Genomic DNA, 57,671 nt, shown 5'->3' on the forward strand with positions numbered 1-57,671 from the left:
GGGTAATCGAGCAGGAAGCCCCCACTTCAAAATCGTAAGATTTAAGTGGTGGGAGTATGTCACCGCCGTGAGTAAGAGCAAACATGCTCGCACTGAAATGAAATAGAACGGAGCATAGCAAATGGAGAACAGGATCATTACAACAGATGTTACAGAAGAGGATTTTTCCCTGGAGGGAAATTTAAGGCCTCAGAGTCTGGATGAGTATATTGGTCAACAGAAAACAAAAGATACCCTGAAAATTTATATCGAAGCAGCAAAGCAGCGTCATGATTCACTGGATCATGTGCTGTTTTATGGACCTCCGGGGCTGGGAAAGACTACACTTTCCGCGATCATTGCCAATGAGATGGGAACACATATGAAGGTAACATCAGGTCCTGCGATTGAAAAGCCAGGCGAAATGGCTGCGATCCTGAACAACCTTCAGGAAGGAGATGTGCTGTTTGTAGATGAGATACACAGACTGAATCGACAGGTAGAAGAGGTTCTTTACCCGGCAATGGAAGATTTTGCTATCGATATCATGATCGGCAAGGGAGCATCCGCCCGTTCCATTCGTCTGGATCTTCCGAAGTTTACATTGGTAGGTGCAACAACGAGGGCAGGTCTTCTTTCCGCGCCGCTTCGTGATCGTTTTGGCGTAACACAGAGACTGGAGTTTTATGATAAAAAAGAACTGACGACGATCATTCTACGTTCCGCTCAGGTGCTTGGCGTGGAAATCGAACCCAATGGAGCTGCCGAGATCGCCAAGCGTTCCAGAGGAACCCCCCGTCTGGCCAACCGTCTTCTGAAGAGAGTACGTGATTTCGCCCAGGTGAAGTATAATGGTGTGATCACCTACGATGTTGCCTGCTTCGCATTGGATCTTCTGGAAGTAGATCAGTATGGCCTTGATAAAACAGACCGCCGCATTCTCCAGACCTTGATCCTGAATTTTCAGGGCGGCCCCGTGGGGCTTGAAACACTTGCCGCATCGATCGGAGAAGACTCCGGAACACTGGAAGACGTGTATGAACCCTATCTTTTGCAGACAGGTTTCCTTAACAGAACTCCACGTGGAAGAATGGCTTCCGTGCTGGCATATACCCATCTTGGATATCCTCGTCCTGATTTATCGACAAAGTAAAGGTCATAAAAAAAGTGAATTACTCGGTAACTGAGTTACCAGAGAATCTGAATTGAAGACTATTAGCACAGGTGAAAAAACGTTCTGTATAATGCGGTAAAAAAGAAAAAGCGCCAGGCAGGAAACTTTATTTTTGATATAACGGATTGCCCGCTGAAAGAGGGCGAAATAATGGAGCAGGTCAATAATCTGTTCAGATCAACACATCTCTCCTTTTTTGGAAGAGATCGCATTGTACAAGGATAGAAAAATAATTGGTGTTTATCAAAGAAATAAAAAATAAGAACCATTCAGCTGTACGATCTAAAAGATCATGGGTACTGCGAATGGTTCTTATTAAGATATCTTATGTGTATTTTACGATAATATACACAAGAATGCAAGACTTAAAATAAACAATAATTATCCACCAGTCAGAAAATGACAGGTGGTATTTTTATACACTTTTTTAAGAAAGAGAGGACAAGAAATGAAGAAATTATTTATCAGTCAGCCAATGAGTGGCAAAGCAGACGAGGAGATTCTTGCAGAGCGAAAGGTGGCAATCAAAGCGGCAGAAGAGTTGTTGAGAGAACCTGTAGAGGTTATTGATTCTTTCTTCCAGTCAGCACCGGTAGGAGCAAAACCTCTGTGGTTCATTGGAAAGTCCCTGGAGTTTTTATCTGATGCCGATATCGCCTATTTTGCAAAAGACTGGCAGAAAGCAAGAGGATGCAAGATCGAACATGAGCGTGCAGTTGAGTATGGAATTCCGAGAATTGACCATGTGTAGGAGGTAAGGAATGGGAAATGAAGAATTTTTAAGACTTTGCAAAGTAAAAGTAGCTGAATATACCAATTCACACATGGATAAGATCGATGGAAAACAGATCACAGTACAGTATGTGTACGTGGTATGGAGTTGTAAGACATTACAGAACAGTAAAGCACTTCTGAGCACGACTGTGCCGGATGGAATGTATTATGAGCTGACATATAACGGAGATAAGCACGAGTTATACTTTGATGCTTATAAGAAATTTCAAAACATGTGCTTTAAACTGTAATTGCGCCGGTGCAACAGTCGGAGAAGGGAAACACTACATGGAAACAATCATTTGCTCATGTCATAGAATAGAAGATCTGGAAAGAAAAGGAGAATGAACATGAATGTAAATGTAATGATGCAGTATGTAACATATGGTCTGGCGCTGATCGGGGTGCTGGCGTTCCTGGTATCGATTATTGTGCAGGTGATCAAAGAGCTCCCGGGACTTAATAAGATCCCGACAAGTATTGTAGCACTGGTCACATCACTGATCCTGTGTCCGGTGGCACTGGCAGTCCTGTGCACGTATTATAAGACAGCTGTCACCTGGTATTATATTTTCGCATCGATTATTGCGGCGTTTGTAGTGTATTTGGTTGCGACCGGCGGTTGGGAAAAAGTAAAAGGTATCTGGGACAGGACGAAATACAAAGATTCAGAGGGCGAGTGATCCCTTTGTGAAATTCGTTGAACATCAAAGGACGATATGATAATATAGAACACGGAGCAATCGTGTTGCAGGGTGGCTGACCTCTATTCTACATAGAATGGAGGTGGTGCTGATGGACAAGAATCATTTTGATTTCAAAGACCTCATGGCTTTTGGTATGTTCATTCTGGCATTGCTTACGTTCGTTTTGACGTTTTGTAAGTAATTTTCTACATAGAAAAACCACCCCAAAACTTTGGCTGAGTGTAGGGTGGAATTTCTATTTCGCTATTCACTGAGTTCAACCCCTTGTGGGCGGTTGTTCCTTTGTATTATCAATATACCATTTCGAAAAAAATAATTCAAGTATTTTTAGGAGGCGAGTAATCGTCTTTTTTTATTGGAGGAAACATATGTTAAAGATTATGGGAAAAGCTCAGGTATCCGGCAGGAATTATGGTCAGAAGATCATCAGCATTTTGAATGGCATATTATCTATTAAGGCATCAAATAAGACATCAAAAACAGAAAAGGAGAGTACAACCATGAATATCAACACAAGTCTTATCAGTAACAACAACAGCTATGCAGGTCATAAACCGGCATATATCGTAATTCACAACACAGATAACTATGCCAAGGGTGCAAATGCGAAAGCACATGCTAAGGCTCAACATGATGGAAACTTTAAAGGCTATTCTGCACATGTATATGTGGATGACACAGAGGCATATCAGGCGCTTCCGTATAACCGTGGCGCATGGCACGTAGGGGTTAACTACGGCGGTCGGCTGTTTGGTACTGTCAACAACAGAAATTCAGTAGGAATCGAGATGTGTGTCCAGGCTGGCTATAATTATGAGAAAGCTTTCCAGAATACAGTCCGGTTGTGCAAACAGCTTATGAAACAGCTGGGAATCCCGGCAGACAGAGTTGTGCAGCATTATGATGTATGCGCAAAGAACTGCCCGTCAGCGATCCGTGCAAAAGGTGACTGGAACCGGTTCAAGCAGCTGATCGGAGCTGAGACCACCACGCCAACGGTAGACAAGTATTATCGCACAAGAAAGTCCTGGGCTGACAGCAAGAGCCAGATTGGAGCATACAAGAGCCTTGAGAATGCAAAGAAAGAGTGGAAACAGGGCTACACCATCTATGATTGGAACGGAAAAGCAGTGTATCCTGTGCAGACTTCAAAAAAGGCAGTAGTTCTGACAGGAAAATTTGAGACCCAGCTTCCGATCATCCGGAAAGGGGATTCCGGCGTTGCAGTTTCCGTGCTGCAGTCTGTACTTGGTGTTACTGTGGATGGCCATTTCGGAGACGATACAGAAGCATCTCTGAAAGTTTTCCAGAAAAACACAGGCGTAAAGGTAAGTGGAACCTGCGGTATTGATTCCTGGAAAAGGGTGATCGAACACATGAAAGCCAACACTCATAATTGAGAAAAACATTTGCATTTTTAAGGAAAATATTGTAATCGACAAAATAATAGAAAAACTTCTATACATTTTTGCGGGAATCAGTTATAATAAAAGAAATTGCGGGTTGTAAGACCGGCAATGCAGAGGAATGTTATTGAGGAAATTACCAGTAACAGATAAATTCAGGAGGCTTTACGAATGGCGGTAAAGAATACAGCACAGGTTGTTATCGATGGAAAGATCATTACTCTGGGCGGGTATGAGTCCGAGGAATATTTTCAGAAGGTTGCAGCCTATATGAATAATAAGATCAGTGAGCTGAGTCAGATGCCGGGATACTCCAGACAGGCCATGGAGACCAAGCATACACTGCTCAGTCTGAATATTACAGATGATTATTTTAAGGCAAAAAAACAGGCGGAGATTTTTGAACAGGATCTGCAGCAGAAAGACCAGGAGATGTATGATCTGAAACATGAACTGATCTCTTTGAAAATGCAGATTGAAGAGGCGAAGAAGGCAGAACAGGAAGCTCAGGAACAGAAGAATCTTCTGGACGGTAAGGTGAAGGAGCTGGAGAAAGAACTTGATGAACTGCTTAAATAAGGAGGGGGGATTGCTTCGGTAATCCTCTTTTGTTTTATGGTCATCGGATTGATTAACAGATGGGAGATGAGGGAATACTGTGAAAAATATGATAACAGAACTGCTCTCGCCGGCAGGTTCTTATGAAAGCTTTGAGGCAGCTATTGGTGCCGGGGCTGATGCGGTATATGTAGGGGGACCGGCTTTTGGAGCAAGAGCTTATGCGCAGAACTTCACCCAGGAAGAGCTGATCACTGCCATTGAGACCGCACATATCCATAACCGTAAATTATATCTTACTGTGAATACACTTTTGAAGAACCGTGAACTGGATGATCAGCTGTTTGAATATCTGCTTCCGTATTATGAGGCAGGGCTGGATGCGGTGATCGTACAGGATCTGGGAGTATTTTCTTTTATACGCCGGAATTTTCCGGATCTGGATATTCACGCAAGCACACAGATGACAGTAACCGGACCGGAGGGAATGCGGTTTCTGGAGGAAAAGGGAGCAACGCGTGTGGTTCCGGCCAGAGAGCTTTCCCTGGAAGAGATATCTGCCATGCATAAGGCAAGTCCTCTGGAAATAGAGACTTTTATCCATGGAGCTCTCTGTTACAGCTATTCCGGCCAGTGTCTGATGAGCAGTATTTTCGGTGGAAGAAGCGGAAACCGTGGCCGCTGTGCACAGCCATGCAGGCTTCCTTACAGTGTAACCATGGATCACAGAAAATATAAAGGAGACAAGGATTTTTGTGCATTAAGCCTGAAAGATATCTGCACTCTGGATATTCTTCCGGATATCCTGGAGGCGGGTGTTATGTCTCTGAAGATCGAAGGGCGTATGAAACAGCCGGCGTACACAGCGGGCGTCACGGCAGTATATCGAAAATATCTGGATATGTATTTAAGTGGAAAAGAATATCACGTTCAGGAAAACGATCGGAAGTATCTTCTTGAGCTTTTCAGTCGGGGAGGATCCTGCAAAGGATACTATGATATGTATCGCGGGCCGGAAATGATGGCTTTTGCCAATGAAAAAAAATCCGGTAATATCCAGCCGGAGATCAGAAAAATAAAAGAAAAAATTCATGGGAATTTAATACTTTCTCCTGAAAGTCCTGTTATACTGGAAATAACCTGCAAGGGCCAGACAGTAACTGCTATGGGCGGTGAGGTACAGTTTGCTAAAAATCAGCCAATGGAAGAACAGAGGATCCGTCAGCAGATGGAGAAACTGGGAAATACAGATTTTCAGTGGGAGGATCTGAACATTGAAATAAATGGAAGGATTTTTGTTCCGGTTAAAGTTCTCAATGAAGTACGAAGAGATGCTCTGAGTCAGCTGCGAGAAGCACTGATCGGATGTCAGAAGAGAGCACAGGTTACGAAGCAGCCGACGAAATCTAAGGATCAGGCTGCCTGCCACAGAAGGGTAACAGACAGCCTGCCTGTGTATGTATCCTGTGAACGTTCGGATACTGCGGAAGTACTTTTGAACGAACCGGGGATTACAGGTTTTTATTTTCCTTTTGATACTATGGAAAAATATTTTTCACCGGAACTTGCTGCAAGCAGTGAATTATATCTTTCTACTCCACATATCCATCGCGGAGAAATCCCCGAAAAGTGGCTTCGATCAGCTCAAAAATGGTTGGAGCAGGGTATGAAGGGCTTTCTGGTAAGAAACCTGGAATCTTACGCCGTACTGAAAAAAATGGGATATGGCGAAAAATGTATCCTGGATGCATCCATGTATACCTGGAATGATCAGAGTGTTGATTTCTGGCGGGAAGAGGGAGTTCTTCGAAATACAGTCCCCCTTGAGTTGAATGAGGGTGAACTGAAACATAGAGATAATACTTCTTCGGAGCTGCTTTTATATGGTTATATCCCACTGATGCTTTCCGCGCAGTGTGTAAGGAAGAATCTTTTCGGATGTACAGGAAAATATGAGACGGCTTATCTGAAAGACCGCTATAACAGTGAATTTCCGGTAAAATGCAGTTGTGATCCATGGGGAAAAAACATCTCCGAAAAAGCAAAATACTGTTATAATATCATTTATAATAGCATTCCTTACGGACTTCCGGGTGAAAAAGATCAGGTAAAAAAACTGAACCTTCACTCTTTGCGACTGGCATTTACGATCGAAGAGCCAGAGAAAGCAAAAGCGATCCTGAAAGAATTCCGGACGGTTTATCAGGAAAACGGAAAACCTTCCGGACGCAGGTATACAAAAGGCCATTTTAAAAGAGGAGCCGAGTAAAAGTGTATGATTAATGTAATTACAGAATTATCTAAGTATGTGATCCTCACATTGATGATCGTCTATACCTTTCATTGTTTTTATATGGTGTGGCGGCAGGATGAGGAAGAAAAGAGAGAACTGCTCCATCAGCAGCTGACCATGATCTTTTTTATTGATTTTACAGCATTTCTTGTGATCTATTTAAAAAGCATGGATTTCAGGGTCATCCTGTTCTATATCGAAATGATGATCTTTTTTGCAGCGATCCAGATCCTTTATCGAATTATTTATCAGAATGCATCGCTGCTTCTTTTAAATAATATGTGTATGCTCCTGAGCGTAGGATTTATCATGCTCTGCCGGCTTTCACTTCCGTCTGCAACTAAGCAGCTTCTGATCGTGGCCGCAGGTAGTGCAGTATCACTGGTGATACCGGTAATGATACGAAAAATGAAATTTTTAAAGGATCTTACATGGGCTTATGCCGGAATTGGTATTGTACTTCTGGCGGCAGTTCTTGTTCTGGCAAGCACAAGCTACGGTGCAAAGCTTTCTCTTATGGGAATCCAGCCTTCCGAGGTGATCAAGATAACCTTCGTATTTTTTATGGCATCACTTCTGTGTACCAAGGTGGATTTTCGCAAAGTAGTACTGGCTACGATCGTTGCAGTGATCCATGTAGGGATCCTGGTTCTTTCCAGGGATCTGGGTAGTGCAGTAATCTTTTTTGTCACCTACCTTGTACTGATCTATGTGGCAACCAGAAATCCGAGCTATTTATTTTTGGGACTTGGCGGAGGATGCGTTGGTTCGGTGATCGCATATCATCTTTTTGGACATGTCCGTCAGCGAGTCAGTGCCTGGAAGGATCCGATGGCTGTCTATCAAAATGAAGGTTATCAGATCGTGCAGTCTCTGTTTGCGATCGGAACCGGAGGCTGGTTTGGAATGGGACTTTGTCAGGGCTCTCCAGAGAAGATCCCGGTCGTAAAAAATGATTTTATCTTCAGTGCTATTTGCGAGGAACTGGGTGGCATTTTTGCCATCTGCCTGATTCTTGTATGCACAAGCTTTTTTCTGATGATCGTTACTATTGCACTAAAGATCAGGAATCCGTTTTATAAACTGATCGCACTGGGGCTCGGAACGGAATATGCTTTTCAGGTATTTCTGACCATTGGCGGTGCAACCAAGTTTATTCCAATGACAGGAGTTACACTTCCGCTGGTGAGTTACGGAGGCAGTTCTGTCATGTGTACCATCCTGATGCTTGCGATCATTCAGGGACTGTATATTCTGAGGGAAGATGAGGACGAACAAATTGAAACGCAGCGAAAAGAAACGATTGAAAGAAGAGGAAAGAGAGCAACGCCTGAGAGAAAGAGAAATCGCCAGACTCCGTAGAAAAAAGAACCGGCCTTTAACTTTTGTATCGGCCTTCTTTATATTGATCTTTGTCAGTTTGATCGGATATCTGGTCTATTTTGACGCCATAAAAAGCGAAGATTTTATCAACAGCCCGTACAACACCCGTCAGGATACATTTTCGGACCGTGTAGTACGTGGAAGTATCCAGTCTTCGGATGGTGAGGTCCTGGCACAGACCAATGTGTATGAAGATGGAACAGAAGAGAGAACGTATCCGTTTTCCAATATTTTTGCACATGCAGTAGGATATGATACCAATGGTAAGAGTGGTTTGGAATCGGAAGCAAATTTCCAGCTTCTCACTTCCCATTCATTTTTTCTGGAACAGATGAAAAATGAATTCCTGGGAAAAAAGAATCAGGGTGATACCGTGATCTCCAGTCTGAATGCAGATCTTCAGACAACGGCATACAATTCTCTGGGAGACCGCAGAGGAGCGGTAGTTGTACTGGAACCATCCACCGGACGTATCCTGGCTATGGTGAGCAAACCGGATTTTGATCCGAACACGATCGCACAGAACTGGGATACCCTTGTTAATGATGAAAGTAACAGCAGCCTTTTAAACCGTGCAACCAATGGAGCTTATCCTCCGGGATCAACATTTAAGATTGTCACGGCACTGGATTATTTCAGGCAAAAGGGATCACTGGAGGGATATTCCTATCTGTGTCAGGGAAGTATCACAGTGGATGACCACACGATCCAGTGTTACAATGGTGCAGTACATGGACAGGAGGATTTTTATTCCGCATTTGCACATTCCTGTAACTGTGCATTTGCAGATATGGGACTTGGTCTGGGAGGAGGTACTCTGAAAAGTACTGCAGAGGATCTGCTCTTTAATAAGGCTCTTCCGCTGAATTCCTATAAAACCAGCCGTTTTACCCTTGATAATGATTCTCCGAACGCACTTGTGATGCAGACCTCGATCGGCCAGGGTAACACTCTTGTTTCTCCGATGCATATGGCATTGATCACAAGTGCCATCGCCAATGATGGTGTACTGATGAAGCCAACTATGATCGATAAGATCGTGAATAATTCCGGTGATACGGTCAGGGAAACAGAAAAAACAGAATACAAACGTCTGATGACAAGAAATGAAGCCAATATCCTTGGAAAACTAATGAAAAATGTAGTTGAAAACGGTACGGCTTCCGCATTGAACGGACGAGGATATACTGTTGCCGGAAAGACCGGTTCTGCGGAGTTTGATGAAAATGGCTCCAGTCATTCCTGGTTTGTGGGTTATTCTAATGTAGATGACCCGGATATCGCCATTGCAGTGATCGTGGAAAACGGCGGAACCGGAAGTGAAGCGGCAGTTCCCATTGCGGCAGATGTTTTTGATGCATATTATTTCGATTAAATTGAGAACAGTATCTGCTTCTTGCCCCTTGCCTATAAGGTAAAAAAGAGGTATACTATAGCCAGTGCAAAAGACACACGCATTACAGGAGGATTGCAATATGATAGAAGCAACAAGCTGTGGCGGTGTGGTAATTCATCGGGGTAAGATTCTGGCATTGTATAAATCCTACAGGAACCGTTATGAAGGATGGGTGCTTCCCAAAGGAACTGTAGAAAAAGGAGAGACTTTTGAACAGACTGCTTTACGTGAAGTAATGGAAGAAGCAGGTGTTCGGGCCTCTATCGTGAAATATATCGGTAAGAGCCAGTATAATTTCACCGTTCCGGAGGATGTGGTAATGAAAGAGGTACACTGGTATCTCATGATAGCTGATAATTATCATAGCAAACCCCAGCGAGAGGAATATTTTGTAGATTCCGGATACTATAAGTTTCATGAGATCTATCATCTTCTCCGTTTTTCCAACGAGAAGCATATCGTGGAACAGGCCTATCAGGAGTATCTGGAAATGCGAAGTGAAGGCGTCTGGGCGAAACAGCAGAAGTATTTTTAACAACAGGACAGGGCTGTGTACATACGCAGCCCTGTTTGGCATTATAACGGAGGTGAGGGCAGATTGCTGAAATGGATGAAAAACTATTACATAGGAAATGATGTAAAAAATCCTACTAGAATAAGAACCAGGATCACTGCTGGTAAATTCGTGCCGGATATCTACGTTGTTACTTTGTCTGATAATCCCGGAAATATTTTGGAAATTCTTCCCGCAGGCATGCTTGTACAGCGAAGCGCCAGAGCCACCTGTCCTTTGATCGTTGGAATGGCTAGAGGAAAATCCGGTGCTATACAGATGGTACAGGATATGATCGAACAGGTTTATACCGAAACTGGAAATTTTAAAATAAAAGAATATCTGAAAAACAGGTGAACCAATGCTGCATATATTATGGCTGATAATAAAATGGATATTGATCCTTCTGGGGATTCTGATCGGGCTGATCTTTCTGATCCTGCTGCTTCTTTTATTTTGTCCAATCAGATACAGAGGGAATTTAAAAAAAGACCGTACGGATAGTCTTCGGGAAATACATGCTTTCGGTGAAGTGAGCTGGCTGCTTCATATAATTTCTGCACAGGTATTCTGGGAGCAGGGCGTTCTGAAAACAAAAATATGTTTGTTAGGGATTCCTTTGGAAAAATTTAAAAATCTGTTTCGTAAAAAAAAGAAACCAAGAGCTCTTTCCAACTCCGGAAATCAAAATGCAAAAAAACAGACAGAGGCTTCTGGAAGTCATGAAAAGACATCAAAAAGCGAAAATCAGAACGATACCGCAGAGCTGCAAATGTCTGAGCCTCAGGAAGATACTGTTGAAGATATAAATGAAATTTCGGAAAATGTAATAATGGAGCCGATATCGATTTCCGAAGAAATATCGGAAGATGAAAAGAGGCTTCGGACAAAGATTGCAGATTTAATTTTGAATATAGTGGGAAAAATAAAAATGACAGTTGGAAAGCTGTTCCGAATCGTACAGAATTTTCTTGGAATCCCCAAAAGGATTCTGAAAAAAATTCAAAGTCTTGCATTAACAATCCGGAATTTCTGTGATAAGATAAACTGGTGGAAGGAATTTTTAGACCATCCCCGAACCAGAGAGGCTCTTTCCTTTCTGTGGAAAAATGCAAAAAAACTGATTTATCATGTGCTTCCGACAAGGATCACCGGAAAGATCACATTTGGCAATGAAGATCCGGCAGTTACAGGTATGGTATTGGCTGTATTAGGAATGACGATTCCTTTTCATAAAAACAAGATCGAAGCAGCGCCCCTTTTTGATAATGAAAATGTTCTTGAGGGAGAGATCATGTTAAAGGGAAGGATTTATGGAATTGTAGTTCTCACAACAGCAGCGAAGCTTTATTTCAATAAAAATATAAAATACGTCATCCACCGATGGAGACATAAGGAGGTAAATCATGGAGAAAGAGAATAATTTCAAAGATACCGTGAATTCATTATTTAAAGGAATGGATGGCTTTGTATCGGCCAAGACAGTGGTTGGCGATGCCATTCATGTAGGCGATACCATTATCCTTCCTCTGGTCGATGTATCCTTCGGCGTGGGAGCCGGAGCTTTTGAAGGGGACAAGAAGAACAATGGCGGCGGAGGTCTTGCCGGAAAGATGTCTCCCTGTGCAGTGCTTGTGATCCAGAATGGAAGCACCAAACTTGTAAACGTAAAAAATCAGGATGGCCTTACCAAGGTTCTGGATATGGTGCCGGATTTTGTGAACCGTTTTGCACCAGGTGCAGGCAATGCCGAGGATACAGACGGGAAAGAAGAGTAGTATTCCATTTAGATTTCATGCATATACTGTAATAAAAAACAGGAAATGAGCAGACAGGAGTGGGAAAGCTAACTGGTTTTATGCTGTTTTTTATTGGTGTGGGCATGGTTCTTGGTATCCTTATTACAGAGAATTTTATTGTGATCGCAATGGCAGTCATATGTCTGCTATGCGGATATCATATGTTTTGCAGATAAGCGGGAAGTGTGCACCTGGCATACTTCCCGCTTGTAATTTATCTGTCTTAAAGATAAAAAAACAGCCCCCGCATTCTACGGGGGCATACGATATTACTTACGCTCTTTCAACTTTTCCGGATCTTAAACAAGAAGTACATACATACATTTTCTTTGCTCCGCCGGCAGTTGTTTTTACTCTGACGGATTTAACGTTAGATTTCCACATTTTGTTGGATCTTCTATGGGAATGACTCACATTGTTTCCGAAATGAGCTCCTTTATCGCAGATTGCACATTTAGCCATGAATAGCACCTCCTTTTATCAACAGTCACCATTTTAACAGATGAATTGCTCTTTTGCAAGCAAAAAAAGGAAATTTATCAAAAATTCTGCAAAGAGTTTTAAGGAAAGTATTCCATACCTCCGGGAACAGGGCGGATCATGGTGGAATTAAGCGTTGTGTGTATGGTTTAGATCAATTTGAAACATAGAAAATTACCCAGTGCGAATTAATTTATCGTTTTTTCTTTGGCCTGGTCTCTTTCCTGAAGCTGAATAGAACATATTCTTGCTGAACTGGCATATGAGAATAGGAAAACCGGGAAAATGCAAAAGAATTTGGCAGGTAGTTCGGAATCCGAAAATGTGGTATGATTATAGGCAGGATATCAGAAACGTCAGGAGTTGAATAGATTGTGAAGACGGAAGAAATCTTTAAATATGTGCAGAAACAGTACGGAACAGTCCCAGAATATTTATGGAGTAAATCGCCAGACAGTGCAGTACTCCGACATAAAAACGGAAAATGGTATGCAGTGATCATGACTATTGAAAAATCAAAACTGGGATTAGAAGGAAAAGATCCGGTTGATATCATGGATGTAAAGTGTGATCCGGACATGACGAATATGATTATTCAGACGCATGGATTTTTACCTGGATACCATATGAACAAGCAGCACTGGATCACGATTTTACTGGATGGTTCGGTCAGTAAAGCAAAGATACTGGACTTTTTGGACATGAGTTATGACCTGATTGATGGCGCAGGCAGAAAGGAAAACAAATGAGAAAAGCAATCGTATATGCATCTGTACATCATGGAAATACAGAAAAATTAGTAAAAAGTGTATCAGAAGCGTGCCAGATCGATTTGATCGATGCTGTAAAACAACCCGATGCAGATCTGAGCAGTTATGATATGATTGGGTTTGCATCAGGAATCTATTTTTCAAAATTTCATCAGTCGATATTGGGATTTGCAGAGAAGAATCTACCGGATGACAAAAAGGTATTTCTGATCTGTACTTATGGTGGAAGTGCCAATTATAAATCCATAGAGCAGATTTTGGATAAGAAGCGTTCTAAAGTGATAGGAAAATTCGGGTGCAAAGGTTATGACACATTTGGTCCATTTAAACTGGTTGGTGGAATTGCAAAAGGGCATCCAGATGAAGAAGATATAAAAAATGCAGTTGCGTTTGTAAAAGGATTATAAGTAGATAAACGAAAAAGAAAAACCGGCTTCATAGTATCGGTCGGCATGCTCCATCACAATCCGGGGTTTCCCTTCAATAGAGTGGATGAGCTTAATTTTCTATAAGATAAAACAAGTTGAACTCTATCATTGCGTAATTATAAAAAAAAGGTTATAATAGTTTTATATAATTTAATCTGAATGAAACAATGGAGGTAACCATATGAATGGACGTATAGATTCCGGATTGGGTCAGATCGTAATTGATACAGATGTCATTGCGACTTATGCCGGCAGTGTGGCGGTAGAGTGTTTTGGTATCATCGGAATGGCAGCTATCAGTATGAAGGATGGCCTGGTCAAGCTTTTGCGTATTGACAGCCTGAAACATGGTATCAGTGTTAAGATCACGGATGATAATAAGATCCGGCTGAATTTTCATGTCATCGTAGCATATGGCGTGAATATCAGTACTATTGCGGACAATCTTGTCAACAATGTAAAATATAAAGTCGAAGCCTTTACAGGAATGGAGATTGAAAAGATCAACATTATGGTTGAGGGCGTGCGTGCAATAGATTAGTTTTAGAGGAGGAACTTGTGGTGAATAACAAAACCATAGATGCTAAAATACTTTCCAGAATGTTTCTGTCCGGAGCAAAGAATCTGGAAGCGAAGAAAGAGTGGATCAATGAACTGAATGTGTTTCCTGTACCTGATGGAGATACGGGAACCAATATGACGCTTACCATCATGTCTGCTGCTTCTGAAGTAGGTGCTCTTACAGATCCGGATATGGAATCCCTGGCAAAGGCAATTTCTTCCGGTTCCCTCCGTGGAGCCAGAGGTAATTCTGGTGTTATCCTGTCACAGCTTCTGCGCGGATTTACCAGAGGTGTGCGTAAACTTACAGATCTGGATGCACCTGCCATTGCCGCAGCTATGGAGCGAGGCGTTGAAACTGCATACAAGGCAGTTATGAAACCAAAAGAGGGAACCATTCTTACTGTAGCCAGAGCTGCAGCAGACAGAGCAGCAGAGCTTGCTGATGCTGCAGAAGATCTGGATGCTTTTTTCGACGGGATCTTTCAGCATGCAGAGGAAACTCTTGCCAGAACACCGGAGATGCTTCCAGTCTTGAAAGAAGCAGGTGTTGTGGATTCTGGCGGACAGGGACTTCTGGAAGTTTTCCGTGGTGCCATCGACGGATATCATGGAAAAGAAGTGGATTATTCCCAGTTTGAAGCAGCAGCTCCTAAGATCACAAAGATTTCTCCTCAGGCAGAGGCAGATATCAAATTTGGATATTGTACAGAGTTTATTATCCTTCTTGAAAAACCGCTTCCACAGGATGAGATCGACCGTTTCCGTGAATTTCTGGATTCCATCGGTGATTCCATTGTTTTGGTAGCTGATGATGAGATTGTCAAGGTACACGTACACACCAATCATCCGGGACAGGCTTTTGAACGCGCACTCACGTATGGTCAGCTTTCCCGTATGAAGATTGACAATATGAGAGAAGAACATCAGGAAAAACTGATCAAAGATGCGGAAAAACTTGCAAAAGAACAGGCAGAAAACAAAGAACCACCAAAGGATCATGGATTTATTTCCGTATCCGTAGGTGAGGGACTTTCTCAGATTTTCCGTGAGCTTGGCGTAGATTATCTGATCGAAGGCGGTCAGACTATGAATCCGAGTACCGAAGACATGCTCAATGCTATTGAGAAAGTAAATGCAAAAACAATTTATATTTTCCCGAATAACAAGAATATTATCCTTGCAGCTAACCAGGCAAGAGATCTGACTGAGGACAAGGAGATCATTGTAGTACCAACCAAGACAATCCCACAGGGAATTTCCGCAATGATCAGCTTTGTTCCGGAGAAGGGCAGCGAGGAGAACCTTGCTTCCATGACCGATGCGATTTCCAGAGTGAAGACCGGACAGATTACTTATGCAGTCCGTGATACACGTATTGATGACAAGGAAATCCATGAGGGAGATATCATGGGAATCGGTGATGCAGGTATCCTTGCAGTAGGCAGAGATCGACTTCAGGTAGCGGAGGAGATGGTAGCAGAGATGGTTGACGAGGAATCTGAGATCATCAGTGTTTACTATGGTGAAGATGTATCTGAGGAAGATGCAGAGGCACTTTCTGATTCTCTTACCGAGAAATATCCGGAGTGCGAGGTTGAGCTGAACCAGGGTGGACAGCCAATTTACTACTATCTGATTTCTGTAGAATAAAGAGCACAAAAAATGAATGATAAGACACCTTTACGTGAATTAAAAGGCGTGGGTGAGAAAACAGAGAAGCTTTTCCAGAAGATCGGGATCACGACTGCGGAAGAGCTTCTCCGTTATTATCCGCGGACTTACGATATATATGAGGAGCCTGTGGAGATTGCATCAGCAGAGGAGGACAAAACAGTCTCTATCCGTGCCACTATAGCAACAGGTATTTATATTAACCAGATACGCAATCTCCAGGTTCTGACAACAACTGTGGCAGATGCAAGCGGCCGATTGCCGGTTGCCTGGTTCAATGCGCCTTATTTGAGGGGAACACTCAAAAAGGGCAGTGTGTTTATCCTCAGAGGAAAGATCATCAGAAAAAAAGGCCGTCCGCAGATGGAACATCCGGAGATTTTTACCCCGGCAGCTTATGAGGAGATCATTCACAGTATGCAGCCTGTATATGGTCTGACGAAAGGACTTTCCAACAAGATGATCACGAAGTTGGTCCATCAGATTTTGGATACAAGGCCTCTCCATGGGGAATATCTGCCGGAGGAGATACGGGAACGCTATCAGCTCGCAGATGCTAATTATGCGATCCGGACTGTTCATTTTCCGAAAAATATGCAGGAGCTTCTCACAGCCAGGAAACGTCTGGTATTCGATGAATTTCTGCTTTTTGTGCTGGCAATACAGCTCTTGAAGGAGAAAACAGAAGAGGCTCCAAACACTTTTCCAATGAAACCAGTATGGACAACCGAGGAGATCATAGAAGGGCTTCCCTATGACCTGACCGGAGCCCAGAAGAATGTCTGGCATGAGATCGAACGGGATCTGAGCGGTCATAAGCTGATGTCCAGGCTTGTACAGGGGGATGTTGGTAGCGGCAAGACCGTGATCGCATTTTTAGCTATGGTACTTTCAGCAGAGAATGGATTTCAGAGTGCATTGATGGTACCGACAGAGGTTCTGGCAAATCAGCATTACGAAGGCTTTCTGAGGCTGATGGAAGAACAGAATATCGCTTCCTGCCATCCGGTGCTTCTGACAGGATCTACCACAGCCAGACAGAAGCGTGAGATCTATCAGAAGATTGCAGACGGTGAAGTGAATGTGATCATCGGAACTCATGCCCTGATCCAGGAAAAGGTGGAATATAAGAATCTGGGGCTTGTGATCACAGATGAGCAGCACAGATTCGGCGTTCGCCAGAGGGAAGCGCTGACGACCAGAGGAAATCCGCCTCATGTACTTGTTATGAGCGCAACCCCCATTCCCCGGACACTGGCGATCATTTTATACGGAGATCTGGATATTTCGATCATTGACGAGCTTCCTGCAAAAAGACTTCCGATCAAGAATTGCGTAGTAGGAACTTCCTACCGTCCCAAGGCGTATTCTTTTATTGAAAAGCAGGTGCAGATGGGAAGGCAGGCTTATGTGATCTGTCCTATGGTGGAAGAGAGCGAAGGCCTGGAGGCAGAGAATGTTACAGATTATGCCAGAAGGCTTCAGGAGATCCTTCCGGGGGAGATCAAAGTAGAAATCCTTCACGGAAAGATGAAGCCAAAAGAGAAAAACAGGATCATGGAGGCGTTTGCTTCCGGCGAGATCCAGGTACTGGTATCTACCACAGTTGTGGAGGTTGGAGTGAATGTGCCAAATGCTACCGTCATGATGGTAGAAAATGCAGAACGTTTCGGGCTTGCCCAGCTTCATCAGCTTCGGGGCCGTGTAGGGCGTGGAGAGCATCAGTCTTACTGCATTTTTATCCAGGGAAATAATGAAGAAAATACTTCTAAACGTCTGAAGATCCTCAATGAATCCAATGATGGATTTTATATAGCCGGAGAAGATCTGAAGCTTCGGGGCCCAGGAGATCTTTTCGGTATCCGCCAGAGCGGACTGATGGAATTTAAGATCGGTGATATCTACAATGATGCGGGAATCCTGAAAAATGCAAGTGAAGCAGCTGGTGAGATCCTGGCACTGGATTTTGATCTTATCCTGCCTCAGCATAAGGCTTTAAAGGAGCATCTCAAGGGGTATATGAGTGAAGAACTGGAAAATCTGGGGATCTAATTGGATGGAGCAAAGCGAAGAATCAGAACTTCGTTTTAGTATAAAAAGAAAAAGGGAGAAAACAGGATGAGGAGAAAAATGATCAAAAAACTTCTGTGTGTCGTTTTATCAGGGTCTATGATCTTTGGCAATGCAGGGATAACCATGGCTTCAGAGACAGAACCGGAAACAGTCCAGGAAAATGTAAATGAGGAGACTGACAGTCCAGAGGAAAGTTTTTCTGAGGAAGATATTTTTGAAGATGGAATCTCAGCAGACGATGAAGCAGCAGAATTACCTGATAGCACAGAACAGGAATTAGAAGAAGAGCCGGAAGAAGCGGATAATATAGAAATGTCGGAGGACACTGAAAATCTTTCGGAAGAACCGGAAACAGAAGAAATGGCAGAAAGTGATGACTTTTCTGATGGAGAAGAAGATGCTGTAAGTGCTTCCGCAAGCATGATGGATGGAGGAATCACCGGAGATATTGCCTGGTCAATTGATACATCCGGATGTCTTACATTAAAAGGAAACGGTGACTATGATACCTCAGATTATTATTGGGATGCAGAAAGGGGCTGGAGTAAATGGCAGGATGATATTAAAACAGCCATAGTTGAAATTTCCGGAATCACAAAGACAAGAGCTATGTTTAAGGGATGCAGGAATCTTACCAGGATCACTTTTAAAAACTGTGATTTCAGTAAGGTGACAGATATGGCCTTTATGTTCTCAGATTGTGAAAGCCTTACACAGCTGGATACTGGTTCATTGAAAACCGGAAATGTATCTCATATGCAGGGAATGTTCCGAAATTGCAGTAAATTAAAAACTCTGGATGTCAGTAAATTTGATACTTCAAAAGTTAATGATATGAATAGCATGTTTTTAGGCTGTGAAAGCCTTACACAGCTGAATGTCCGGAATTTTAATACTTCCAGAGTGACAAGGATGAGCGGAATGTTCCGTGAATGTCGGAATCTTAAACAGTTGGACGTCAGTAGATTTAATACAGCGAATGTTACGACTATGGAGGAGATGTTTTATTGCTGTGAAAGCCTTACACAGTTGAATGTCAGTAATTTCAATACAGCAAATGTTGTATATATGAACGGTATGTTCGAACGGTGCGAAAGTCTTACACAGTTAAATGTACGAAACTTTAATACATCAAATGTAGAAGATATGGGCAAAATGTTCTGTACTATGAGCAAGCTCAAGTCTCTGGATCTGAACAGTTTTAATACTTCTAATGTACAGAATATGTATTTCATGTTTTATGGAAATGAGTCTTTAACAAGCCTCAATATTAAGAATTTTGATACATCCAAGGTAGTAGATATGAATTCTATGTTTGGCGAGCTTAAAAAAATGACTTCTCTGGATGTTTCTGAATTTAACACATCAAAAGTAAAATCTATGGAAGGAATGTTTTCACGCTGCTATGCGTTAAAAGCTGTGGACGTGAGCCATTTCAATACTTCTGAAGTGGTAAAGATGGGATATATGTTTAACTCCTGTAGCAGCCTGGAATCTCTAAACCTCAGTAAGTTTAATACATCTAGCGTCAATGATGCAAGATATATGCTGTACTATATGGATAATCTTAAAACACTGAAAACAATCCCGAACCTGAAGTGCTCTATAGAACTTCCATTTACCATGTCAGACAGCTCAGGCAAAAAATATACGACCATGCCAACGAACAGTAAATGTATCACTTTAAAGGTAGTTGCTTCAAAACCAGTAGTTAGAAAGAGCATCAAAACGGCAAAGGTAACTGTAAAAACTGCAACTTACAATGGAAGTCCGCAGAAGCCAGGTGTAACTGTTAAACTTGGAAATACAACATTAAAAAGCGGCACAGATTATACAGTAACTTATTCTAATAATACAAAAACGGGAACAAAAGCTGTTGCAAAAATCACAGGAAAGGGAAGTTACAAAGATTCTGTTTCTAAATATTTTACCATCAAAGCATGCAGTCTTGACGGTAAAGTTCAAGTTAATTTGAAGACAACGATTTACACCTGGGATGGACAGGCAAAAACTCCCGCATTTTCTATTTATATGCCGAAAGCCAATGCGGCCGGAATGATCTCATTACAGAATGAAAAAGATTATACATATAAATATCTTAATAATAAAGAACCTGGAACAGCAACCTTACAAATCACAGGAAAGGGCAATTTTACAGGTACAAAAAAAATAGCTTATAAGATCAGCAAAGCAAAACAGCCGGTAAAAGTTACACCAGGAAGTATTACAAAACTTTATACAGACAAAGGCAAATCCTACAAAATCAGTGTTTCAGGAAAAAAAGAATTTGCAAAAGTGACATATTCAACCACTAATGCAAAAATTGCATCTGTAAAAAATAGCAAGATTATGCTTAATGGAGAGGGAGTGGCAACAGTTACTGTAAAAGTTGCGGCGACCAAACATTATCAGGCACAGAATATTGCAATTAAGATTAATGTGCTGAAAAGACAGAATATTACCACAGCTGTAAAGAATGGGGCAAAAATAGCGTATTCCACTACAATGAAATCTCTTGGTGCCAAAGTTCCTTCAGAAGGTGGGAAACTTACTTATAAGTCCTTAGATACCAGTATTGTTTCTGTGGATTCCAAAGGTAATTTGAACTTTAAAAAGGCAAAGAAGCTTGGAAAAGTTACAATCCAGATCACTGCAGCGAAATCTTCTTCCTATGCTCCGGCAACCAGGAAACTGACGATCACTACGGTAAAAGGAACTCCATCTGTCAGCTGTGTACAGCAGCAGGAACGTAAGATCTATGATGGAGCATTCAATCTCGGGGCAAAAGCAGATCAGAATGCAACATTGGTTTATTCCAGCAGCAACAGTGCTATTGCATCGGTAGCTTCTGATGGAACGGTTACTTTGAAGGAATGGCAAGAAAACGATATTCAGAGAGAAGTGCAGATCACAGTTACTACAAAAAGTACAACGTTTTATAATGCAGCGAAGCCGGTAATTGTTAATCTTACTGTTATTAAAAAGAAAAATCTGCAGCAGAGAATTGAAGATGAAAAAATCAAATTTCCTGATGGGAAATTTTGGAACCATGTTGTAAACAGTTATTCAGATCTGACAGATAATCTAGACAGCAGCGGAGCTCCTGAAAGATTTCAGGATACGATCAGTGATGTTCCATGCAAACATCACGGAACTCAGAGCGGAATTGATCCGATACCAGGTAATGGCGAGTATGATTGCAATAAGTTTGACGGGGCTATCCAGTGTGATGGGTTTGCAAGAAAAGTATTTTATGATATCTGGGAAGGGCAGAGAGTATCAGGCCTTCAGAGAATATATGATAATAATGTTCAGGTAGGAGACTATGTGCGCATCAATAATAATGGACATTCGGCTATCGTTACAGAAGTTTACAGTGATTCATTTAAAGTGATAGAGTGTAATCTGGATGGGGACGGACGTCATCATAATTGTCTGCTGCGTCATAACTGGACATATAGTAAAAGCAGTGTAACTTATCGTGTACATGCTGTAAATTACAGCCTTAACTAATAGACTTTTGAAACTTTTCTTTACAAAACTTTCAAATCGTAGTATTGTATTGCATGAGAAAAGATTAACAAATCCCTTGTAAGGAGGCTATAAACATGGCTAGAACAAAGAAAGCTGCAACCAAGACAACTGTAAAAACGGCTTCAGTAAGCGAGACTCCTGCAAAATCTGTAGTAACCGCATCCGAAGAGAAAGCTGTTAAGGCTGAGACACCAAAGACAGACGATGCAAAAGTTTCTGTAGAGACAAAAGCAGCTGAGAAGACAGCAGAGGTAAAACCTGCTGCTGCGAAACCAGTAGAAGTAAAAGCAGCAGAAGTAAAATCTGATGAAGAGAAAACAACAGCTGTAAAATTAGAAGAGCCGGCTAAGAAAACAGCCGCCAAGAAGACAACAACACGAAAAACAACTGCTGCTAAGAAAACAACAACCAAGGCGGCTGCTAAGACAACAGCAACTAAAACAACAAGAAAGACAGCAGCCAAGAAAGCTGAGCCAGTGACAGAAGTATATGTTCAGTACTGGGGCAAAGAGATACATACTTCAGAGGTTGCTGACAGGATCAAAAAGATCTGGACAGAGGATATGGGCAAAAAAGCTTCTGAACTGAAAGATCTCAAAATCTACATTAAACCCGAAGATAATGGTGCACATTATGTGATCAACGGAGATGTTACAGGATTTATCGGACTGTAAACAAAATCTTCATCGAACAGTATTTTAAAATATATATATTGGCCTGTTATAGAGAATGCCTATAGCAGGCTATTTCTTTTGCATATTTGACCAATTCCAAATAGCATGTTATTATTCATTCAAGTAATAACATACTAAATAGATAGGGATATGGTAAAATGAAACAGATATTATGCTTTGGAGATTCCAATACATGGGGATATGACGGAGAGAGCAGAGAGAGACTACCGTGGGGAGTACGCTGGACAAGCCTTCTCCAGGAAAAACTGAATAAAGAAGAATATCGCGTGATCGAGGAAGGACTGTGCGGAAGAACAACGGTTTTCGAAGATCCGCTCCGCGACGGAAGAAAAGGAACTGCACTTCTTCCCACACTTCTGGAAACACATGCCCAGGCGGATGTGATCACTCTAATGCTGGGAACCAATGACTGCAAAACTGTTTTTGGAGCATCCGCAGATGTAATCGGAAAGGGAATCACAAGACTGCTGGATCAGATCCAGGAATACGCACCAAGAGCGAAAGTCCTTCTCATGTCTCCCATCTATCTGGGAGAAAAAGTATGGCAGGAAGGATATGACCAGGAGTTTTCCAGAGAGTCTGTGATCGTTTCCAGAAATCTGCAGCCTGTTTATGAAAAAATCGCAGCTGAACGTCATATCAGTTTCCTTCCGGCAGCATCCTATGTACATTGCTGTGACGCAGATCAGGAACATCTGAATGCAGCAGGACATAAGAAATTTGCAGAGGTTGTATATCGAAAAGTACAGGAATTGCTGTAAATGAATATAGGATTTTAAGACTTTTGGATCTTATATAAAATAAAAAGATGTTGCCTGGCAGGTTTTCAGTTCTGTCAGACAGCATCTTTTTTTGCATGAGCTTAGATCAACTCAGCATAGCAATGAAACTACCTGCGCGTACAGATTTAGTACTGCTGGCCGCCCTGGGAACTGCCGGACATCTGACGCTCCTGCGCCTCGATCATCTTTTTGACCATATATCCGCCTACGGATCCGTTCTGTTTGGAAGTCAGGTTTCCGTTGTATCCGTCTGTAAGCGGAACACCCAGCTCGTTTGCTACCTCATATTTGAAACGGTCAAGTGCGCCCTTTGCTTCCGGTACAACTGCTTTGTTAGAAGAAGTGTTACTTGGCATAATTCATTTCCTCCTTGGTTGTTATTTGGTTTGATGTTACATTGCTAGTATGTGAAAACCATAAAATAATACACTGGCAGTTAAAGGAAATTTAACATATAAAAATATTTCTGTTCATAAATTATACCGCAGTAAAAACCGAATGTATGGTTGCTTTTTGACTGGAATTGCGGTTATAATAATCTCTGCATCACATATAATATCTGTCAGACAAAAAAAGTAAGGGGGTCCCGTGAAAAAGAAGCGTTATCCTACATACAAGCGAAAATATAAACGAAAAAAACAGCCCAGGCGAAAAATACTCACAGCCATTATCCTGTGTGTCATCCTTGCAGTATGTAATGGCTGGATGCCGCCGCGGAGCCTGAAAGAGGTAAAAGATCAAAGCCGGATCTTCGGACAGGTATTTCTTACATATATAGAAGAAAATGCGCAGATCCTCTGGGAAGATGTTTCGGAATCCGCTTCCGATGCAGTGGCAGGATTGCTGAAACAATCCCAGACGAAGACAGGAGGGCAGACAGAATCTGTTTCTCTGGATCAGATTCCAGAATACAGTGGCAGTCCATATGTGGAGATCAATAGAAATGTACCCTCTTTTTCTGATAAAAAAAGCGCAGGACCTGCATACGAATTTTATAGTGAACTGGATTCCCTAGGGCGCTGCGGTTATGCAGAATCCAAGGTCACACCGGAGCTGATGCCTGCCGAAGAGCGAGGAGCGATCGGAATGGTGAAGCCTACAGGATGGCATACTGTAAAATATGAAAATGTAGATGGCAGGTATCTGTATAATCGCTGCCATCTTATCGGGTATCAGCTGACTGGAGAGAATGCAAACAAGAAAAACCTTATCACAGGAACCAGATATCTCAATGTGACGGGAATGCTTCCTTTTGAAAATGAGGTTGCAGATTACGTGCACAGTACAGGAAATCCCTGCATGTATCGTGTAACTCCGTTTTTTAAGGGAGATGAACTGGTAGCCCGGGGTGTGGAAATGGAAGCCGAATCCGTTAAAGACCAGAAGATATCTTTCCATGTTTTTGTTTATAACATACAGCCGGGAATTGAAATTGATTATACTACAGGAAACAGCTGGGAAGAATAGAGTATATGGAGTAACGCCGGGGAAAATATTAATTTTTCATGAATTTACATGAATTAAATTGCACTTTTTTGGGCGTTATGCTAGAATCAGTTACAGAGTTATATGATTTTACCTATATAAAGGGGAAAAAGGGATGTAACCCAAGGGCAGAATGGAGAGGTGAATTATGAATTTAGGAATTATTGCGCATAACAGTAAGAAAGTTCTGATTGAAGACTTCTGTATTGCATACAAGAATATCCTTGCCAAACATGAAGTATATGCAACCGGAACAACAGGAAGAAGAATTGAGGAGGCAACCAGTCTTCACGTTCACAAGTTTCTTGCCGGAAGTATAGGCGGAGACAAGCAGTTTATGGAGATGGTAGAGCGTCAGGATCTGGATATGGTGATCCTGTTTTATAACCCTGTCATGATGGACCCGGTAGAGCCGGATATCATGAGCATTGTTAAACGCTGCGACCAGTACAACATTCCGGTTGCTACAAATATTGCCACTGCGGAACTTCTGATCCTTGGACTGGCCCGCGGTGATCTGGATTGGAGATTAAATCTGAAATGAGAGTCATAGCAGGAAAAGCACGTAGATTAAACTTAAAAACCATTCCCGGAAATGAGACACGACCAACAACAGACCGTATTAAGGAAACTCTTTTTAACATTCTCCAGCCTGAAATACCGGGTTGTCGGTTTCTGGATCTGTTTTCCGGAAGCGGAGCGATCGGTATTGAAGCTCTGAGCCGTGGAGCCGAGTATGCCGTGTTTGTGGAAAAAAATCCCAAAGCATGTACTTGCATCCGCGAAAATCTTTCATTTACAAAACTCACGGATGGTGGTAAACTGCTGAACATGGATGTGCTTCAGGCACTGCGTTCACTGGAAGGCGGAGAACCATTTGACTGTATTTTTATGGATGCACCATACGAACAGCATCTGGAACAACCAGTCCTTGAGTATCTGGCTGACAGCACTCTTGCAGATGAAAACACGCTGATCGTTGTGGAGGAAGATCTACATACGGATTTTTCTTATGTAGAGGACCTTGGATATCATCTGGTACGTTCCAAGGAATATAAAACCAACAAGCATGTTTTCCTAAAAAAATGAAAGAGAGACAGACATATGATAACAGCAGTATACCCGGGAAGCTTTGACCCGGCAACCTATGGCCATCTTGACATCATTAAGCGGGCAAGCATTTCATTTGACCGGGTTATAGTGGGAGTTTTGCATAATTCTGCAAAAAGTCCGTTGTTTTCTGTAGAAGAACGTGTTAAGATACTAACAAAGGCGACAAAAGATATCCCGAATGTGGAGGTGAAAGCATTCGAGGGCCTGTCAGTGAACTTTGCCAGGGAAAACCATGCCCAGGTGATCGTTCGAGGGCTTCGTGCTGTCACGGATTTTGAATATGAACTGCAGATGGCCCAGACTAATCGTGTTCTGGCACCGGATGTGGACACCGTTTTTCTTACAACCAGTCTGGAATATGCATACTTAAGCTCCACGATCATGAAAGAAGTTGCTAATTTCGGAGGAGATCTGAGCAAATTCGCTCCACGTGAGATTACGGATGCAGTCGAAGAGAAATTGAAAAAAAGAGAAACAGAGAAATAAGGAGAGTGTATTATGAGCAGCAGAATTGAACAGATTATTCAGGAGATTGAAGAGTATGTGGACAGCTGTAAATTCCAGCCTCTTTCCACTACCAAGATCGTAGTGAACAAAGAAGAGATTGAGGAGTATTTACGTGAACTTCGTCTGAAAACTCCGGATGAGATCAAACGTTATCAGAAGATCATCAGCAATAAGGATGCGATCCTTGAGGATGCTCAGGCTAAAGCTGACAGTCTGATCGCAGATGCTCAGGCCAAAGCTCAGGAACTTGTTACACAGCATGAGATCATGCAGAAAGCATATGCACAGGCAAATGAGACCATAAATGCTGCAAACAAGCAGGCTCAGGAGATTCTTGATTCTGCAACACAGGATGCAAACAGCATTCGTCTCAGTGCGATCACATACACAGATGATATGATGGCTAATATCGGTTCTGTCCTGAATCAGACACTTGAAGATGCCGGTGGTAAATACAAAGCATTTATTGATGCTCTGCAGAGCTGCCTTGAGGTTGTTAATCATAATCGTCAGGAGCTTGCACCACAGACTGCTCAGGCAGCGGCAATCTCCAATACCTTCCAGGATGATGACAGTTCTTCTATAACAAAAGAAGACGAAGATCTGTTAGACGATATCGGAGAAAACTAGGATCAGGAATATCGCACTGGCGTTCAGACATTTTGAAATGGCGTAGGGGATCAGTGACAAACTGTTTTCCAATACGCTTTTTGTCTGAGCCATGACGCAAAAGCCACCAAAAGAAGTCAGGAGCATAGAAGCAAGGTATCTGCTTTTCCATGGCAGTGGTGCGCCGGCAATCTGTTTCAGCCCGGTAGTTAGTTCCAGTGGTGCTGTGAACAGCATACAGCTTTGTGCATGAAATGGCCAGTAAAAGCTGATACTGGCGAGTATCAGTGAGAAGAGGAGAATATAGCCCCCGAGACGTGTGATGGTTTCAAATCCGTCCATGATCGAGACATCCAGGATGACTCCTATGGAGTCCTGTTGGTATGTCTCTTTTTTTATCTTGTTTACGCAGACAGAGTCCACGGTATGCCCGCGATATACAACGAAACGAAAAAACAGCATACAAAAGAGATCTGCCGCCAGAAAAGTGAGGATCATCTGTACTGCTGATATCTTATTTTTCAAGAGTATCCCGGAAAGATAGGAAATGATAAATGCGGGACTTGCATTACAGCTAAACGTAAGAAGATATTCCCCTTCTCTGCGGGAAATCTGCTGGTCTATGTACAGATCATGTGCCAGTTTGGCTCCCATAGGATATCCGCATAACAGACCCAGGATCAGAACATAGGCTCCAGCAGGTGAAAGCCCGAAAAACGTTTTCCAGAAGAAAGCAGATGGTTTCAGAAGCTTCCGGATATTTCCAGTTTTTAATAATGCTCCTGTCAGGATCAGAAATGGCAGCAGAGTGGGAATCATGATATTCAACCACAATCCAAGTCCATTTTTTACTCCGGTAAGAGCTTCTTTTGGGTGAAAAAGCAGAAAAAACAACAGGCAGATATAGAAAAATATGATTATTTTTCGTTTCATAAAAACAGGTCCTTGCTTTTTTTACAGTATATGATTATTATAAAAGACAAATGAATTTATGAAGCAGAAGGAGGCAGAATTTATGCCAGTATTAGAAAATTGTGAACCAAAGAGAGTTTTTCATTATTTTGAAGAAATCTGCAAGATTCCTCATGGTTCCAGAAATACAAAACAGATCAGTGATTTCCTTGTGGAATTCGCGAAGGATCATGGATTCAGATATGTACAGGATGAGCTGAATAATGTAGTGATCTACAAGCCAGGCACACCAGGATATGAGAATTCTCCCACAGTGATCATCCAGGGCCACATGGACATGGTATGTGAAAAACGACCGGATGTAGATCATGATTTTACAAAAGATGGTTTGAACATCTCTGTAAAAGATGGTTATATCACAGCCAACGGAACAACTCTTGGCGGTGATGATGGTATTGCAGTTGCTTATGGCCTTGCCCTTCTTGACAGTACAGATATTCCACACCCTCCTCTTGAAGTACTGCTCACGGTTGATGAGGAGATTGGTCTTCTTGGTGCAGTCGGTCTGGACTGCAGCGTGCTGAAGGGAAGAAGATTTATCAATCTGGATTCTGAAGCGGAGGGAAGTCTCTGGATCAGCTGTGCCGGCGGTCTTTCCGGTATCAGCCATATCCCTGTCCAGCGCGTAGAAGGAGAAGGAGAAAAGGTACAGGTCAAAGTCTGTGGACTTATGGGCGGACATTCCGGTGCCGAGATTGACAAGAACAGAGCGAATGCCAATAAACTTATGGGACGGTTTCTTTACGGACTTAAGAAAAAAGCGGAATATGCCCTTATTTCTCTTACAGGCGGACAGAAAGACAATGCCATTACAAGAGAGTGCACCGCAGAATTTCTTACGGATTCCGTTGCTGAGGTAAAAGCTTACGCAAAAGAGCTCCAGGAGCAGCTCCGTGAAGAATATACTGGTTCTGACGAAAACATTACTTTTGAAATAACAGAAAAGGGTACTGCAACAGCAGAGGTTCTTCATCCTACAAGTCAGGAAAAGATCGTATTTTATCTGCAGAATGTACCATTCGGAATCCAGAAAATGAGCGGAACCATCAAAGGCCTGGTGGAAACCTCCAGCAATATCGGTATCCTCCGTCTGGATAGGGACGAGCTTTTTGCAAGTTCCAGTGTAAGAAGCTCTGTAGACGCTGCATGCAGTGCATTATCTGATAAGATTGAATATCTCACAGAATTTCTTGGTGGTGACTATGAAGTACAGGGTGCATACCCGGCATGGGAGTACAGAAAGGAATCTCCATTACGAGATAAAATGGTTGCAGTTTTTGAGGAAATGTACGGACATAAGCCTGAAGTCGTAGCGATCCACGCAGGCCTTGAATGCGGGCTTTTCTATAAAAAAATGGAAGGACTGGACTGCGTATCCCTTGGACCGGATATGAAGGATATCCATACATCCGAGGAGGTTCTCAGCATTGCTTCCACAGAAAGAGTATGGAACTATCTTGTACAGGTTCTCAAAAATCTGAAAGACTGATCCCGTTCGGAGTATGTTCGAACTTTTACCCTGGAGAGACGTAAGGTTTCTCCAGGGTATTTTTATGCCCTGATAAAAAATATTCATAAAATACAGAATTATACATATATATAGATTTGTGGATGCATCACACAAAAAGGAAAATAATTCTATATTTTTTTAATAAAAAATTGATAAACAATCCCTTTTTTTCCAAAACATATGTTATAATAAAAAATGTATGCCGCTGTCACCAAAACCAAAAAGAGACTGGCGGCAGATGATAAGGAGCGAGCAACATGGAAATACAGTTATGGCGAAGTATTTTGTGCCCTTACGAGCTGGCTGTCAAAGAACTGACAGTCAAGTTTAAACATATGATAGAAGAGTATCACGAAAATGATCGTTATTCTCCCATTGAACAAGTCAGTGGAAGAGTAAAAAGCGTTTCCAGTATCCTGGAGAAAATGCAGCGTAAAGATATCCCGATCGAACAGCTGGAAACAGAAATGGAAGATCTGGCAGGAGTACGGATCATATGTCAGTTTGAAGAAGATATCGATACCGTTGCTGCGATCATCCGAAAAAGAACAGATATGGAAGTCAAAAGTGAAAAGAACTATCTGACGCATATCAAGCAGAGCGGTTACCGGAGTTATCACATGATCCTTTATTATACAGTGGAGACTATTCATGGGCCGAAACGGCTTCAGGTAGAAATACAGATCCGTACCATGGCAATGAATTTCTGGGCAACGATCGAACATTCTCTTCAGTATAAATACAAAGGTGATATGCCTCCTCATGTAGCAGAACGTCTTAGTAAAGCATCCGATGCGATCATTTCGCTGGATCATGAAATGTCTTCTGTGCGCAATGAGATCATGGATGCCCAGAATTCATCTCAGATGCAGTCCAATCTTGTAAAGGATATTTTGAATAATATTGAAAATCTCTACCGTGTTTCCAGTGAACGGGAAGTCAGCAAAATACAGGATGAGTTCCTGCGGGTATTCAAAACCAAGGATCTGCGTCAGCTGGAACGCTTCCACAGGCAGTTGGATATCATTGCAGAGGGTTATCGTGCCCAGGCAGTCCATCACAGCATATGAACACAGGGCAGACAGTACTAATACACATACATACGAGGAATTATAAATGCAGGATTTTTTACCAGTTACAAGAGAAGATATGAAGTCAAGAGGCTGGGATGAGTTGGATTTTGTCTACGTGACAGGAGATGCCTATGTGGATCATCCGTCTTTTGGATCTGCGATCATTGGACGTCTTCTGGAAAGCAGAGGATATCGTGTAGGCATGATCCCTCAGCCTGACTGGCGAAAGAAGGAGAGCATCCAGGTGTTCGGGGAACCGCGCCTGGGTTTTCTCGTTACAGCAGGAAACATGGATTCCATGGTGAATCATTATACGGTTTCCAAAAAGCACCGAAGCACAGATGCCTATTCTCCGGGAGGAAAAATGGGATTAAGACCGGACAGGGCTTCTGTTGTATACAGCAATCTGATCCGGCAGACCTATAAACATACGCCTATCATTCTTGGCGGGATCGAAGCCAGCCTTCGAAGAATGGCACATTACGATTATTGGGAAAATAAGGTCAAGCACAGTATTCTGATCGATTCCGGTGCGGATCTGATTTCTTATGGAATGGGGGAACATTCCATCCTGGAGATCGCAGAAGCCCTGCAAAGCGGGATTCCGGTCCAGGAGATCACATATGTGGCAGGGACGGTTTTTAAAAGCCACGATATCAGCAGGGTTTACGATCCGGTGGTCCTTCCGTCATTTGAACAGGTACAGACTGATAAAAAAGCTTACGCGGACAGCTTTGCCATTCAGTACCGAAACACGGATCCATTTACAGCAAAGCCTCTGGCAGAATCTTATGGGAACCGTGGATATGTGATACAGAATCCACCATCTCAGCCTCTGACGCAGATGGAAATGGACGATGTTTACGATCTGCCTTATACAGGACGATATCATCCCATGTACCAGAAAGAAGGCGGGATCCCGGCACTGAAAGAGATCAAATTCAGTCTGACCAGCAACAGAGGATGCTTTGGAAGCTGTAATTTCTGTGCGCTGACCTTTCATCAGGGCCGTATCCTTCAGACAAGAAGTCACGATTCCATTCTGAAAGAAGCTGAAAAGATGACGGAGGATCCGGATTTTAAAGGCTATATCCATGATGTAGGAGGCCCTACGGCTGATTTTCGTTATCCTTCCTGCAAAAAGCAGCTGACAAAAGGAGTCTGCAAGGAGCGACAGTGCCTGTTTCCTTCTCCGTGTAAGAATCTGACGGTAGACCACAAGGATTATCTTCAGCTTCTCAGAAAGGTCAGGAATATCCCCAAAGTTAAAAAAGTTTTTGTCCGTTCCGGCATTCGGTTTGATTATCTGATGGCAGATCCGGATAAAACTTTTCTTAATGAGCTTGTGAAATATCACATCAGCGGTCAGCTGCGAGTAGCACCGGAGCATGTTTCTGATGAAGTCCTGAAGTTTATGGGCAAACCCAGGCACGAGGTTTATGAGGGCTTTCTGAAGGAATATGAAAAAGCAAATGCGCGGACTGGTAAGCAGCAATATGCCGTTCCGTATTTCATGTCGTCCCATCCCGGGTGTACAATGAAGGAAGCCGTGAAGCTTGCGGAATACGTCCGTGATCTTGGATTTACGCCGGAGCAGGTTCAGGATTTTTATCCAACGCCATCAACACTTTCTACCTGTATGTATTACACAGGAATCCATCCGCTGACAGGCGAAAAGGTATATGTGCCGAAAAATCCACACGAAAAAGCAATACAGCGAGCACTGATGCAGTATAAAAATCCGGAAAATCGCGAACTGGTCCTGGAAGGACTTAAGATGACCGGACGTATGGATCTGGTCGGCTTTGGACCGAAATGTCTGATCCGTCCCAGAGAGCTTCATAAAAAAGCCAAAAAAACACAGACAAGGAGTTCGGCACATGAAAGATACCAGAAAAAGAAAAACAAAAAAAGGTGATTTCGGTTATTTTAACAGCGAAAAAAAACGAAGACTCCTGATCACCGCAGGATTATTTTCGCTTCCACTGCTCATTTTCTTTGTGGCGTGGGCCGTCAACGGAACAAGAATGACAGTCTGGACGGTTCTGACCGTAGTAGGCTGTCTGCCAGGATGTAAATCCATGGTAAGCCTGATCATGATCCTGTTACGTCATCCTATGGATGAAAAGCTCTATAAAGAGATCCGCAAGCATGCCGGTGACCTGGTCATGTCCTATGAAATGTACATGACTTTTTATGAGAAAAGCGGTTATCTGGACGCTGTTGCCGTGTGCGGAAATACAGTAGTGGGTTATACCAGTGATCCAAAAGCAGATATCGCCTACCTTGCAGAGCAGTCACAGAAAATCATCCGTAAAAACGGATATAAAGTAGATGTAAAGATCCTGAGGGACCTGAAACCCTATCTGGAACGTCTGGATTCCATGAATGAGCACAAAGAATCTTTAAGAAACGGGATTAAATTCACGCCGGATGAGCGATACCCGGATCTTTCCAGGGAAGAACTGATCAAACATACGATCCTGGCAATCTGTCTGTAGGAGCATTATATAATGAAAGAATTTATCATTAACGAAAACGAGGCCGGACAGCGTTTTGACAAATATCTGGCCAAGCTTCTCCGTGAAGCTCCAAAGAGCTTTTTCTACAAAATGATGAGGAAAAAAAATATCACGCTCAATGGAAAAAAAGCCACCGGGAATGAAAAGCTGTTTTCAGGAGATCATGTAAAACTGTTTTTAAGTGATGAAACATTTGAAAAATTCAGCGGAAATGATTCTGCTCCACGGGCACATTATGCTCTGGATATCATTTACGAGGATGAAAATATCCTGTTGATCAACAAACCGGCAGGAATGCTTTCTCAGCCTGCTGATGACGGAACCCCTTCACTGGTAGAATATCTGACTGGCTATCTTCTGAAAAATGGCTCTCTTACAGAGAATGATCTGAGAACCTTTCGTCCTTCCGTATGCAACCGCCTTGACCGCAATACCAGCGGACTGATAGCGGCAGGCAAAAGCCTTTCCGGTCTGCAGGAACTTTCAGGGATGTTCAAGTCCAGGGAACTTCATAAATATTACCTCTGTCTTGTGGAGGGAGTTTTAAAAGAAGAAAGATATATCAAAGGTTATCTGGCAAAAGATAAAAAAAGCAACAAAGTAACCATCTATAAACAAGAGAAAGAAAATGCCCTTCCAGTGGAAACAAAGTATTATCCGTTGGGTACCAATGGAACCCGTACCCTTCTTAAGGTTGAACTGATCACAGGACGTGCACATCAGATCCGAGCTCACCTTGCTTCGGAGGGACATTCGATTGTTGGTGATCCCAAATATGGAAAAGCCGATAAAAAACTGAAAGGACAGCTGCTTCATTCTTTTCGAATGGAGTTTCCATCTATGAAAGGAAGCCTGTCATATTTATCCGGGAAGGTCTTTACGGCACCGCTTCCGGAAATCTTTCTCAGAACACTAAAAGAGGAAAAGTTGGAGGAGAGTTATTATGAAAATCTGGAATGAAATATGGGATTACGTCAAGATGATCATCATCGTGGTAGTTGTAGTCCTAGTTATCAACAATGTAGTACTGATCAATGCAAAGATTCCGTCAGAATCTATGGAAAATACCATTATGACCGGGGATCGTATCTTTGGCTATCGTCTGGCCTATGGTCTGAATATGGATGTATTTGGTCACGAGATCTCAAAAAAATGGAAAGATCCGGAACGCTTTGACATTGTAATCTTCAAATATCCGGATGATGAGTCCCAGCTGTTCATCAAACGTATCATCGGTCTTCCTGGAGATAAAGTAGAGATCAAAGATGGTAAAGTTTATATCAATGATTCAGAGACACCTCTGGATGATTCCTTTGTGTCGGAAACTCCTCTTGGAAGCTTCGGACCATACGAAGTACCGGAAAACTGTTACTTTATGATGGGCGACAACCGTAACAATTCCAAGGATTCCCGATACTGGCAGAATACATATGTACAGTTTGATCAGATCGTCGGAAAGGCGGAGATCCGTTATTTCCCATCCATCAAACTTCTAAATTAAAGGGCAGACTTTATGGCAACATGGAACAGCAGAGGACTTCGTGGTTCTACTCTGGAGGAACTTATCAATCGTACCAATGAGCAGTACAGGGAAAAGGGACTGGCCCTCATCCAGAAAATTCCGACGCCGATCACTCCGGTTAAAATGGATAAAACCTCCCGGCATATCACGCTGGCATATTTTGAACAGAAAAGTACCGTAGATTATATCGGAGCAGTACAGGGAATCCCTGTCTGCTTCGATGCAAAAGAATGTTGTGTAAAAACTTTTCCCCTTGCGAACATTCATCCTCATCAGGTATCATTTATGGATGAGTTTGAAAAGCAGAAGGGGATTGCTTTTTTTCTGATCTATTTCAGCGCAGATAATGTTTTTTATTATCTTACCCTTCGTAAGCTGAAGGAATTCTGGAAAAGGATGGAAGACGGCGGACGAAAAAGTTTTCGTCGGGAAGAGCTGGACGAGGAATTTTATCTTTCCGGAAAAAATGGATTTCTGGTTCCTTATCTGGAAGGGATCCAGAAAGATCTGCAATTACGGGATTGACTTTTGGAAAGGTTTCCTATATAATCAAATTTAAGTTTTTCTGTGGTAGCATGGTAGCGAATTAAAGTGGAACACAGAAAATCTCAAAACGTGTTACGGAGGAAATGAACATGCAGCGTATTTTTCATACACCTGAAGGTGTGCGGGACATTTATGGAGAGGAATGCAGCCGCAAAAAACGGCTCCAGAGGGAGCTCCACCAGGTGTTTTCAAGATATGGATATGAAGATATAGAAACACCGGGATTTGAGTATTTTGAAGTGTTCAGCAATGAAGTAGGAACGATCCCATCCAAGGATTTATATAAATTTTTTGACAGAGAGGGAAACACACTTGTCCTCAGACCTGACTTTACACCGTCTGTTTCCAGAGCATGTGCAACTTATTTTGATCCGGAAAAAGGACCTGTAAGACTTTGTTATACCGGAAATACATTTATCAACAATTCCAGTTACAGAGGTCAGATGAAGGAAAATACTCAGATGGGTGTTGAGCATATGGGAGATGATTCTGCAGCAGCAGATGCTGAGATCCTTGCTATGACCGTGGAGTGTCTGAAGGCAGCAGGACTTACCGAATTCCAGGTTAGCGTAGGCCAGGTAGATTATTATAAATCCCTGCTTGCAGAGGCAGATCTGGAGCCGGAGATAGAAGAGCATCTTCGTGAGCTGATCTCTCAGAAGAATTATTTTGGTGTGGAAGAACTTCTTAAGGGACAGAATTTAGGTGATAACCTTTCCAAGGCTTTTGCTGAACTGCCTCAGATGTTCGGTTCAGCAGAAGTGCTGGAAAAAGCAAAAAAACTCACCTCCAATCCGGAAGCACTTTCTGCAGTAAAACGACTGGAAGAAATTTATGAGATCCTGAAAGTATACGGCTGTGAGAAATACATTGCTTTTGATTTTGGAATGCTCAGTAAGTTCCGTTATTATACAGGGATCATTTTCCAGGCTTATACATATAGAACCGGTGAACCCCTGATCAAGGGCGGACGCTACAACGAATTGATGAAGCATTTCGGAAAACCGGCTTCTTCCATTGGATTTGCCATTGTGGTCGATAACCTGATGCTCGCGCTTTCCAGACAGAAGCTGGCTGTTCCGGCTGGCGATAAAACCATTGTGATCACCTATGATCCGGGAAATCTGAAAAAAGCGATCCAGGAAGCAATGGCGCTTCGAAATAAAGGTAAAAAAGTGGCATTGTGCCCGGCAAAGGAGGAGCAGGACTGATGAGATATCTTACATTTGCCCTCACAAAAGGGCGTCTGGCCAGCAAAACACTGGATATGTTTGAGAAGATCGGTATTACATGTGAGGAGATGCGTGACAAAGATTCCCGAAAGCTGATCTTTACCAATGAGGAACTGAAGCTGAAGTTTTTCCTTGCAAAAGGTCCGGATGTGCCGACTTATGTAGAGTATGGTGCAGCAGATATCGGTATCGTAGGTAAGGATACCATTCTGGAAGAAGGAAGAAAGCTATATGAGGTTATGGATCTTGGATTTGGAGCATGCCGCATGTGCGTATGCGGCCCTGAAAGCGCCAGAGAAGTCCTGAATAACAATCAGCTGATCCGTGTAGCTACAAAATATCCAAATATTGCAAAGGATTACTTCTATAACAAAAAGCATCAGACTGTGGAGATCATTAAGCTGAACGGTTCCATCGAGCTTGCACCGATCGTAGGACTTTCCGAGGTTATCGTGGATATCGTGGAAACCGGAAGCACCCTTCGCGAGAATGGCCTGAAGGTGCTGGAAGAAGTCTGCCCGCTGTCTGCACGTATGGTAGTCAATCAGGTCAGCATGAAAATGGAAGATGAACGGATCCGCAAACTGATCACGGAACTTCGAGGTGTGATCAAATAAACTGAACAACAGATGAACCTCCAAAATACAGAAAGAAGGCAGAATTTATTATGCGTAAGGTAAAACTCACCAAAGAATCTACAAAAGATATTCTGGAAACTCTCTTAAAAAGAAGCCCTAATAATTATGGAAAATACGAGGATGCAGTAGCAAATATCCTTGCCAAAGTAAAAGCAGAGGGAGATACCGCGTTATTTGCATTTACCAGAGAATTTGATAAAGTCGAAGTGACAAAGGATACGATCCGTGTAACCCCTGAGGAGATCGAGGAAGCATACAAGCTGGTAGATCCTTCCCTGATCGATGTGATCAAAAAAGCATTGGTGAATATCCGCAGCTATCACGAAAAGCAACTTCAGAACAGCTGGTTCACAAGCACAACAGACGGAACCATGCTTGGTCAGAAGGTAACCGCTCTGAACTGTGTAGGTGTTTACGTTCCCGGTGGAAAGGCTGTATATCCGTCTTCCGTGCTTATGAATATCGTTCCTGCAAAAGTTGCCGGTGTTGACCGTATTGTAATGACAACACCTCCTGGAAAAGACGGAAAAGTAAATCCAAGCACACTTGTTGCTGCCAACGAAGCCGGAGCAGATGAAATCTATAAAGTGGGTGGTGCACAGGCCATCGGAGCACTTGCATATGGAACCGAGAGTATTCCAAAGGTTGACAAGATCGTAGGACCCGGAAATATTTTTGTTGCGCTTGCAAAAAAGGCAGTTTATGGATACGTAAGCATTGATTCTATTGCCGGCCCAAGCGAGATCCTCGTTCTTGCAGATGAGACTGCAAATCCTCGTTATATTGCAGCAGATCTTCTTTCTCAGGCAGAACATGATGAGATGGCATCTGCGATCCTGATCACAACAAATGAGGAATTTGCAGATCAGGTAGATAAAGAAGTCAGAGGTTTTGTTGAGGTACTTTCCAGAAAAGCCATTATTGAGAAATCCCTGGAGAACTTTGGTTATATCCTGATCGCAGAAGATATGGACGAGGCCATTGAGGCTGCCAATGAAATTGCTTCTGAGCATATGGAGATCGTCACAAAGAATCCTTTTGAAGATATGATGAAGGTACGAAATGCAGGTGCGATCTTTATCGGAGAGCACAGCTCTGAACCCCTTGGAGATTATTTTGCAGGACCAAACCACGTACTTCCTACCAATGGAACCGCCAAATTTTTCTCCGCACTTTCTGTAGATGATTTTATCAAAAAATCCAGTATTGTATATTATTCCAGGGAAGCACTCCGAAAGATCCACAAGGACATTATCCAGTTTGCCACATCGGAACAGCTGACTGCACACGCAAATTCCATTGCAGTCCGTTTTGAGGAAGAGGACAAGGAGAACGAATAATGGCAAGAGAAGCACTGATCGAAAGAAACACAAAAGAAACGCAGATACGTCTGCAGCTGAATATTGATGGAACAGGAAGTTCCGATATTGATACAGGCATTGGCTTTTTTGACCATATGCTGGACGGTTTTACGCGCCATGGACTGTATGATCTTACGCTGAGAGTCCACGGTGATCTGAATGTAGATGATCATCACACCATTGAAGATACAGGGATCGTCCTTGGAAACGCTATCCGTGAGGCAGTTGGCGACAAAAAAGGGATCAAACGTTACGGCAGCTGTATCCTTCCTATGGATGAAGTGCTTGTGCTCTGCGCAGTAGATCTTTCCGGAAGACCTTATCTCGGATGGGATGCAGAGTTTTCTACGGAAAAAATAGGAGATATGGCTACAGAGATGGTAAAGGAATTCTTTTATGCAGTATCCTATTCCGCAGCAATGAATCTTCACATCAAGGTTCTTTCCGGAGGAAACAGCCATCATGTGGCAGAGGCCATGTTTAAAAGCTTTGCGAAAGCCCTTGATGCAGCCACACAGTACGATTCCCGGATCACAGACGTGCTTTCTACCAAGGGAAGCCTCTGATACAGAAGGAGACCACTTATGAACAAACAGTTGATCCCATGCCTTTATCTTCATTCAGAAAAGGCGGTAACCGGATTTGGACAGAGAAATCTTTTCGGAGACGGAAATGTAGAAACACTTGCAAAATTTTACGGTGACAATGGGGCAGATGAGCTTCTGGTATTTGACTTTTCTTCCACAGATGCAGAGCATGACCGTGCGATCGGAAAAATCCGTGATATCTGTCAGGTATCTGAGATCCCGGTGATCGCAGCGGGAAATATCAAACGTATGGAAGATGTAAAAAAGCTGATCTATGCGGGATGTGCCAAAGTTGTACTGAATTTTTCGAAAGAGAATAATATCAAGCTTCTGGAAGAAGTATCCCGGCGCTTTGGAAAAGAGCGTATGATGATCAGCATCTCTGATCTGAGAGAATTCACAGAAAATCAGGATCTGATCGAAACATATGCAGACACTGTTCTGGCTTTGGACACTGTCGAAAATGAAATTGCAGAGATTTCTCAGATTTCCATTGTTCTTCATACCGATGAAAACAGATCTGAGAGCGTTCTGGAGCTTTTAGGAGAACCAGCTGTGTCCGGACTTTGCGGTGCTTATGTAAGCAGTCTTGAAAATGATCTGCATACATTTAAGGAAACCTGCGAAGAAGCCGGAATTCCGGTAAACACATATAAAAGTAATATTGCATGGTCGGACTTTAAATTAAACAGTGACGGAATGGTTCCGGTTATTGTCCAGGATTACCGGACGGATGAAGTACTGATGCTGGCCTATATGAATGAGCTTGCTTTTAACACAACATTGAAGCTTGGAAAAATGACATACTGGAGTCGCAGCCGGAATGAGCTCTGGACCAAAGGTCTGACATCCGGCCACGTACAGTATGTAAAGTCTCTTACCATTGACTGTGATAATGATACGATCCTTGCCAAAGTGGAGCAGGTGGGCGCAGCCTGCCATACAGGAAACCGTACTTGTTTCTTCAAACCGCTGATGAAAAAGGAGTACGATGATACCAACCCACTTCACGTGTTCCAGAATGTGTATGATGTGATCACTGACCGAAAAGAACATCCAAAGGAAGGTTCCTATACCAATTATCTTTTTGATAAGGGAATTGACAAGATTTTGAAAAAAGTCGGTGAAGAATGCACAGAGATCGTCATTGCAGCCAAAAATCCAGATAAAGAAGAGATTAAATACGAAATTTCAGATTTTCTTTATCATATGATGGTACTTATGGTGGAAAAAGGAGTCAGCTGGGAAGAAATCACCAAAGAATTGGTAAAAAGATAAATTATATATCATTCAGGAAAAAAGCTTTTGTACGTCGGATCAGAATGAACGGTTACGAAAGCTTTTTTCTGTTTTCCCGGAATCTTAAAAGAATATGTACAATTTCGGTTAGGCATGATATACTTATCGTCAAAAGTGCGGAAATATAAAAAAGGAAAAGGGAAACAACCAATGATCAAAATTGATGACTGGGTGATTGAAAAAGGAGAGAAGGCACAGGGGAAAATTAAGATCACAGGATACGGCATAGCAATGCCGGCAACTGTGATATGCGGAGTGAAAGACGGACCGACGATACTGATCACAGCGGGAATACACAGTGCGGAGTATGTAGGAATCCAGGCGGCAATGGAACTTGCAAAAGAATTTCAACCGGAAGAACTGAAGGGAAATGTGATCATCGTTCCACTGGTCAATGTCAGTGGCTTTGAGCATCGCACCATGAGTCTGGTCTATGAGGATGGCAAGAACCTGAACCGCGTTTTCCCCGGAGATCCTGAGGGAACAGCTGCAGATCGTATTGCCTATGCTATAGTGACAAAGCTTTTTTCCATAGCAGATTATTATATCGACCTGCATAGCGGAGATGGGTTCGAACAGCTTCATCCCTATGTTTATTATGTAGGGGTTGTAGATGAAAAGACAGCAGAGAAATCATTACATATGGCACGGCATATCGGCGTAAAATATGTGGTCCGTTCCACAACCGCCACAGGTGGCGCCTACAATTATGCTTCTTCTCTTGGAATTCCAAGTATTCTCATCGAAAGAGGCGGACACAGCTACTGGACCTGGGAGGAAGTAGAACAGGATAAAAGAGACGTCCGTCACCTTGTTTTTCATCTCCAGGGAAAGAAATGTCATGGTCTGAAGCATTACCGTCAGATGCTTCTTGAAAATGTAGTCTATGAATATGCGCCGTATACCGGATGCTGGTATCCATCCAAGAAGCCTGGAGAGTACTTCTTTAAGGGAGAAGAATTGGGTGAACTGAGAGATTACTATGGAAATTTACTTTACACATCTATTGCAACTGAAAACGGAGTCGTACTTTATCAGACAGCCAGTCTGAACATTATTGAAGACGGACCAATGATCGCATATGCAGCGATCACGGAGACTCTGACCTGATAGTAAACAACCTTTTCAGAACGCTTCTGTCTGAAATCATATTGAAACAGTAAGAAAACCGGGTTTTACCATTTGCTATTCTATTTGTAAAAATAGCGAGGTAAAATCCGTGTTTTTTTAGCAGATCAGATAAATCCAATTGTCAAATCCCCCATGGGGGATATATACAATTCAAGCATCTTTAACAAAATTTATGAGTTTTCTAAAAATATAACATTTTTCCATAGACATAAACTATAGTTTTATCATATAATGTTTCAGTAATTTGACAGCATTTGCTGATTTTCACATCAGCCGTTGTAAGTTCTGAGAGGATTAATAGGGAAACCGGTGTAAATCCGGTACGATCCCGTCACTGTAAGGGGAAATCCTCAGACAAAGTACCACTGGTCGAGTGCGTGAGAAATAGACCGGGAAGGTGTCTGAGGGTAAGGATCCTAAGTCAGGAGACCTGCTTGCAATTGTTTTAAAATGATTCTTACGGAAGATAGGAAGCATATTTATTTTGTGTGCCCGTATTTCGTCACGGGCTTTTTTCGTGCAAATTTTCTAAAATTCCATGCATATTCTGCATATTAAGAATCCAATAGTTTCTTTTATCTAACTAAATTAAAACGGCAATGTTAAAATCGCATCAAATGAGGAAAGGAGTAAAACGTGACAAAGAAACAAGTAGGAAAAAGATTTCTCCAGATCATCATTGTATTATTTGGAATCAGCTTTTTCACATTTGGACTGACCTACCTGTCACCTGGTGATCCTGCGGAGATCATGCTGACAGAGTGTGGTAATCTTCCTACACCAGAGCTTCTGGAACAGACAAGACATGAGCTTGGCCTTGATCAGCCCTTTCTCGTGCAGTATGGTTCCTGGCTGAAGGGTGTTGTTACAGGAGATATGGGACAGTCCTATTCTTTCAAAATGCCGGTAACAGATAAACTGGTATCCTGTTTCTGGCCGACGCTGAGGATGTCGTTGCTGGCACTTCTGATGATGGTCATTATTTCCATACCGCTTGGAATCCTGGCCGCTGTATATCAGAACAAATTCCCGGATTATTTTGTGAGAGGAATTACCTTTGTGGGAGTATCTGTTCCAAGCTTCTGGCTGGGCCTGATCCTTCTCAGCATCTTTGGTGTTCAGCTTCGCTGGATCAATGTTGCAGGAGGCAGTACGGATTTTAAATCCATGATCCTCCCGGCGCTGACTCTTGCACTTGCCATGTCTGCAAAATATACCAGACAGGTAAGAAGTGCAGTGCTGGAGGAACTTCATCAGGATTATGTCACAGGTGCAAGAATGCGTGGAATCAAGGAAAGCGTCATTCTCTGGAAACACGTCCTTCCTAATGTTATGCTTCCGCTGGTAACGCTGTTGGGACTTTCCCTTGGAAGTCTTCTGGGAGGTACTGCAGTTGTAGAGATCATTTACAACTGGCCTGGAATGGGAAATATGGCAGTAAAGGCGATTTCCTGTCGTGACTATCCTCTTGTACAGGGCTATGTACTTTGGATCGCGATCCTGTACATGTGCATCAACCTGCTTGTGGATCTGTCCTATACTTATCTCGATCCAAGACTTAAGGAGGATAGATAATTGAAAAAGGTATTACGAACATTCAAAGAAAATAAACAGTTCACTCTTTTCTTCATTCTGGGTCTCGTGGTGATCGGAATTGCGATCTTTGCGCCGCAGCTCTCACCATATGATCCACTGAATGCAGTTATGACCGAATCACTGCAGGAGCCAAGCTCCGCTCATCCGTTCGGAACGGATAAGCTTGGACGAGATCTTCTTTCCCGTGTTATCTTCGGAACAAGAACCTCTCTGATCATGACCTTATGTCTGGTTGCAGTGATCTTTGTCATCGGTACATTTTTAGGAGTTATTGCCGGATATTTCGGCGGCGTTGTGGATGCAGTGATCATGCGTATCGCAGATATGATGATCTCCTTCCCTGGGCTTGTACTGGCCATTGCCATTGCCGGTATGCTTGGACCAAACCTGGTCAATGCCGTTATTTCCATTGCAGCTGTAAGCTGGACAAAATATGCCCGTCTTGCACGAAGTATGGTCTTGAAAGTCAAGAAGAGTCTTTACATAGAGGCAGCTATAGTAAACGGAACAAAGACCTGGAAAATTCTTCTTGTACACATTCTTCCCAACATGGTAACCCAGATGGTGGTAACTGCGGCAGCAGATATCGGAACTATGATGCTGGAGCTGGCTTCCCTTTCATTCCTGGGATTTGGTGCAACTGCGCCGACACCGGAGTGGGGACTGATGCTGAATGAAGGAAGAACCTACATGGCAAAGGCGCCATGGCTTATGATCTACCCTGGTATCGCTATCGTGATCTGTGTTGTTGTTTTCAACATGCTTGGAGACAGCATCCGTGATGTACTGGATCCGCGCCAGGATCAATAAAACAACTCTGTAACAAACCAACACCATATGATCAGTATATTATCTTTAGGAGGATGAAATGAGAAATAATGTAGTTAAAAAAGTGCTGGCTGCTACACTTGCATGTATGATGACTTTTTCCATGACAACAGTGGCTCAGGCAAAGGGTGACAAAAAAAGTGATAAGGAAATCACCATCGGAGTAACAAGCTTTGCAGATACACTGGAGCCGACAGAGCAGTATTTCAGCTGGGTTGTATCCCGTTATGCGATCGGCGAGTGTCTTACAAAATTCGATGAGAACGGTGAGATCGTTCCATGTCTTGCGGAAGAGTGGGAAAACAGTGACGATGGAAAAACATGGACCTTCAAGATCCGTGAGGGCGTAAAATTCTCCAACGGTGACGATATGACACCGGAGATGGTAAAAGCCTCCATCGAACGTACCGCTGAAAAGAGTGACCGTGTTCCGGAATTCTTTGATCTCGACAGCCTCGAAGTTGACGGACAGAACCTGATCTTCCATCTGAACAGAGCAAATGCAAACATGGCCGGATGCCTTGCAGACCCGCTGTTTCTGATCGTAGATACAAATGTAGATGATTCTACATTTGCCATGGAAGGACCGATCTGTACAGGACCTTACGCAGTAGAATCTTTCAGCCCGACGGATTCCTGTATCGTAGTAAAAAATGAGAACTACTGGGATGGAGAAGTTCCCCTTGATAAAGTTACACTGAAATGTGTGGATGACCAGACAACACGTTCCATGGCTCTTCAGACAGGTGAGATCGATATCGCTTACAACCTGAAAACAGAGAACCTGGTTGAGTTTGAGGGAAATGACAATTACGACATCCAGGAGCTTCAGTCTCTTCGTTCCACCTATGCATTCATGAACCAGAACGAGGATCATGCACTCAGCGATAAGGCTCTTCGCCAGGCACTTCTTCGTGGTCTTGACAAGGAAACATACTGCAACACTCTTCTCGAGGGTGGTGCAACAGCTGGTAAAGCACCGGTTCCTCCAACACTTGACTTTGGATTCGATGATCTGAAGGATGAGAATTCCTATGATCCGGACAGCGCAAAGAAGATCCTTGATGAGGCCGGATACAAAGATGTTGACGGTGACGGATTTGTAGAAACTCCTGACGGAGATCCTCTTGTTCTTGATTTTGTTATCTACACAAGCCGTGCCGAGCTTGGTGTATACGCACAGGCAGCACAGGCCAGTCTGAAGGAGATCGGTATCAACGTAAACCTGAACACAGTAAGTTATGAGACACTTCTTGACATGAGAGATTCCGGTCAGTATGACCTTCTGATCTGGAACGTGCTGGTAGCAAACACTGGAGACCCTGAGAACTACTTAAGAGAGAACTGGTACAGCTCCTCTGCAAACAATACTGCAGGATACAATAACCCGGAGGTTGACAAGCTTCTTGACGAGCTTGCGCAGACATTTGATGAGGACAAGAGAAAAGATCTCATCATCGATATTCAGCAGGATATCATGGATGATGCTGCAACTGTATTCTTTGGTTATGAGACAACCTACCTCTTCTCCAACAAAAAGGTAACAGGTGTTAAGATGTATCCGATGGATTACTACTGGCTGACAAAGGATATCACTCTTGCCGAGTAAAGGAGCGCTTATTTATGCTTGAGATCAAGGATCTTTCCGTTCAGTACGGAAAACAGGCACCTACCATTGAACATTTCAACCTTTCCATGAAGAAGGGGGAGATCATCAGTGTGGTAGGCGAGAGTGGAAGTGGAAAAACAACCGTGATCCGTGCTGTCCTCGGCGCACTTGCCGGAGGTGGCCGGGTCAGCACCGGAGATATTCAGTTTCACGGACATTCTCTGCTTTCCAATACAAAGGATGAATGGAGAAATTTAAGGGGTACCCGCATTTCCATGATCTTCCAGGACTGCGGCGGAACCCTGAACCCTATCCGTAAGATTGGAAGTCAGTATGTGGAATATATCTGTACACATACGGATATATCCAAAGCAGAAGCATGGAAGAAGGGATGCTCCATGCTTCAGAAAATGCGTCTTCCTGACGCGGAAAATATCATGAAAAGTTATCCTCACCAGCTTTCCGGTGGTATGCGCCAGCGAGTTGGTATTGCCATGGCCATGACTTTTAACCCGGAGCTACTTCTTGCAGATGAGCCGACCAGTGCGCTGGATGTTACCACACAGGCACAGATCGTACGCCAGATGATGGAGCTCCGTGATGATTTCGGAACCGGTATCATCATTGTTACCCATAACATTGGCGTAGCAGCCTATATGGCTGATCAGCTTGTTGTTATGCAGAACGGAAAAGTTGTGGATCAGGGAACACGAGATGAGGTCATGGAGCATCCGACCAGTGACTATACAAAGAAACTGCTGGCTGCAGTGCCGGAAATGGAGGGACAGCGTTATGTTTAATGAATCCGATATCGTACTCAGTGCAAAACATATCGTAAAACAGTTCCCGGCTTCCGGCGGCAGAACTTTAACAGCCTGCAACGATGTGAACCTGAACGTTTATAAAGGAAAAACTCTGGGAATCGTAGGAGAAAGTGGCTGCGGTAAATCAACCTTTGTCCGCATGGTCATTTCTCTTGACAAGCCGACCAGCGGAGAGATCCTTTACCATGGAAAAAACCTCTCTGATCTTTCCAAAAAAGAAACCTGGCTGAACCGTCAGAACATGCAGATGGTATTCCAGGATCCGCTGGCGTCCTTTGACCCCAAAATGAAGATCGTGGATATTCTCACAGAACCCCTGATCAATTACGGAAAACTGAAAAGAAGCGAAAAGGAATCCAAGGCTAGAGAACTTCTGAAAATGGTAGAGCTTCCTGAAGATTTTACAGACCGCTATCCACATAACATGAGTGGCGGACAGCGTCAGCGTATCAGTATTGCCCGGGCACTTTCCCTGGAACCGGAGATCCTGGTGTGCGATGAGGCTACCTCTGCACTTGACGTTTCCGTACAGGAGTCCGTGATCCGGCTTCTGGTACGTCTCCAGAAGGAGAAAAACATCAGCATGCTTTTTATCTGCCATGACCTGGCTCTGATCCGTTCCTTTGCCCATCAGATTGCTGTCATGTACCTCGGGAATATCGTGGAGGTAATCCCGGGAGAGGATGTTACGGAAAAGTCTCTTCATCCATATACACAGGCTCTTCTGGGGGCACAGTTTTCCATTCATATGGATCAGAACAAAAAGATCGAGAGCATCGAAAGTGAGGCCCCCAGCCCTCTGGATGTTCCTCATGGCTGTCCATTCCAGAATCGTTGCGAACACTGCATGGAGAAATGCAGGACGATCCGTCCTGTGCTCACAGAAGTAGAGTCCGGACATGAAGTAGCCTGCCATTATGTAACGGAAAAATAAAGAAATGCACAAAACAGTATGATTTTTAAAAACTTTAAAGTACTGGGCATTCTGTTGTTGCTGCTTGCCGTTTTTACAGTTGGCGGAAAAAAAGTTTCTGCTGCTGTCGAAGACGGAGATATCCAATATACAATAGGTGTTGTAGTATATAATCAGGACAGCCCGGAAATGAACATGTTCATGAACTGTTACAGAGAATACATCGCGCTGACAGGTGGTTCCTCCGCAGGAAACTACATGCATCTTCAGAAAACGATCGGTGTTCTGAAAGCTCTGGCTGAGAAGGAGGGGCTGACTTATTCCGAGGATGTTGAGAAGCTTGCATATACAGTGGAAGATGTGCAGAAGCGTATGGAAGAAAAATAAACAGAGATTTTGAAAAAGAGCTGGGCCGCCTTATATGGTTCAGCCCTTTTTCTTCATATAAAATACTTTTTTATGTAAAAAAACGAAAAATCCTCTTTACTTTCTAAAGTTAATATAATAAAATCTATAAATATGTGTAAAACTGGTTTAAAAACAGAAAGCATGGGGATGCATAAGCAAAATCCCTCATGTTTTGTGATTTTAAAGCAGAAACATGGAAGGGAGAGAAACAATGACAACAGCACATATTTGTATAATGGCAGCCATTATCGTCTATCTGGGTGCAATGATCTTTGTAGGTTATCTTTGCTCCAAGAACAATAATGACAGTTCTGATTTCTATCTTGGAGGACGAAAGCTTGGCCCACTTGTCACAGCTATGAGTGCAGAGGCTTCTGACATGAGCAGCTGGCTTCTGATGGGCCTGCCGGGACTTGCTTATCTTACCGGTATTGCAGATGCAGGCTGGACAGCCATTGGCCTTGCGATCGGAACTTACGTAAACTGGAGGATCGTGGCAAAAAGAATCCGCCGCTACACACATGTGGCAGGAAATTCTATTACATTGCCATCCTTTTTCAGTAATCGTTACAGAGATGAAAAAAAGATCCTGCAGTCTATCGGAGCGATTTTTATCGTGATCTTTTTTATTCCGTATACAGCTTCCGGATTTGCAGCCTGTGGTAAACTTTTTGCAAGTCTCTTCGGTGTAAAATATCTGCCAGCTATGATCATCAGTGCACTGGTCATCGTTGGATACACCACACTGGGAGGATTCCTGGCAGCATCTACCACGGACTTTATCCAGAGTATCATCATGTCCATCGCTCTTGTGATCGTATTTGTATTCGGGATCAGCACAGCAGGTGGTATTGAAGCAGTTGCAGACCATGCAAGATCACTGCCCGGATATCTGACTATGTTTACTACATATGATCCAACAACCGGAACAGAACAGGCATATCCACTGCTTAATATTATTTCCATGCTTGCATGGGGACTTGGATATTTCGGAATGCCGCATATTCTTCTTCGTTTCATGGCGATCGAAGACGAAGAGAAGCTTACACTTTCCAGAAGAGTAGCAACTACATGGGTAGTGATCTCACTGGCAGTAGCAGTACTGATCGGTGTGGTAGGACTTGGAATGACAGCAGCAGGAGAGTTTGACCTTCTGGAAGGCTCCGCATCTGAGACAATTATCGTTCAGATCGCAGATCTTCTCAGTAAACATGGTGTAATTGCAGCAATCCTTGCAGGACTCATCCTTGCAGGAATCCTGGCATCCACCATGTCAACTGCAGATTCTCAGCTCCTGGCAGCATCCTCAGCAGTTTCTTCCGACCTTCTCGGAAGTATACTGAAGGATAAAGAAACAAAAAAAGAAAGCATGGTAGCCGATAAGATCACGCTTCTTCTCATCGCAGTAGTAGCTATGTTTATTGCCCGCGACCCGAACAGTTCTGTGTTTACTATCGTATCCTTTGCCTGGGCAGGCTTCGGAGCCGTATTCGGCCCGGTGGTACTTCTGGCATTATTCTGGAGACGTTCCAACTGGCAGGGAGCCCTGGCAGGAATGATCTGTGGAGGTTCCATGGTATTTATCTGGAAATACGGAATCAGCACGCTCGGCGGCGCCTGGGGAATCTATGAACTTCTTCCCGCATTCTTGGTGGCCATCGCAGCAAACATCATCGTCAGCCTCATTACCAAGGCACCATCCAAAGAGATCACTGACGAATTTGATCTGGTAAACCAGAAATAAAATATTTTTCGATAATAGTCAATAATTCACACTGATACAAAACAAGCCCGATACAGATTGTAGTAAAGATATCTGTATCGGGCTTGTTATCTTTTTATTATTTAATAAATAAAGTCACACCGCCAAAGTTTTTCCCTCAAGCTTTTTTAACAACTGCTCCATTGTTAAATTCAACACCGGATGCCGAAGATACGGTGCGATCTCCACCATAGGCTTCAAAACAAAATCCCTGTTTTCCATATCAATATGAGGCACATGTAGTTCCACTGTATCAATGATCTCATTATCGTAAAACAGAATATCCAGATCCAGTGTCCTTGGTCCCCAGTGAATGATCCTTTTCCGGTCCGCAGCCTGTTCCAGCACATGCAGCCTGTCAAGAAGCTCCTCCGGAGAAAGCAGCGTCCGGACTCTTAAGGCTCCGTTGAGAAACTCATCCTGCTCCACATCTCCGTAAGGCTCCGTTACAAGATACTCGGAAACCTTTTCAACAACAATCTCTTTCATATCCCGAAGACCCTGGATCGCATTGTCCAGGTATTTCTTCTTATCCCCCATATTGGAACCAAAAGCAATATAAGCCGTATGCCAGCCTCGGGTAATTTCCACAGCAACGGTTTTCAGCGGAAGGCCTACCGGAGCCCAGGGCTTTTCAATACGGAGGGTGATCTTTTTAAGAAGAGGGAGAGAAAGCAGCAGCGTCTCTGCCAGATTCTCCACAGCAGCCTCCAGAAGTTTATAAGTATTTTTCTGAAGAAAATCGGTGATCATATGACTGACTTCTCCATAATTGATGGAAGCAGAAAGATCATCTGTCAGCCCTGCCGGACGTGTTTCTGTATACATAACAGCAGAAACAACAAATTTCTGTCCGAGAGCTGTTTCTTCCGGAAACACACCATGGTTTGCAAAAATCTCAAGATCTCTGATTTCGATTTTATCCATCAGTTCCTCCTAACGTCCCAGAATAGCTTCTGTCATCTGGATGACGCGTTTATTTTCTTTGATGTCATGAACACGGACAAATGCACAACCCTTCATAACACCGATCACCGATGTGGCAAGAGTTCCCTCTACACGCTGATCTACAGGAAGATCAAGGGCAAGTCCAATCATGGATTTTCTGGAGGTACCAAGAAGTACCGGATATCCCAGCTTCCGGAAAAGCTCCAGATTATCCATGGTCATCAGGTTCATCTCATAGGTTTTACCAAATCCGACACCAGGATCAAGGATGATCTTATCATCGGCAATACCGGCACGTTTGGCAATATTGACACATTCCTGGGTTTCTGCCAGCATATCCACAATAAAATTATTGTATTCAGTATTATCTTTGTTATGCATCAGACAGCAGGGAGCCTGATATCTGGCAATAACAGGAGCCATTTCAGGATCATATTTCAGTCCCCAGATGTCATTGATAAGATCTGCTCCGTGTTTCAGGGCTTCTTCCGCAACACATCCCTTATAGGTATCTACAGAGATGGGGATATCAAAACGCCCTTTTACTGCTTCGATAACAGGAAGAATACGCTCGATTTCCTCCTGTGCGCCAACCGGTGTATGCCCCGGACGTGTGGATTCTCCACCGATATCAAGAATATCAGCACCTTCGGCGATCATAGCTTCTGTATGTTTCAGGGCATGATCCATATCGTTCCATTTTCCGCCATCTGAGAAAGAATCCGGTGTAACATTTAGGATACCCATAATATATGTTTTGTTTTTTACATCAAACTCACGATTTCCGATTTTCATGGAAAAACCTCCTAATATTGGATCGTCATATTTTTTTTGGCAGGAGACCAGTAACATTCCGGCTCTGCTTTACAGGAAAAACAGTTTCTGGAGCTTTTGTCCGCAGTATAGAGCAGTTTTCCAAGAACTGTCGGATCCGTCTGAGCTCTGTGACCACGTATTGCCGCAATGATCGCTTCCATTTCTTCCATAGAAAATCCAAGCTCGTTTAAGATCTGTCCTGCGATAGCAGCACCGGCCTCATCATGAGGAGTGCCATCTTCATACTGTCTGGCCCGTCCGATATCGTGAAGAAGGGCAGTACAGTAGATCAGTTCCTTTGAAACAGGAGCATTTTCCTCAAGTGCCCGGATATAGGCAAGGCGTGCCACATCCAAAAAATGCTCCGGTGTATGTCTGCAGAATTCACGGTCAGTCTCCAGAAGCTGAAGCTTATTAAGCTCATTCTGATAGAGCGGATGATTCCAGATCTGATTCACTCTGTCCATCAGTCCTTGACCATAGCAAGGAACTGTTTCTGAAGCTCCATATTTTCTTTAAATTCACCTCTGGTAACAGTCGTAACTGTTTTGCTTCCCGGCTTTTTGATTCCACGCATGGTCATGCAGGTATGCTCCGCTTCCAGCATTACCATAATTCCCTTTGGGGCGAGAACACGTTCCAGCGCATCTGCGATCTGCACAGTCAGACGTTCCTGGATCTGTGGTCTTCTTGCATACACATCAACGGTACGGGCCAGCTTGCTTAAGCCGGTAACCTTGCCATTTGGGATATATGCGATATGAGCTTTTCCGTAAAAGGGCATAAGATGATGTTCACACATGGAATAAAAGGTAATATCCTTTTCCAGAACCATTTCATTGTTCTCTACATGAAACTGTTTCTGAAGATGTTCATCCGCTTCATTATCAAGTCCACCATAAATTTCCTCGCACATGCGGGCGATACGTTCCGGAGTTCCCTGCAGTCCCTCTCTGTTTACATCCTCGCCGATTCCCTCGAGAAGAAGCTTGATCGCCTCTTCAACTTTTGCTTTGTCTACCATAAATAACAACCTCCATTTGTTAAAAAAATCACGTTTTTCGGAGACTGTCTCTTTTATTTTTGCGCATAAAAAAAGATATCTCCAATTGTAATAGAACGTATGTCGAAAAAGCCCTACACAATATGAGATATTCTCTTATATTGCTGCAACGGGTGCGGATTTCATACCGTAAGACGTACTTTTCGTTCTGGCGACAACTCCCCATTCGCCAAACACTTGACGCATAAAATCCTATTTTGCATATCATTCATTTCACGGACAAGTATACCATATACTGATATAAGAAGAAAGGGAAAATGATAAAAAAATATCACAAAAATAGGGAATATGTTCTATGAATTATGCGATAGAATCTATGGATATGTCAGATTTTTGCAGATTATATTCCGACAAATATAAAAAGAATTACAAAGTAGAAAATCCCGGAACAGAAAACTGCTGTTCCGGGATCACAAAGCTGTTAATGACGTATCATTTTCATCAGATTCACAATTCTGTCAAGCTTAGCTGCCTCTGCCGGACTTTTCCCAATTTTCAGAACTTCTATGATAGTGGAGATCTCATCAGAGCTGAAATTTAAGCCCGCATTTTTTCCTTTAGAAGCTGCGCCCATGATAAAAGGCAGAAGTTCGGACGGATTTTTCCCCAATCCCTGATCTGCCAGACCCTGAAGCATGGAAAGCTTCTGAGGGTCCATTCCGGAAAGCCGGGGATTATTTTTCCAGTCATCACTCATGGATTCTCACCTCCTGACGAATCTTCATTCATGATCTGAAGCATCTGGATCGTAGCCATAAGACTGGTGATATGATCGATCTGACGGCGATTTTCTCCGCCACAGCACTTACGGATATCCTGCAGCATTTCCAGAGGATCGGTGCCGGAAAAACCGGTAGCCTGCAGATCGGCTGTTCTACGGCTGCTTTGAAAAAGCGACATGGTATTCCGAAGTTCCCGGACTTTCGTATACACAGATAAAAACCGCTGCCCGGAAGAAGGAAGGTACGGGATCATGGCTTTCAGCATCTGATCCTGGTCACTTTCCACCATTTCATCCAGAGCAGTACGTGCGATAGGCTCCTGTTCCATAAAAAAATCCTTTTTCCTGAAATCTATGAATTTGCAGAAAGAAATATGACAGAAACCTTCTCTGGTCATATTATATATAGAAGAAATTTTTCAAAGGAATGTGATTATGGAATCTGAAAAAAAACAGGAACTTGTCATTGATGGAAATTCTTTTTATGAAATAGATCTGAAATGTCTGGAAGAGAAAAAACAGAAACAGGAGGAAGCAAAAAAACGGCAGCAGAAAAGGCAGAGGAAATAACCTCTGCCTTTTCAAAAGATCAGCAGCAATTGTTGCAGCCGCATCCATTTCCGCACAAAAGCAGAAGAAGGATGATGATCCAACAGCTGTCGTTGCAGCCGTTGTTATTACAGCCACAGCCACTGTTGTTTCCACAGCAACACATCAGACAGATGATCCAAAGGATACAGGAGCAGCTGTTTCCACCGTTTCCAAACAGGGAATTTCCGCAGCCATTATTACAGCCACAGTTATTGTTACATCCACATCCTGTGCTACATCCGGAATCACAACCACATCCGCAATCACATCCACAATTGGTAGCCGCTAAGTCACTCATCGATAAGTCCTCCAGCAAATTTTATTTACACTTCATCATATGGCAGGAGTCCGTCCACAGTTACAAAAAAGTTGACAGTGTTTATTCATTACGATATAATAAACGAAATGTAACATTTTTGTAATTTTTGAGACAAACTAGCTTTTATATCTAAAACAGGAAATGGGGAAAATTATGAAGAGTTTCAGAACAAAAAAATGGCTGAAGGGTCTGATGCTTGCCATGCTGCTGATCGTGGGAAGCACAGTTTTTTCTGCTTCTGCAAAAGAGGTACAGGCTGCCACTGCAGGCTTTAAAACTATCGATGGAAAAACATACTACATAAAAAGTGATGGGAGCAAGCAGAAAGGCTGGCTGACCCTGGGCGGATACAAGTACTACTTTAACACAAAGACCGGAGTACAGGTAAAGGGCTGGATGAAGGTCAATGGCAAATATACCTACTATTTTACAAAAGGCAAGGGTGTTATGGCAACCGGCTGGATGACAGATTCCAAAGGCCATAAGCGCTATTTCAACCCCAAAACAGGTAAGCTTACCACAGGCTGGGTAAACTGCAGCAAGGGAAGGAAACGTTATTTCACAAAAGGCGGAGGCATTATGGCAACCGGCTGGCTCACCAACAGCAAAGGGCAGAAACGTTATTTTTACAAAACTTCCGGTTATATGGCAACCAAATGGGTAAAAAACAAATCCAAAAATATCAGCTACTATTTTGCCACCAGTACTGGTTATATGTATACTGGTCTGAAGACGATCGATCAGAAGAACTATTATTTTAAATCCAACGGTGTCATGGCAGTAAGTACCTCCGTGACAGTGAATGGAATTACATACTCCATCGCAGCAAACGGAGTGGCCACTGCGAAGACTACCAAACCTAATGTAAATGTCGGAAACGGAAATGTTAAAATTTATGATACCAGAAACAGCAGATATTACACCATGGTCAAGGAATATAAGAGTCATCCCGGAATTGCAAACGGAAAGACCTCAGATGAAGCACTTCTGGCCGCGCTTTGCGAATCAGAAGCAGGCGATCAGGGCAAGATCGGAATGGAAGCAGTAGCACTTTGTGTTCTGAATCGTACGATCAAATCAGACAAGGAATTTCCATCTACGATACGAGGTGTGATCTATGAGAATATCGGAAGCAGCACAACCCCACAGTATTCTGTAGTGCGGAACGGGGCCCTTCTCAAACGTCTCAATGGTCAGTTTGAAAACCGTACTCTTGCTTATCAGGCTGCAAGAGAAGCAATGACTATTTTCAATAAACATGTCACTTCCGGCAAAGCCAGAACACTCAGAGGATTTAAACAGAAAGATTTTAATTATATGTATTTCATGATGACCAGCTATTTCTGGAACCAGAATCTGAATTTCAGCAAAGTGAAATATGAAACTTATAAAGGCCATACATTTTTTGTAGACTGGGTATAAGCAACATAGTCTCCGGCAGTAAACTTTGAACAAACAGGCGTATGGACATAAAATTGAAAATTTAAGGAGAAGCAAATATGCAGGTGAAAATCTATACGGATGGTGCAGCCCGGGGAAATCCGGATGGACCGGGAGGTTACGGAGCAGTTCTTCAGTACATCGATACCAAAGGCCAGTTACATGAACGTGAACTGTCCAGAGGCTACAAAAAAACCACAAACAACCGGATGGAACTGATGGCAGCCATCGTAGCACTGGAAACACTGAACCGCCCCTGCCAGGTGGATCTGTATTCCGATTCCAAATATCTGGTAGATGCTTTTAATCAGCACTGGATCGATTCCTGGCTAAAGAAAAACTGGAAACGTGGAAAAAACGAAGATGTGAAGAATGTAGATCTCTGGAAACGCCTTTTAAAGGCCAAGGAGCAGCATCAGGTAAGCTTCCACTGGGTTAAGGGACATGCAGATAATCCGTTAAATGAACGCTGTGATCAGCTTGCCACATCAGCGGCAGACGGCAATGACCTTTTCGTAGATGAGGGATTAAATGGCTTACAGAAATAAAAGTTCCACAGATCACTCACAGAAAACCCGAAACATACCGCGCGAATTTATGCGATCAGCGTAAATTCTGTGCATCGCGAAGCGTGTTACTGAGAACAGAGTAAAAAGTAACATTCTGCCACTTTAAGTTGTCAAAGCAATATTAAAATTTCTTGACAAACAAAAAAGCAGTTTGTATACTTCATATAGTATAGTAAAAGGCTTGGAAGGGAAGAAGTAGCTTGAGGAAACCCCCACAGAGAGCAGCCGGCAGGTGAGAGGCGCAGGGTAGAACTTTTGTGAATACATCCCGGAGCTGCGCACCGAATCGGGATTTGATACTGTAAATTATAAATTTTATAATAATAGCGTATTATAGATAGGCTGCGACGGAATGGCACCCGTTATTGTGCTGAAGTGGTTTTATATCTTGATATATATGGATATAACGGGATGTAGATTCACTTTATGAGGCAGGAAATGCGAGTTTTCTGTAAATTTAGGTGGTAACGCGGGACCCGGTTCTCGTCCTAAACGGACAGGAACCGGGCATTTTTTATATGACTATACAGGAGGAAAGAACAATGACAGTTTGGGAAGAACTGAAAGCACGTGGCCTGATCGCACAGGTTACAGACGAAGACGAGATCAAAGAGATGGTAAATAACGGGAAAGCCACATTCTATATTGGCTTTGACCCTACAGCAGACAGCCTTCATGTAGGTCACTTCATGGCTCTTTGCCTGATGAAGAGACTGCAGATGGCAGGAAACCGTCCGATTGCCCTTCTCGGCGGCGGAACAGGAATGATCGGTGACCCGTCCGGAAGGACCGATATGCGTCAGATGCTGACAAAAGAAACCATCCAGCACAATATTGACTGCTTCAAGCAGCAGATGAGCCGTTTCATCGATTTCTCTGATGGAAAAGCTCTTATGGTAAACAATGCTGACTGGCTTATGAACCTTAACTATGTAGAGCTTCTCCGTGAGGTAGGTGCTCACTTTTCCGTAAACCGTATGCTGACAGCAGAGTGCTACAAACAGCGTATGGAGCGAGGCTTAAGCTTCCTGGAATTTAACTACATGATCATGCAGAGCTACGACTTCTACATGCTGTACCAGAAATACGGCTGCAACATGCAGTTCGGTGGCGATGACCAGTGGAGCAACATGCTTGGCGGTACCGAGCTGATCCGCCGTAAGCTTGGCAAGGATGCCTATGCCATGACCATCACACTGCTTCTCAATTCTGAGGGCAAAAAGATGGGAAAAACACAGTCCGGAGCTGTATGGCTTGATCCGAATAAGACATCCCCGTTCGATTTCTACCAGTACTGGAGAAATGTAGACGATGCTGACGTTATCAAATGTATGCGTCTTCTTACTTTCCTTCCTCTTGAGGAGATCGACGAGATGGCCAAATGGGAAGGCAGCGAGCTGAACAAAGCCAAGGAGATCCTTGCATACCAGCTGACAGAGCTTGTACACGGTGAGGAGGAAGCCAAGAAAGCACAGGAGGGTGCCCGCGCACTGTTCTCAGGTGCAGATACTTCTCATATGCCTACAACAGAGCTTTCAGAGGAAGATTTTGACGAGGAAGGAAAAATCGACCTGATCACACTTCTTGTAAAAGCAGAGCTGGTACCAAGCCGTTCCGAGGGTCGCCGTGCGATCCAGCAGGGTGGTGTATCCATCGATGGTGAGAAGCTCACCGATATTTACCATACGGTTGAGAAGGATGCTTTTGCAGGGGACGGGATCGTTCTGAAACGAGGCAAGAAAAAATTCAAAAAGATCTGTGTAAAATAATTTCCCATATCTGTGACATTTCCGGGATAAAGCTACGGCATTCCGGAAATGCTGACAGGTAGGGTTGACACAAGGAGGATAACAACATGAAAAAGTACGGAGTGAACGAACTTCGTAAGATGTTCCTTGACTTTATGGAGAGCAAGGGCCATCTTGTAATGAAAAGCTTTTCCCTGGTTCCTCAGGGAGATAAGAGTCTTCTGCTGATCAATGCAGGTATGGCTCCGCTGAAACCATATTTTACAGGTGCTGAGAAGCCGCCAAGAACAAGAGTGACAACCTGCCAGAAATGTATCCGTACCGGAGATATCGAAAATGTAGGTAAAACCGCACGTCACGGTACTTTCTTTGAAATGCTTGGTAACTTCT

Annotated in this window: 62 protein-coding genes, 1 pseudogene and 2 riboswitches (1 of these 65 running past the window's edge); of the genes and pseudogenes, 53 read left to right on the plus strand and 10 right to left on the minus strand. The window is 43.1% G+C overall.

The annotated features are described in order from the left end of the window. The first annotated feature begins 121 nt into the window (after positions 1-121). The 15 genes from ruvB (at position 122) to NE671_RS10940 (ending at position 12,198) form a co-directional block, all read left to right on the plus strand. On the plus strand, positions 122-1,132 hold the full coding sequence (gene ruvB / locus NE671_RS10875) for a Holliday junction branch migration DNA helicase RuvB (RefSeq protein WP_015524888.1): 1,011 nt from the start codon (positions 122-124) through the stop codon (positions 1,130-1,132). A gap of 84 nt (positions 1,133-1,216) precedes the next feature. Continuing rightward, positions 1,217-1,378, plus strand: coding sequence for a hypothetical protein (locus NE671_RS16185; protein WP_158526504.1), 162 nt, complete (start codon positions 1,217-1,219; stop codon positions 1,376-1,378). A gap of 223 nt (positions 1,379-1,601) precedes the next feature. Then, a complete protein-coding gene (locus NE671_RS10880; RefSeq protein ID WP_022426487.1) occupies positions 1,602-1,904 on the plus strand; it encodes a DUF4406 domain-containing protein in 303 nt (100 codons plus the stop codon). 10 nt (positions 1,905-1,914) lie between these two features. Further along, positions 1,915-2,178: a DUF6275 family protein gene (locus NE671_RS10885; RefSeq protein WP_110103918.1), complete on the plus strand. Its 264-nt coding sequence runs from the start codon at positions 1,915-1,917 to the stop codon at positions 2,176-2,178. A gap of 99 nt (positions 2,179-2,277) precedes the next feature. After that, positions 2,278-2,610 carry a ribonuclease gene (locus NE671_RS10890; RefSeq protein ID WP_110103919.1) on the plus strand — a complete coding sequence of 111 codons (333 nt, stop codon included), beginning with the start codon at positions 2,278-2,280 and terminating at the stop codon, positions 2,608-2,610. Positions 2,611-3,002: 392 nt separating this feature from the next. Next, on the plus strand, positions 3,003-4,034 hold the full coding sequence (locus NE671_RS10895; protein WP_118753143.1) for a peptidoglycan recognition protein family protein: 1,032 nt from the start codon (positions 3,003-3,005) through the stop codon (positions 4,032-4,034). A gap of 177 nt (positions 4,035-4,211) precedes the next feature. Further along, positions 4,212-4,619, plus strand: a complete 408-nt coding sequence (locus NE671_RS10900; protein WP_015524889.1) for a cell division protein ZapA — start codon at positions 4,212-4,214, stop codon at positions 4,617-4,619. Positions 4,620-4,707: 88 nt separating this feature from the next. After that, positions 4,708-6,867, plus strand: a complete 2,160-nt coding sequence (locus tag NE671_RS10905; RefSeq protein ID WP_021651505.1) for a peptidase U32 family protein — start codon at positions 4,708-4,710, stop codon at positions 6,865-6,867. Positions 6,868-6,873: 6 nt separating this feature from the next. Next, positions 6,874-8,253, plus strand: coding sequence for an FtsW/RodA/SpoVE family cell cycle protein (locus NE671_RS10910; RefSeq protein WP_015524892.1), 1,380 nt, complete (start codon positions 6,874-6,876; stop codon positions 8,251-8,253). Beyond that, entirely contained in the window at positions 8,156-9,649 is a 1,494-nt protein-coding gene (locus NE671_RS10915) for a peptidoglycan D,D-transpeptidase FtsI family protein (protein ID WP_118753142.1), read from the plus strand. The genes NE671_RS10910 and NE671_RS10915 overlap by 98 nt, the downstream gene beginning before the upstream one ends. A 100-nt stretch (positions 9,650-9,749) precedes the next feature. After that, a complete protein-coding gene (locus NE671_RS10920) occupies positions 9,750-10,205 on the plus strand; it encodes an NUDIX hydrolase (protein WP_015524893.1) in 456 nt (151 codons plus the stop codon). A 63-nt stretch (positions 10,206-10,268) separates the two neighbouring features. Next, on the plus strand, positions 10,269-10,580 hold the full coding sequence (locus NE671_RS10925) for a hypothetical protein (protein ID WP_110103921.1): 312 nt from the start codon (positions 10,269-10,271) through the stop codon (positions 10,578-10,580). A 4-nt stretch (positions 10,581-10,584) separates the two neighbouring features. Beyond that, complete coding sequence (locus NE671_RS10930; protein WP_110103923.1) at positions 10,585-11,646, plus strand: DUF2953 domain-containing protein; 1,062 nt, start codon at positions 10,585-10,587, stop codon at positions 11,644-11,646. Further along, a complete protein-coding gene (locus NE671_RS10935; protein WP_015524896.1) occupies positions 11,630-12,001 on the plus strand; it encodes a GerW family sporulation protein in 372 nt (123 codons plus the stop codon). The genes NE671_RS10930 and NE671_RS10935 overlap by 17 nt, the downstream gene beginning before the upstream one ends. Positions 12,002-12,060: 59 nt before the next feature. After that, positions 12,061-12,198, plus strand: coding sequence for a hypothetical protein (locus NE671_RS10940; RefSeq protein ID WP_173740860.1), 138 nt, complete (start codon positions 12,061-12,063; stop codon positions 12,196-12,198). Between the two features lie 97 nt (positions 12,199-12,295). Here the strand turns inward: NE671_RS10940 and rpmB are convergent, their stop codons facing one another. Next, positions 12,296-12,484 carry a 50S ribosomal protein L28 gene (gene rpmB / locus NE671_RS10945; RefSeq protein WP_015524898.1) on the minus strand — a complete coding sequence of 63 codons (189 nt, stop codon included), beginning with the start codon at positions 12,482-12,484 and terminating at the stop codon, positions 12,296-12,298. A 392-nt stretch (positions 12,485-12,876) separates the two neighbouring features. On the opposite strand from rpmB, the gene NE671_RS10950 reads away from it, so the two are divergent. The 8 genes from NE671_RS10950 to NE671_RS10985 all read left to right on the plus strand — a co-directional run bounded on the left by NE671_RS10950 (position 12,877) and on the right by NE671_RS10985 (position 22,998). Next, a complete protein-coding gene (locus NE671_RS10950; RefSeq protein WP_110103925.1) occupies positions 12,877-13,251 on the plus strand; it encodes an MmcQ/YjbR family DNA-binding protein in 375 nt (124 codons plus the stop codon). Further along, on the plus strand, positions 13,248-13,679 hold the full coding sequence (locus tag NE671_RS10955; RefSeq protein ID WP_129975405.1) for a flavodoxin family protein: 432 nt from the start codon (positions 13,248-13,250) through the stop codon (positions 13,677-13,679). The genes NE671_RS10950 and NE671_RS10955 overlap by 4 nt, the downstream gene beginning before the upstream one ends. Before the next feature lie 202 nt (positions 13,680-13,881). Beyond that, complete coding sequence (locus tag NE671_RS10960) at positions 13,882-14,241, plus strand: Asp23/Gls24 family envelope stress response protein (protein ID WP_015524900.1); 360 nt, start codon at positions 13,882-13,884, stop codon at positions 14,239-14,241. 20 nt (positions 14,242-14,261) lie between these two features. Continuing rightward, entirely contained in the window at positions 14,262-15,914 is a 1,653-nt protein-coding gene (locus NE671_RS10965; RefSeq protein WP_129975407.1) for a DAK2 domain-containing protein, read from the plus strand. A gap of 12 nt (positions 15,915-15,926) precedes the next feature. Further along, positions 15,927-17,987 (plus strand): ATP-dependent DNA helicase RecG, encoded by a 2,061-nt coding sequence (recG, locus tag NE671_RS10970; RefSeq protein WP_129975410.1) that lies wholly within the window; start codon positions 15,927-15,929, stop codon positions 17,985-17,987. A gap of 78 nt (positions 17,988-18,065) precedes the next feature. Next, entirely contained in the window at positions 18,066-21,521 is a 3,456-nt protein-coding gene (locus tag NE671_RS10975) for a BspA family leucine-rich repeat surface protein (protein ID WP_161206365.1), read from the plus strand. Positions 21,522-21,616: 95 nt separating this feature from the next. After that, positions 21,617-22,216, plus strand: coding sequence for a DUF6465 family protein (locus NE671_RS10980; protein ID WP_192926489.1), 600 nt, complete (start codon positions 21,617-21,619; stop codon positions 22,214-22,216). Positions 22,217-22,374: 158 nt separating this feature from the next. Further along, complete coding sequence (locus NE671_RS10985; RefSeq protein WP_015524905.1) at positions 22,375-22,998, plus strand: GDSL-type esterase/lipase family protein; 624 nt, start codon at positions 22,375-22,377, stop codon at positions 22,996-22,998. Between the two features lie 146 nt (positions 22,999-23,144). Here the strand turns inward: NE671_RS10985 and NE671_RS10990 are convergent, their stop codons facing one another. Further along, positions 23,145-23,375 carry an alpha/beta-type small acid-soluble spore protein gene (locus NE671_RS10990; RefSeq protein ID WP_022426343.1) on the minus strand — a complete coding sequence of 77 codons (231 nt, stop codon included), beginning with the start codon at positions 23,373-23,375 and terminating at the stop codon, positions 23,145-23,147. 475 nt (positions 23,376-23,850) lie between these two features. Here NE671_RS10990 and NE671_RS10995 point away from each other — a divergent pair. From NE671_RS10995 to NE671_RS11015, 5 genes and pseudogenes are all read left to right on the plus strand, one after another. Next, positions 23,851-24,480 (plus strand): annotated as a pseudogene (locus tag NE671_RS10995) (DNA/RNA non-specific endonuclease); the annotation flags it as partial. Between the two features lie 172 nt (positions 24,481-24,652). Beyond that, positions 24,653-25,048, plus strand: coding sequence for a methylglyoxal synthase (locus NE671_RS11000; RefSeq protein ID WP_015524908.1), 396 nt, complete (start codon positions 24,653-24,655; stop codon positions 25,046-25,048). Next, on the plus strand, positions 25,045-25,593 hold the full coding sequence (gene rsmD / locus NE671_RS11005; RefSeq protein ID WP_015524909.1) for a 16S rRNA (guanine(966)-N(2))-methyltransferase RsmD: 549 nt from the start codon (positions 25,045-25,047) through the stop codon (positions 25,591-25,593). The genes NE671_RS11000 and rsmD overlap by 4 nt, the downstream gene beginning before the upstream one ends. A gap of 15 nt (positions 25,594-25,608) precedes the next feature. Further along, positions 25,609-26,103: a pantetheine-phosphate adenylyltransferase gene (gene coaD / locus NE671_RS11010; protein ID WP_015524910.1), complete on the plus strand. Its 495-nt coding sequence runs from the start codon at positions 25,609-25,611 to the stop codon at positions 26,101-26,103. Between the two features lie 12 nt (positions 26,104-26,115). Continuing rightward, positions 26,116-26,754, plus strand: a complete 639-nt coding sequence (locus NE671_RS11015; protein WP_015524911.1) for a hypothetical protein — start codon at positions 26,116-26,118, stop codon at positions 26,752-26,754. Here the strand turns inward: NE671_RS11015 and NE671_RS11020 are convergent. Further along, positions 26,731-27,666: a sporulation integral membrane protein YlbJ gene (locus NE671_RS11020; RefSeq protein WP_021651491.1), complete on the minus strand. Its 936-nt coding sequence runs from the start codon at positions 27,664-27,666 to the stop codon at positions 26,731-26,733. The two genes, NE671_RS11015 and NE671_RS11020, sit on opposite strands and share 24 nt — an antisense overlap. Positions 27,667-27,748: 82 nt before the next feature. Between NE671_RS11020 and NE671_RS11025 the strand changes: the two genes are divergently transcribed. The 20 genes from NE671_RS11025 (at position 27,749) to putP (ending at position 49,048) form a co-directional block, all read left to right on the plus strand. Next, positions 27,749-29,194: an aminoacyl-histidine dipeptidase gene (locus NE671_RS11025; RefSeq protein ID WP_022426340.1), complete on the plus strand. Its 1,446-nt coding sequence runs from the start codon at positions 27,749-27,751 to the stop codon at positions 29,192-29,194. Between the two features lie 278 nt (positions 29,195-29,472). Next, entirely contained in the window at positions 29,473-30,285 is an 813-nt protein-coding gene (locus tag NE671_RS11030) for a GTP pyrophosphokinase (protein ID WP_015524915.1), read from the plus strand. A 46-nt stretch (positions 30,286-30,331) separates the two neighbouring features. Continuing rightward, complete coding sequence (locus NE671_RS11035; RefSeq protein ID WP_022426339.1) at positions 30,332-32,206, plus strand: YgiQ family radical SAM protein; 1,875 nt, start codon at positions 30,332-30,334, stop codon at positions 32,204-32,206. After that, entirely contained in the window at positions 32,169-32,789 is a 621-nt protein-coding gene (locus tag NE671_RS11040) for a hypothetical protein (RefSeq protein WP_021651487.1), read from the plus strand. The genes NE671_RS11035 and NE671_RS11040 overlap by 38 nt, the downstream gene beginning before the upstream one ends. Positions 32,790-32,801: 12 nt before the next feature. Continuing rightward, positions 32,802-33,770: an RluA family pseudouridine synthase gene (locus NE671_RS11045; protein WP_021651486.1), complete on the plus strand. Its 969-nt coding sequence runs from the start codon at positions 32,802-32,804 to the stop codon at positions 33,768-33,770. After that, positions 33,754-34,311 (plus strand): signal peptidase I, encoded by a 558-nt coding sequence (gene lepB, locus NE671_RS11050; protein ID WP_022426337.1) that lies wholly within the window; start codon positions 33,754-33,756, stop codon positions 34,309-34,311. The genes NE671_RS11045 and lepB overlap by 17 nt, the downstream gene beginning before the upstream one ends. A gap of 12 nt (positions 34,312-34,323) precedes the next feature. Beyond that, positions 34,324-34,857 (plus strand): Holliday junction resolvase RecU, encoded by a 534-nt coding sequence (locus tag NE671_RS11055; protein WP_129975483.1) that lies wholly within the window; start codon positions 34,324-34,326, stop codon positions 34,855-34,857. A 110-nt stretch (positions 34,858-34,967) separates the two neighbouring features. Continuing rightward, on the plus strand, positions 34,968-36,089 hold the full coding sequence (gene hisZ, locus NE671_RS11060) for an ATP phosphoribosyltransferase regulatory subunit (RefSeq protein ID WP_129975485.1): 1,122 nt from the start codon (positions 34,968-34,970) through the stop codon (positions 36,087-36,089). Next, positions 36,089-36,727 carry an ATP phosphoribosyltransferase gene (hisG, locus tag NE671_RS11065; RefSeq protein ID WP_015524921.1) on the plus strand — a complete coding sequence of 213 codons (639 nt, stop codon included), beginning with the start codon at positions 36,089-36,091 and terminating at the stop codon, positions 36,725-36,727. Before hisZ ends, hisG begins: the two co-directional genes overlap by 1 nt. A gap of 50 nt (positions 36,728-36,777) precedes the next feature. Further along, positions 36,778-38,088 carry a histidinol dehydrogenase gene (hisD, locus tag NE671_RS11070; protein WP_015524922.1) on the plus strand — a complete coding sequence of 437 codons (1,311 nt, stop codon included), beginning with the start codon at positions 36,778-36,780 and terminating at the stop codon, positions 38,086-38,088. Further along, positions 38,088-38,675 carry an imidazoleglycerol-phosphate dehydratase HisB gene (gene hisB, locus NE671_RS11075; RefSeq protein WP_021976578.1) on the plus strand — a complete coding sequence of 196 codons (588 nt, stop codon included), beginning with the start codon at positions 38,088-38,090 and terminating at the stop codon, positions 38,673-38,675. Before hisD ends, hisB begins: the two co-directional genes overlap by 1 nt. A gap of 18 nt (positions 38,676-38,693) precedes the next feature. Then, positions 38,694-39,974 (plus strand): bifunctional phosphoribosyl-AMP cyclohydrolase/phosphoribosyl-ATP diphosphatase HisIE, encoded by a 1,281-nt coding sequence (hisIE, locus tag NE671_RS11080; protein ID WP_129975487.1) that lies wholly within the window; start codon positions 38,694-38,696, stop codon positions 39,972-39,974. A gap of 171 nt (positions 39,975-40,145) precedes the next feature. Continuing rightward, positions 40,146-41,105, plus strand: a complete 960-nt coding sequence (locus tag NE671_RS11085) for a M14 family metallopeptidase (protein WP_015524925.1) — start codon at positions 40,146-40,148, stop codon at positions 41,103-41,105. Positions 41,106-41,389: 284 nt separating this feature from the next. Beyond that, positions 41,390-41,578, plus strand: a riboswitch (cobalamin riboswitch). Positions 41,579-41,762: 184 nt separating this feature from the next. Then, on the plus strand, positions 41,763-42,701 hold the full coding sequence (gene nikB / locus NE671_RS11090; protein WP_021651480.1) for a nickel ABC transporter permease: 939 nt from the start codon (positions 41,763-41,765) through the stop codon (positions 42,699-42,701). Then, entirely contained in the window at positions 42,702-43,532 is an 831-nt protein-coding gene (gene nikC / locus NE671_RS11095) for a nickel transporter permease (RefSeq protein WP_021651479.1), read from the plus strand. It begins immediately after the preceding gene. Positions 43,533-43,590: 58 nt separating this feature from the next. Next, positions 43,591-45,159 (plus strand): ABC transporter substrate-binding protein, encoded by a 1,569-nt coding sequence (locus NE671_RS11100; RefSeq protein ID WP_059085713.1) that lies wholly within the window; start codon positions 43,591-43,593, stop codon positions 45,157-45,159. 14 nt (positions 45,160-45,173) lie between these two features. Beyond that, complete coding sequence (locus tag NE671_RS11105) at positions 45,174-45,959, plus strand: ABC transporter ATP-binding protein (protein ID WP_059085714.1); 786 nt, start codon at positions 45,174-45,176, stop codon at positions 45,957-45,959. Beyond that, positions 45,952-46,917, plus strand: a complete 966-nt coding sequence (locus tag NE671_RS11110) for an ABC transporter ATP-binding protein (RefSeq protein WP_110103524.1) — start codon at positions 45,952-45,954, stop codon at positions 46,915-46,917. The genes NE671_RS11105 and NE671_RS11110 overlap by 8 nt, the downstream gene beginning before the upstream one ends. Positions 46,918-46,935: 18 nt before the next feature. Continuing rightward, on the plus strand, positions 46,936-47,283 hold the full coding sequence (locus NE671_RS11115) for a hypothetical protein (RefSeq protein ID WP_173740853.1): 348 nt from the start codon (positions 46,936-46,938) through the stop codon (positions 47,281-47,283). Positions 47,284-47,515: 232 nt separating this feature from the next. Continuing rightward, complete coding sequence (gene putP, locus NE671_RS11120) at positions 47,516-49,048, plus strand: sodium/proline symporter PutP (protein ID WP_110103526.1); 1,533 nt, start codon at positions 47,516-47,518, stop codon at positions 49,046-49,048. A gap of 114 nt (positions 49,049-49,162) precedes the next feature. On the opposite strand, the gene folK is transcribed toward putP, so the two are convergent. The 6 genes from folK to NE671_RS11150 form a co-directional block, all read right to left on the minus strand. Further along, positions 49,163-49,993: a 2-amino-4-hydroxy-6-hydroxymethyldihydropteridine diphosphokinase gene (gene folK / locus NE671_RS11125; protein ID WP_092070551.1), complete on the minus strand. Its 831-nt coding sequence runs from the start codon at positions 49,991-49,993 to the stop codon at positions 49,163-49,165. A 9-nt stretch (positions 49,994-50,002) separates the two neighbouring features. Next, positions 50,003-50,809, minus strand: a complete 807-nt coding sequence (gene folP, locus NE671_RS11130) for a dihydropteroate synthase (protein WP_092070547.1) — start codon at positions 50,807-50,809, stop codon at positions 50,003-50,005. Between the two features lie 11 nt (positions 50,810-50,820). Beyond that, positions 50,821-51,297 carry an HD domain-containing protein gene (locus NE671_RS11135; RefSeq protein WP_021651470.1) on the minus strand — a complete coding sequence of 159 codons (477 nt, stop codon included), beginning with the start codon at positions 51,295-51,297 and terminating at the stop codon, positions 50,821-50,823. Beyond that, the gene (gene folE / locus NE671_RS11140; RefSeq protein WP_015524935.1) at positions 51,297-51,854 is read right to left on the minus strand and encodes a GTP cyclohydrolase I FolE; all 558 of its coding nucleotides are present in this window, start codon (positions 51,852-51,854) and stop codon (positions 51,297-51,299) included. Before folE ends, NE671_RS11135 begins: the two co-directional genes overlap by 1 nt. A 144-nt stretch (positions 51,855-51,998) precedes the next feature. Then, a riboswitch (THF riboswitch) is annotated at positions 51,999-52,095 on the minus strand. A gap of 219 nt (positions 52,096-52,314) precedes the next feature. Then, complete coding sequence (locus tag NE671_RS11145) at positions 52,315-52,590, minus strand: hypothetical protein (protein ID WP_173740852.1); 276 nt, start codon at positions 52,588-52,590, stop codon at positions 52,315-52,317. Beyond that, positions 52,587-52,943 (minus strand): hypothetical protein, encoded by a 357-nt coding sequence (locus NE671_RS11150; RefSeq protein ID WP_022426549.1) that lies wholly within the window; start codon positions 52,941-52,943, stop codon positions 52,587-52,589. Before NE671_RS11150 ends, NE671_RS11145 begins: the two co-directional genes overlap by 4 nt. Positions 52,944-53,049: 106 nt before the next feature. On the opposite strand from NE671_RS11150, the gene NE671_RS11155 reads away from it, so the two are divergent. Continuing rightward, a complete protein-coding gene (locus tag NE671_RS11155) occupies positions 53,050-53,184 on the plus strand; it encodes a hypothetical protein (protein WP_022426548.1) in 135 nt (44 codons plus the stop codon). Between the two features lie 19 nt (positions 53,185-53,203). On the opposite strand, the gene NE671_RS11160 is transcribed toward NE671_RS11155, so the two are convergent. Further along, positions 53,204-53,503 (minus strand): hypothetical protein, encoded by a 300-nt coding sequence (locus NE671_RS11160; RefSeq protein ID WP_015524939.1) that lies wholly within the window; start codon positions 53,501-53,503, stop codon positions 53,204-53,206. Between the two features lie 174 nt (positions 53,504-53,677). On the opposite strand from NE671_RS11160, the gene NE671_RS11165 reads away from it, so the two are divergent. The 4 genes from NE671_RS11165 to alaS all read left to right on the plus strand — a co-directional run. Continuing rightward, positions 53,678-54,946: a cell wall hydrolase gene (locus NE671_RS11165; RefSeq protein WP_195274599.1), complete on the plus strand. Its 1,269-nt coding sequence runs from the start codon at positions 53,678-53,680 to the stop codon at positions 54,944-54,946. A gap of 77 nt (positions 54,947-55,023) precedes the next feature. Continuing rightward, complete coding sequence (gene rnhA, locus NE671_RS11170) at positions 55,024-55,512, plus strand: ribonuclease HI (protein ID WP_173740850.1); 489 nt, start codon at positions 55,024-55,026, stop codon at positions 55,510-55,512. 563 nt (positions 55,513-56,075) lie between these two features. Then, complete coding sequence (tyrS, locus tag NE671_RS11175) at positions 56,076-57,302, plus strand: tyrosine--tRNA ligase (protein ID WP_015524942.1); 1,227 nt, start codon at positions 56,076-56,078, stop codon at positions 57,300-57,302. 86 nt (positions 57,303-57,388) lie between these two features. Then, a protein-coding gene (gene alaS / locus NE671_RS11180) for an alanine--tRNA ligase (protein WP_173740849.1) crosses the window boundary here: on the plus strand, positions 57,389-57,671 show its 5' end (the start). It continues 2,360 nt past the right edge of the window; the window shows 283 of its 2,643 coding nt (coding positions 1-283); its start codon is at positions 57,389-57,391; its stop codon lies off the right edge, out of view.

This window comes from Blautia sp. DFI.9.10 (genome assembly GCF_024461705.1).
In the GTDB taxonomy this organism is placed as follows: domain Bacteria; phylum Bacillota; class Clostridia; order Lachnospirales; family Lachnospiraceae; genus Blautia_A; species Blautia_A fusiformis.

What these genes read in the sequence shown, in the direction of transcription:
- tyrS (WP_015524942.1), top strand. Translation starts at nt 56,076, where the DNA reads ATGACAGTTTGGGAAGAACTGAAAGCACGTGGCCTGATCGCACAGGTT.
- NE671_RS10880 (WP_022426487.1), top strand. Translation starts at nt 1,602, where the DNA reads ATGAAGAAATTATTTATCAGTCAGCCAATGAGTGGCAAAGCAGACGAG.
- putP (WP_110103526.1), top strand. Translation starts at nt 47,516, where the DNA reads ATGACAACAGCACATATTTGTATAATGGCAGCCATTATCGTCTATCTG.
- NE671_RS11045 (WP_021651486.1), top strand. Translation starts at nt 32,802, where the DNA reads ATGAAAGAATTTATCATTAACGAAAACGAGGCCGGACAGCGTTTTGAC.
- hisD (WP_015524922.1), top strand. Translation starts at nt 36,778, where the DNA reads ATGCGTAAGGTAAAACTCACCAAAGAATCTACAAAAGATATTCTGGAA.
- NE671_RS11055 (WP_129975483.1), top strand. Translation starts at nt 34,324, where the DNA reads ATGGCAACATGGAACAGCAGAGGACTTCGTGGTTCTACTCTGGAGGAA.
- NE671_RS10885 (WP_110103918.1), top strand. Translation starts at nt 1,915, where the DNA reads ATGGGAAATGAAGAATTTTTAAGACTTTGCAAAGTAAAAGTAGCTGAA.
- NE671_RS10960 (WP_015524900.1), top strand. Translation starts at nt 13,882, where the DNA reads ATGAATGGACGTATAGATTCCGGATTGGGTCAGATCGTAATTGATACA.
- hisB (WP_021976578.1), top strand. Translation starts at nt 38,088, where the DNA reads ATGGCAAGAGAAGCACTGATCGAAAGAAACACAAAAGAAACGCAGATA.
- NE671_RS11085 (WP_015524925.1), top strand. Translation starts at nt 40,146, where the DNA reads ATGATCAAAATTGATGACTGGGTGATTGAAAAAGGAGAGAAGGCACAG.
- NE671_RS10975 (WP_161206365.1), top strand. Translation starts at nt 18,066, where the DNA reads ATGATCAAAAAACTTCTGTGTGTCGTTTTATCAGGGTCTATGATCTTT.
- folE (WP_015524935.1), bottom strand. Translation starts at nt 51,854, where the DNA reads ATGGTAGACAAAGCAAAAGTTGAAGAGGCGATCAAGCTTCTTCTCGAG.
- NE671_RS11040 (WP_021651487.1), top strand. Translation starts at nt 32,169, where the DNA reads ATGAAAGATACCAGAAAAAGAAAAACAAAAAAAGGTGATTTCGGTTAT.
- hisZ (WP_129975485.1), top strand. Translation starts at nt 34,968, where the DNA reads ATGCAGCGTATTTTTCATACACCTGAAGGTGTGCGGGACATTTATGGA.
- NE671_RS11000 (WP_015524908.1), top strand. Translation starts at nt 24,653, where the DNA reads ATGAATTTAGGAATTATTGCGCATAACAGTAAGAAAGTTCTGATTGAA.
- recG (WP_129975410.1), top strand. Translation starts at nt 15,927, where the DNA reads ATGAATGATAAGACACCTTTACGTGAATTAAAAGGCGTGGGTGAGAAA.
- rpmB (WP_015524898.1), bottom strand. Translation starts at nt 12,484, where the DNA reads ATGGCTAAATGTGCAATCTGCGATAAAGGAGCTCATTTCGGAAACAAT.
- folK (WP_092070551.1), bottom strand. Translation starts at nt 49,993, where the DNA reads ATGGATAAAATCGAAATCAGAGATCTTGAGATTTTTGCAAACCATGGT.
- NE671_RS11110 (WP_110103524.1), top strand. Translation starts at nt 45,952, where the DNA reads ATGTTTAATGAATCCGATATCGTACTCAGTGCAAAACATATCGTAAAA.
- NE671_RS10910 (WP_015524892.1), top strand. Translation starts at nt 6,874, where the DNA reads ATGATTAATGTAATTACAGAATTATCTAAGTATGTGATCCTCACATTG.
- NE671_RS10920 (WP_015524893.1), top strand. Translation starts at nt 9,750, where the DNA reads ATGATAGAAGCAACAAGCTGTGGCGGTGTGGTAATTCATCGGGGTAAG.
- NE671_RS11035 (WP_022426339.1), top strand. Translation starts at nt 30,332, where the DNA reads ATGCAGGATTTTTTACCAGTTACAAGAGAAGATATGAAGTCAAGAGGC.
- NE671_RS11025 (WP_022426340.1), top strand. Translation starts at nt 27,749, where the DNA reads ATGCCAGTATTAGAAAATTGTGAACCAAAGAGAGTTTTTCATTATTTT.
- NE671_RS11165 (WP_195274599.1), top strand. Translation starts at nt 53,678, where the DNA reads ATGAAGAGTTTCAGAACAAAAAAATGGCTGAAGGGTCTGATGCTTGCC.
- folP (WP_092070547.1), bottom strand. Translation starts at nt 50,809, where the DNA reads ATGAAAATCGGAAATCGTGAGTTTGATGTAAAAAACAAAACATATATT.
- hisIE (WP_129975487.1), top strand. Translation starts at nt 38,694, where the DNA reads ATGAACAAACAGTTGATCCCATGCCTTTATCTTCATTCAGAAAAGGCG.
- NE671_RS10915 (WP_118753142.1), top strand. Translation starts at nt 8,156, where the DNA reads ATGAGGACGAACAAATTGAAACGCAGCGAAAAGAAACGATTGAAAGAA.
- NE671_RS10955 (WP_129975405.1), top strand. Translation starts at nt 13,248, where the DNA reads ATGAGAAAAGCAATCGTATATGCATCTGTACATCATGGAAATACAGAA.
- NE671_RS11150 (WP_022426549.1), bottom strand. Translation starts at nt 52,943, where the DNA reads ATGGAACAGGAGCCTATCGCACGTACTGCTCTGGATGAAATGGTGGAA.
- NE671_RS11015 (WP_015524911.1), top strand. Translation starts at nt 26,116, where the DNA reads ATGAGCAGCAGAATTGAACAGATTATTCAGGAGATTGAAGAGTATGTG.
- NE671_RS10905 (WP_021651505.1), top strand. Translation starts at nt 4,708, where the DNA reads ATGATAACAGAACTGCTCTCGCCGGCAGGTTCTTATGAAAGCTTTGAG.
- NE671_RS11145 (WP_173740852.1), bottom strand. Translation starts at nt 52,590, where the DNA reads ATGAGTGATGACTGGAAAAATAATCCCCGGCTTTCCGGAATGGACCCT.
- lepB (WP_022426337.1), top strand. Translation starts at nt 33,754, where the DNA reads ATGAAAATCTGGAATGAAATATGGGATTACGTCAAGATGATCATCATC.
- NE671_RS11135 (WP_021651470.1), bottom strand. Translation starts at nt 51,297, where the DNA reads ATGGACAGAGTGAATCAGATCTGGAATCATCCGCTCTATCAGAATGAG.
- coaD (WP_015524910.1), top strand. Translation starts at nt 25,609, where the DNA reads ATGATAACAGCAGTATACCCGGGAAGCTTTGACCCGGCAACCTATGGC.
- NE671_RS11100 (WP_059085713.1), top strand. Translation starts at nt 43,591, where the DNA reads ATGAGAAATAATGTAGTTAAAAAAGTGCTGGCTGCTACACTTGCATGT.
- NE671_RS10990 (WP_022426343.1), bottom strand. Translation starts at nt 23,375, where the DNA reads ATGCCAAGTAACACTTCTTCTAACAAAGCAGTTGTACCGGAAGCAAAG.
- NE671_RS11115 (WP_173740853.1), top strand. Translation starts at nt 46,936, where the DNA reads ATGATTTTTAAAAACTTTAAAGTACTGGGCATTCTGTTGTTGCTGCTT.
- NE671_RS10935 (WP_015524896.1), top strand. Translation starts at nt 11,630, where the DNA reads ATGGAGAAAGAGAATAATTTCAAAGATACCGTGAATTCATTATTTAAA.
- rnhA (WP_173740850.1), top strand. Translation starts at nt 55,024, where the DNA reads ATGCAGGTGAAAATCTATACGGATGGTGCAGCCCGGGGAAATCCGGAT.
- NE671_RS10890 (WP_110103919.1), top strand. Translation starts at nt 2,278, where the DNA reads ATGAATGTAAATGTAATGATGCAGTATGTAACATATGGTCTGGCGCTG.
- NE671_RS10980 (WP_192926489.1), top strand. Translation starts at nt 21,617, where the DNA reads ATGGCTAGAACAAAGAAAGCTGCAACCAAGACAACTGTAAAAACGGCT.
- hisG (WP_015524921.1), top strand. Translation starts at nt 36,089, where the DNA reads ATGAGATATCTTACATTTGCCCTCACAAAAGGGCGTCTGGCCAGCAAA.
- rsmD (WP_015524909.1), top strand. Translation starts at nt 25,045, where the DNA reads ATGAGAGTCATAGCAGGAAAAGCACGTAGATTAAACTTAAAAACCATT.
- NE671_RS10930 (WP_110103923.1), top strand. Translation starts at nt 10,585, where the DNA reads ATGCTGCATATATTATGGCTGATAATAAAATGGATATTGATCCTTCTG.
- NE671_RS10985 (WP_015524905.1), top strand. Translation starts at nt 22,375, where the DNA reads ATGAAACAGATATTATGCTTTGGAGATTCCAATACATGGGGATATGAC.
- ruvB (WP_015524888.1), top strand. Translation starts at nt 122, where the DNA reads ATGGAGAACAGGATCATTACAACAGATGTTACAGAAGAGGATTTTTCC.
- NE671_RS11155 (WP_022426548.1), top strand. Translation starts at nt 53,050, where the DNA reads ATGGAATCTGAAAAAAAACAGGAACTTGTCATTGATGGAAATTCTTTT.
- NE671_RS10895 (WP_118753143.1), top strand. Translation starts at nt 3,003, where the DNA reads ATGTTAAAGATTATGGGAAAAGCTCAGGTATCCGGCAGGAATTATGGT.
- NE671_RS11030 (WP_015524915.1), top strand. Translation starts at nt 29,473, where the DNA reads ATGGAAATACAGTTATGGCGAAGTATTTTGTGCCCTTACGAGCTGGCT.
- NE671_RS11160 (WP_015524939.1), bottom strand. Translation starts at nt 53,503, where the DNA reads ATGAGTGACTTAGCGGCTACCAATTGTGGATGTGATTGCGGATGTGGT.
- NE671_RS11105 (WP_059085714.1), top strand. Translation starts at nt 45,174, where the DNA reads ATGCTTGAGATCAAGGATCTTTCCGTTCAGTACGGAAAACAGGCACCT.
- NE671_RS11020 (WP_021651491.1), bottom strand. Translation starts at nt 27,666, where the DNA reads ATGAAACGAAAAATAATCATATTTTTCTATATCTGCCTGTTGTTTTTT.
- NE671_RS10900 (WP_015524889.1), top strand. Translation starts at nt 4,212, where the DNA reads ATGGCGGTAAAGAATACAGCACAGGTTGTTATCGATGGAAAGATCATT.